This window comes from Flavobacterium frigoris PS1 (genome assembly GCF_000252125.1).
In the GTDB taxonomy this organism is placed as follows: domain Bacteria; phylum Bacteroidota; class Bacteroidia; order Flavobacteriales; family Flavobacteriaceae; genus Flavobacterium; species Flavobacterium frigoris_A.
In genome coordinates this window covers 1-43,584 of the sequence record NZ_AHKF01000009.1, presented here as the reverse complement: position 1 = coordinate 43,584, position 43,584 = coordinate 1, and the positions used below count along the sequence as shown (strand labels likewise).

Sequence of the window (43,584 nt, the reverse complement as noted above, 5' to 3'; positions counted from 1 at the left end):
TGAACTGTACGAAGCCCCCCCCGCCCCCGAAGGGGGAGCTACTCATATTGAGGAAAAGCAAACATGGGAAACAGCAAGTCCAGCTTTGTACGATGTTTTGAAAGAGCGTGCCAAAGAAATGAGAAACAAACCAACAGAGGCAGAAAAAATGCTTTGGAATGTGTTGTCAAATAAAGGAATTGAAGATTTAAAAATCAGAAGACAACATATAATTGGGGAGTACATAGTTGATTTTGTGTGTTTAGAGAAAAAGTTAGTTATTGAAGTTGATGGTGGAATCCATGATACTATTGAACAAAAAGAGCACGATCAATACAGAACAGATTGGTTGATGTCAAAAGGTTTTAAAGTTGTAAGATATACGAACAAACAAGTTTTGACTGATATTAATAATACTATAGAAAGTATTATAAAAGAATTGAAGACAAACGTGGGGGTTCCCCCTTCGGGGGTTAGGGGGCTCTTTTTAACGCTGCGCCAACAAGCTCAAAAAACAAAAGGAGCACCAAATATTGCCTTGTCGGATTTTATTGCTCCAAAAGATAGTGGTAAAGTAGATTATATGGGTGCTTTTTGTGTGACTACCGGTTTTGGTGTTGATGAATGGGCTGCTGAATTTGAAAAGGATTTAGACGATTATAATTCGATAATGGTAAAGGCTTTAGCGGATCGTTTTGCAGAAGCTTTCGCAGAATATTTGCACGAAAAAATACGTAAAGAAATTTGGGGTTACTCGGCCGATGAAGCGTTGAGCACCGAAGATATGATTGCAGAAACCTACAAAGGAATTCGTCCAGCTCCTGGCTATCCAGCCTGTCCAGACCATTTAGAAAAACCAACAATTTGGAAATTACTAAATGTAGAACAAGAAATAGGAGTAACCTTAACGGAGAGTATGGCTATGTGGCCAGCGTCATCGGTTTCTGGATATTATTTTGGAAACCCAGAAAGTAAGTATTTTGGACTTGGAAAAATAAAGGAAGATCAAGTTATAGATTATGCTAAGCGTAGAAGTATTTCAACAGAAATAGCCACAAAATGGCTGAGTCCAAATATAGCAGACTAGAGCCCCTAGACCCCGAAGGGGGAATAGAAGCTAATAGTAAATAATATAAACCTGATGACCCCTTTCAGGAATTCCCTCTTTGGGGGTTAGGGGGCTGACTATGAAAGTAACAGAACATATACAAGACGCAAAAGGGAAAACATTATTCTCGTTTGAAATTATTCCGCCCCAAAAAGGGAAAAGTATTCAAGAATTATACGATAATATTGATCCGTTGATGGATTTTAATCCGCCGTTTATTGACGTGACAACTTCTCGTGAGGAGTTCATTTATGTGGATAAAGGTAATGGATTATTAGATAAAAAATTGACCAGAATGCGTCCTGGAACTTTGGGTATTTGTGCCTCTATTAAACATAAATATAATGTAGACACTGTGCCTCACGTACTTTGTGGGGGTTTTACTAAAGAGGAAACAGAATATCTACTGGTTGATTGCCACTACTTAGGAATTAATAATGTTATGGCGTTGCGTGGTGATGCGATGAAAGACGAACAGTCTTTTGTTCCTAAAGTTGGGGGGAATAATTTTGCCGTTGATTTAGTCCAACAGATTAATCTATTGAATGAAGGGAAATACCTGCATGATGTAATGCATATTGACAATAAAGCTGATTTTTGTATTGGTGTGGCAGGATATCCAGAGAAACATTTAGAATCTCCGTCATTAATCTCCGACTTAAAAAGACTGAAAGAAAAAGTGGATGCAGGTGCTGATTATGTGGTGACACAAATGTTTTTTGACAATTCAAAATATTTTGAGTTTGTTGCCAAAGCAAGAGAAATGGGAATTACAGTTCCTATTATTCCAGGAATTAAACCACTTGCAGTACAAAGGCATTTGCAAATTTTACCTCAAATTTTCCGTATTGATTTACCAGAAGATTTAATTGATGCGGTAGACAAATGCAAAACAAATGCCGATGTAAAAGAAGTAGGAATCGAATGGGCAATTCAACAATCACTAGAGTTGAAAGCTGCCGGAGTTCCTGTATTGCATTATTATTCTATGGGAAAATCAGAGAATATTAAACAAATAGCATCGAAAGTTTTTTAAAAATTAAAATAAAATCGATGTCGTTCTATTGGACCCGACAGGTTTTATAAACCTGTCGGGTCTTTTTTTTACATTTAATTTCAATAACGTATGAATACAATCCTTCAACAAGATCTAAACGAAATCGAGAATATCCTTGAAAAAGTAAAACAGCAAGGAATTCATTTTCTGGAATCAATTGACACTATTCCAACTTCGAATAATAATACAATAACAACAAATAGGGATCTTAGCAACTCTGGTTTAGGGGCATTGCCGACTTTGGAAGAGTTCAATAGAAGGTTAGCGCCATTAATGGTTTCGCAAACTGGAGGTCGTTATTGGGGATTTGTAACGGGTGGATCTACTCCGGCATCGATTGTGGGTGATTGGCTGACTACAATTTATGATCAAAATGCGCAAGCTACAAATGCGCAAGGTGGCGTATCGGCTTTGATAGAAATTGAAACGATTAACTTGTTGCTGCAATTGTTAAGTCTGCCCAAAATTTTCTTGGGAGGATTTGTAACAGGAGCGACCATGTCTAACTTTACTTGTTTGGCTGTCGCCAGACAATGGTTCGGAAAACAACTAGGAGAAGATTTCGCTAAAAATGGAATTTCACAACCGATACAAGTTCTTTCTGCAATGCCGCATTCCTCTTCTGTCAAATGTTTAGCAATGTTAGGAATAGGAAGTCAGAATTTTACTAAGATAGAGACGATTGAGGGAAACCGTGAAGCGATAGATATTGCCGATTTGGAACGAAATATAAAAAAAATAAATGGTCGGCCATTTATTCTGATTTCTAGTGCGGGAACTGTTAATACAGCTGATTTTGATGATTTTACTGCAATTACAAAACTGAAAAGAAAATACAATTTCTGGTGGCATATTGATGCTGCTTTTGGAGGGTTTGCTGCATGTTCTCCTAAATACAAACACTTAGTTAATGGTTGGGACAACTCAGACTCTATTACTGTTGACTGTCATAAATGGCTGAACGTACCTTATGAAAGTGCTTTTTATTTGGTAAAAGAAGAGCATAGAAATTTACAAATTGAAACTTTTCAAAATTCAAATGCACCTTATTTGGGAAATCCATTGGAAAATTTTAATTATCTTAATTTTCTGCCTGAAAATTCTCGACGATTAAAAGCATTGCCTGTTTGGTTTTCGTTATTGGCTTATGGAAAACACGGGTATCAAGATATTGTAGAAAATAGTGTGGTAATGGCATTGCAGTTTGATGATTTTATATGCAAAAACGAAAATTTTGAATTATTAGCTCCAACTCGGTTGAATAATGTTTGTTTTACTTTGGCGGGAGACCATAATCAGGAAAAAGTAAATTCATTTTTGACAAAACTTAATGATAGAGGCAAAGTATTCATGACTCCTACAGTATATCAAAATCGGAAAGGAATCCGTGCATCATTCGTTAATTGGAGAACGAATGAAAATGATATTCAAATTGTCATTGCAGAAATGAAGGAAAGTCTTTTATTGATTTAGTAATGTAATAAATAGAGATTTCATTTAGGCGAACTGGAGTAATACGATTATTATCAAATCGTAGATTAATTTTACGTGCTTGCAAGGCCTTGGGTAGTTAATATTAAAATCTTATATTTGATGTAACTAGCTTAAAAAAAATCAAAATGAAATACTTATACTATACGCTTTTAGCGACAGTCATAACATTTACTTCATGTAAAAACGACGAAACCGCTGCAGTTAAAACTAATCCTAGAAATGAAATTCCTTTTTGGCAACAAACATCTCCAGCGGTACAAGGCCAATCATCTCAGTCTACCGGAATACAAAATGGTAGCTCAGGAATGGCTACCTCTACTCCGGCAGGAATCAACCCTCCTCATGGAGAACTAAATCATCGTTGTGATGTAGCTGTTGGAGCACCATTGAATACTGCTGGTAGCGGAGGAACTTCTGTTCAGCCAGCTTCTGTTCAGTCCACACAAGCGGTTACAACTTCGCAAAATATCACTGCTAAGACGGTTACGCCAAAAGGAATGAATCCATCACATGGAGAAAGTGGTCATCGTTGTGATATAGCGGTGGGAGCTCCATTGAATTCAAAACCAGCATCAACAACTACAGCCACTACAAGCACAAATTCAGCTACAGCTGCAAAAGAATATACTGTTCAACCGGCAGTTCCGGCTTTATTGTCAACTGCATCCGCAGATACTGAAACCGCCGCAGGGATGAATCCGGCTCATGGAAAGGCGGGACATCGTTGTGATATTGCCGTTGGTGAACCTTTACCGAAATCCTAATTCAAGTTTTTATTTCATGAAATCATAAAAAGGAAGCTCATTTAAAATAATTTAAATGAGCTTCCTTTTTTTATCCGTGAACTAAAACTGATTAGTGCCGTATTATTTTGTGATTTCTCTAAAAACAGCCTCCAGATTTTTGTTTTTTTGATTAAGTTGCAAAGTTTTTAAGCCATTTGCAGTTGCAAAATCAAACACTGTAGGTCGCATGTCTTTGTCGGTCGTAAAGGTTAACTCCCAAATCATGTCATGCGTATTTTTAAAAGAAGTAAGGTTTTCAATTTTGGCAACTGCCTGCTCTTCTATTTTATAATCAAATTCTACTTCTAGAACTTGTTCCTTGTTTTCTGAAAATAAGTTGTCTAGTTTTTTATCGGCGACGATTTTACCGTTATTGATAATGATCACACGATCACAAATCGCTTCAACTTCCTGCATAATGTGCGTGGAAAGGAAAACAGTTTTATCTTTCCCTACGTTCTTGATGACGTTTCTTATTTCAATTAATTGATTTGGATCTAAACCAGTTGTCGGTTCATCCAAAATCAAAACATCAGGATTGTGTAATAGAGCATTGGCAAGTCCCACACGTTGGCGGAAACCTTTAGATAATTGCCCTATTTTTTTATGACTTTCAGTACTTAAACCAGTCAGTTGAATTACTTCTTCTATTCGAGATTTGGTTACTTTATAGACATCAGCATTAAAAGCTAAATATTCCCTAACGTACAAGTCCAGATATAAAGGGTTGTGCTCCGGTAAATAACCAATAGAAAGTTGTACGGCTTTTTGTTCCGTAATTATATCATGTCCATTAACCATTGCAGAACCTTCATCAGGATGGATATAGGTTGTCAATATTTTCATCAAAGTAGATTTTCCGGCACCGTTTGGACCAAGAAAACCAACGATTTCACCTTTATTGACTGCAAACGAAATATCGTCCAATGCTTTCTGATTGCCGTAACTTTTCGATATGTTTTTTACTTCTATTGACATTGCCTTTTGTTTGTTGCAAAAGTAAAAAGAAAATGGCGATTTATGGTTTTTATTAAACAATATCAAGCAGAGGTTATTGTCTGATTTTTGTTATTGTAATGAGTGGTATTTTATAAATAGAATGATATATTTATAAAAAATTATAAAAACTGAATCTAAAAATGGAAGAAAGAAAGAGTTTGTTTAAAACGTATAGTGGTATTATCTGGTTACTATGCGGGATAACAGCAGGAAGTATATTAGGACTGGTTTTTGGGAAAGGAGTAGAAGTTATAAAGCCGCTAGGGGATATATTTTTGAATTTGCTTTTTACAGCTATCATACCCTTGATTTTCTTTACTATCGCTTCTTCAATCGCGAGTTTAGAGAAGTCAGAGAAATTAGGGAAGTTGTTTGTAGTTGTTATTGGAGTGTTTTTGGGCACAGTCCTTGTCTCTGCGATAATAATGATACTAGGTGTGTTACTTTTTCCAATCCATCAAGATATCATCATTTCAAAAATTCCTTTGGAAAGTATGCAAAGTGCCAGTGGCGGTTCACAAATTACTCAACTACTGACTGCTAATGATTTTTATGAATTGCTTTCGAGAAAAAGTATGTTGGCATTAATTATATTTTCTTTCTTGATAGGATTTGCTAGTTTAAGAGCTGGGGAGAAAGGAGAAGGTTTTAGAACTTTCTTGAATTCAGGAAATGAAGTAATGAAGCAATTATTACACATAATCATGAAAACGGCACCAGTGGGATTAGGTGCTTATTTTGCGTATCAAGTTGGAATATTTGGACCTCAATTATTTGGAGCGTATGCAAAACCTTTAGGGCTTTATTATGCAGTTTGTACATTCTATTTTGTGGTGTTCTTTAGTTTATATGCGTTTATGGCAGGTGGAAAAGAAGGATTGAAGATTTTCTGGGGGAACAATATTACTCCGGCTTTAACAGCCTTAGGGACTTGCAGTAGTATTGCGACAATTCCAGCAAATCTGGAGGCGACAGAAAAGATGAAAATACCCGCGCATATTAGAAACATTGCGATTCCGCTTGGAGCTCCTTTGCACAAAGACGGTTCGAGTATGTCTTCGATAATAAAAATAGCAGTTATTTTTGCTATGTTTGGAAAAGATTTTACAGATCCTAGTACATTGCTTATGGCATTAGGTATTACTGTTATTGTATCAGTGGTTGAAGGAGGAATACCAAATGGGGGCTATATAGGAGAAATTTTAGCTATTACAATTTATGGCTTTCCAATGGAGCAAGCTTTACCTGCTGCTATGATTGTGGGGACATTAGTAGATCCAATAGCCACTTTGCTGAATGCTAATGGTGATGTAGTTTCGGCAATGCTAATTACTCGAATTTCCGAAGGAAAAAAATGGCTGTCGACAACATTAACTACCTAATCTACTTAGGTGGATTTTTTTCAAACAAAAACAGCTATTTTTGTTACGGAAGCCGTTTAGGCGCAGATGATTATATAATATTTTACAAGCTGTTTTTTTAGTTATTGTGTAATTTAAATACAGTTTTACAGAGAATTCTTTTTTTGTTTGATATAATTCTTTTTTTTGTTTGGATAGATGAAAATTATTTATACATTCGCATAGAACTTATTACAAAACACAAATTATAATGTTGAATAACCGATTTTATTTTAGCAATACTTATTATTTCTTCTGGAAAGAGGGTAGGGATTGTCGTATGGTTATTTAATTAGAAAATTAAATTGATAATTATAAATATACAATCCCGATGAAAATCGGGATTTTTTTTTGCTTAAAAGTGGTCATATGAATGCGAAAATTGCAATACAAGGTATAAAGGGTTCATTTCACCATCAGGTGGCACAAGAATATTACGAACAAGAGGTGGTGGTTGATGAATGTCTGTCTTTTGAAGAACTTGTTGATAGCCTGCTTTCAGGTAAAGCAGATCAGGCAGTTATGGCAATTGAAAATTCAATAGCTGGACCTATTATTCCTAATTATGCTTTAATAGACAAGAATAATTTGCACATCATTGGAGAACATTATTTGAACATTACTCAAAATTTGATGGCGCTAAAGGGCCAAAAATTGGACGATATAGTTGAGGTACATTCGCATCCAATGGCCTTACTTCAGTGTATGGAATTTTTGAAAAAATATCCAAGTATCAAATTAGTTGAAGACAAGGATACTGCTGAAACTGCTCGTAGAATTCAAGAGAAGCAATTAAAAGGTATCGCAGCAATTGGGAGTCATGCGGCTTCGATAATGTATGGTTTAGAAATCCTGGTACCTGCAATTCAAACTATAAAAAATAACATGACTCGTTTTGTTATCATAAATAAAGAGAACTCATTTGTGCCAATAGAAGAAGTCAATAGGGCGTCTTTAAAATTTGAACTCGATCATAAAAGAGGAAGTTTAGCAGCGGTACTTAATGTAATGAGCGATTGTAAAATGAATTTAACCAAAATACAGTCCTTGCCAAAAATTGAAACACCTTGGAAATATTCTTTTTTCGTGGATGTTACTTTCGAAAAGTATTCGGATTATTCAAAGGCTAAATCATTATTAGAGATAATGGCAGAATATTTTAAGGTATTAGGAGAATATAAAAACACCAAGCCATAATTAGTTAAAAGTCATCAAGTCACAAGGTCTAAAGAATTATAAAATAGAATAATGATTACAACAGCAAAACGATTAGATATAATTGAAGAATACTATTTCTCCTCAAAATTGAGAGAAGTAAGACAATTGGCATCCGAAGGGAACCCGATTATAAATATGGGAATAGGAAGTCCTGATTTGCAACCTTCACAAAAAGTTATTGACGCAGTCGTTCATGCAATGCAAGATGATAATGCGCACCAATATCAAAGTTATCAAGGCTTGCCGGAACTGCGAAAAGGGATGGTTGATTTTTATAAAAATAATTATAATGTTGACTTGAATCCCAATACTGAAGTTTTGCCTTTGATGGGTTCAAAAGAAGGAATTATGCATATTTCACTTGCTTTCTTGAATGAAGGAGATCAAGTTTTAATACCAAATCCTGGATATCCTACTTATACTTCGGTAACTAATCTAGTTGGAGCTGTGCCGCTTTATTATGATTTAAAAGAAAACACGAATTGGGAACCTGATTTTGACGCTTTAGAAAAGTTAGATCTAACTAAAGTAAAAATCATGTGGGTTGGTTATCCGCACATGCCCACAGGAGCTCGCGGTAGTATTGCTTTATTTGAAAAGTTAGTGGCTTTCGCCAAAAAACACCAAATATTATTGATCAATGACAATCCATATAGTTTTGTTTTGAACGATAATCCTATGAGTTTGTTGCAGGTTGAAGGGGCTAAAGATGTGGCTCTAGAACTTAATTCTTTGAGCAAAACCTTTAATATGGCGGGCTGGAGAGTTGGAATGGTTTTAGGAAATGCAGAATGTATTGATGCTATTTTGAAAGTAAAAAGCAATATGGATAGCGGAATGTTTTTTGGAATTCAAAAAGGGGCAATAGCCGCTTTGAACAGCGATAAATCTTGGTTTGATGCGATGAATGAAATCTATAAAAAACGCCGCGTTTTGACCGAAAAATTAGCGGAAAAATTAAATTGTAAAGTGTATAAAGAAGGTGTTGGATTGTTTGTTTGGGCAAAATTACCAGAGGGAATAACTTCTGCTGAAAAATTTATAGACCAGATTTTACATGAAAAATATCTCTTTATCGCACCAGGGACAATTTTTGGAAGCAATGGAGAAGGGTATGTTCGATTTGCATTATGTGTAAAAGAAGAAAAAGTTCAAGAAGCAATTGATAGATTTAATTAAATGAAAATTTACATAGTAGGAATAGGGCTGATTGGTGGATCAATGGGAATGGACATTAAAACGGTCTACCCAGAAGTTACCGTTTATGGAGTTGACAGTAACGAAAATCATTTGCAGCAAGCATTGGCATTGGGTGTGATTGATGTAGCTTCGGAATTAGAAGGTGTTTCCGATGCTGATTTTGTGATTGTTTCTGTTCCTGTTGATGTCGCGTTAACTGTTTTGCCTAAAGTACTGGATTTGATTGGTGAAAACACCATCGTTTTTGAAGTGGGTTCTACGAAAGCTCCCATTTGCGAAGCAGTTGCAAACCATCCTAGAAGGAGGAATTTTATCGCAACGCATCCTATAGCAGGAACTGAATTTTCTGGACCATCAGCAGCAATTGCAGGCTTGTTTCAAGGAAAAACAAATATTATTTGCGAAGTGGAGCGAACCGCTTTCAAGTTACAGGAAAAAGCATTGGATCTGTTTAAAGCTATCGGGATGAGAATTAGATATATGGAGCCTAAATCACATGACAAGCATATTGCTTATATGTCGCATTTGTCCCATATCAGTTCGTTTATGTTGGGAAAAACAGTATTAAACAAAGAAAAACACGAACAAGATATCTTTGATATGGCGGGAAGTGGATTTGAAAGTACTGTACGTTTAGCCAAAAGTTCACCTGCAATGTGGACTCCTATTTTTAAACAGAATAGAAAGCAAGTTGTAAAGACGTTGGATGAGTATATTTCGAACTTAACTCATTTTAAAGACTTACTTGTTAGTGAAGATTATGATGCTATCTATGAAGAAATGGAAAGTGTAAATAAGATAAAAGAGATATTAAACGGAATGCTAAAGTAAGTAGAGATTGCTTGCCCTTAAAATGAATAATTAATTAAAATAAATCCATTTCTTTTCGTTCCATTTTGGAAAGCTTGGGAAGGGGGAAATAAAAACAAAAACTAAAAAAAGATGGAAAACAAGAAAGAAATGAGAACATGGTTGGACGATTTCAATTTATCTCACCCATTTGTAATCGCGGGACCTTGTAGTGCTGAAACTGAAGAACAAGTATTGAAAATAGCTCATGAATTGAAAGATTCTGACGTAAGTGTTTTTAGAGCTGGAATTTGGAAACCAAGAACACGTCCAGGAGGATTTGAAGGTGTTGGAGAAATAGGATTGAAATGGTTGAAAAAAGCCAAAGAGGAGACAGGATTGTTAATGGGAACGGAAGTTGCAAATGCAGCTCACGTAAAATTAGCTTTAGAATATGATATAGATGTATTATGGGTTGGTGCAAGAACTACGGTAAATCCGTTTGCAATGCAAGAGCTTGCAGATGCTTTACAAGGGACTAAAAAAATTGTATTGGTAAAAAACCCTGTTAATCCAGATTTATCTTTATGGTTAGGTGGAGTAGAGCGTTTATACAATGCAGGAATCGAAAAATTAGGAGTAATCCATAGAGGTTTTTCTACTTACGAAAAAACAAAATACAGAAACATTCCGGAATGGCAGATCGCTATCGAATTGCAAAATAGATTTCCTGATTTACCTTTAATCATTGATCCATCACATATTACTGGAGACCGTGAAATGATTCTTGAAGTTACGCAACAAGCTTTGGACTTGAATTATGACGGAATGATTATCGAAACGCATATCGATCCAGATAACGCTTGGAGTGATGCAGCACAACAAGTGACTCCAACAGCATTGAAACAAATTTTTGTAGATTTAAAAGTTAGAAAAGTAGATGATGTTTCTGATGAGTATACTAAAAAAATGGGCAAATTAAGAGCGAATATTGATGTTCTTGATGCTACTTTGTTAGATTTATTAGGAAAGAGAATGAAAGTGGCTGACGAAATAGGTCAAGTTAAAAAAGAATCTAACGTTGCTGTACTTCAAAATACACGTTGGAATGAAATTTTAGGAAAAATGATTTTGGACGGAGAGCAAAAGGGACTTTCTGAAGAATTTGTGCTTAGAATGTTCAAAGCAATTCACCAAGAAAGTATTGTACATCAAGAAAAAGTGATTAACGGATAATTAGAACAGAATAAATAAAAATCAATCTCTACAGCTTCTCATTTGAAGTTGTGGGGATTTTTTATTTATGCATATCGCAAAAACTTTAAACTTTAAACTTTAAACTTCAAACAATATTTTACCTTTGCAACATGACAGGACTCGTATATAAATCTACAGGAAGTTGGTACACCGTAAAATCCGAACAAGGAGATTTTATTGAATGCCGCATGAAAGGAAAATTCCGAATTAAAGGAATCAAGAGTACCAACCCTATTGCTGTAGGTGATGTTGTTGATTATGAATTGGAAGAATCTTCAGATACCATCACGGGTACCATTCACAATATTCACGACAGAAAGAATTATATTGTTCGAAAATCAGTAAACTTGTCTCATCAGATGCACATTATTGCATCAAATATTGATCGGGTTTTCTTATTGGTGACTATCAATAATCCGCCAACGACGTTTAATTTTATTGATCGCTTTCTAGTTACTGCCGAAGCATATGGTATAGAAACAATATTAGTTTTTAATAAGATCGATACTTTTGATGAAGCTACATTGGATGAACAATTGTATATGCAACATGTTTACCAAGAAATAGGATACAAATGCCTTCGTGTTTCCTCAACAGAGATGAAAGGAATCGATGCCTTAAAAGAAATGATGATTGGTAAAGTGAGTATGTTTTCTGGGCATTCAGGAGTTGGGAAATCAACATTAGTTAATGCAATGGAGCCTTCGCTACATTTAAAAACAAAAACCATATCTGAAGCCAGTAAACAAGGGCAACATACTACTACTTTTGCCGAAATGTATGATTTGTCTTTTGATGCTAAAATTATAGATACGCCAGGTATCAAAGGTTTTGGAATTGTAGATATGGAAAAAGAGGAAATTAGTGGTTATTTTCCGGAGTTCTTCAAATTGAAAGAGCATTGTAAATTCAACAACTGTTTGCATAAAGACGAGCCAAAGTGTGCTGTGAAAGAAGCATTGGAAAGAGATGAAATAGCCTGGTCACGTTATAATAGTTATCTTAAACTCTTAGAAGGGGATGATGAAAATTATCGTACTGACATTCATAATGAGGATCGAGCAATCAGTGATGAAAATAGAAAATCGTAATCCTGCTATTCATAATTTATAATTCACTAATAATTTGAAAGTTGTCCTCCAAAGAGTTTCCTCCGCATCCGTAACCATTGAAAATAAAATTGTAGCTGATATTCAAAAAGGGGTATTAGTTTTAATTGGCATTGAAGACGCAGATAGTCAAGAAGACATTGATTGGTTGGTTGGCAAAATCACTAAAATCCGTATTTTTGAAGATGAGAATCAGGTGATGAATCTATCGGTAAAAGACATTGATGGCGACATCATTGTGGTTAGTCAATTTACACTTCATGCCGCCACAAAAAAAGGCAATCGACCATCTTATATTAAGGCAGCAAAACCCGATGTTGCTATTCCGCTTTATGAAAACTTTGTCCAGCAATTAGAATTAGAATTAGAATTAGGAAAAAAAATACAAACGGGCGTTTTTGGGGCAGACATGAAAGTCAATTTACTGAATGATGGACCAGTTACGATAATTATAGACAGTAAAAATAGAGAATAGTTGTTTGTTTATTGTAAGAGTTATGCTATTTTTGATAGCCACGAATAATTAAAAAATTCAAAATAATATAGTATTGAGCCATAATTGGCATATACACTTTATTTAATTCTGTATTTGGTAAATTATTCACATTTTCAAAATCGCTTATGAAAATCAAACCCGTACTTACAGTTTTTTTTATTTTTTTATTTGTTAGTGCGCGAGCCCAAAAAAATGAGTATTCTTCCTTACTTATAAAAGATAGTTTAAAAGAAAATGCTAATGCGGTTGTTCGCTTGAATCAAATAGATATCTTAATTTCTTCCCAACGAAATATGGCTATCAATTCAACTAGAGTAATTACAGTTTTAAATGAAAAGGGGCTTTCTGTGATTGATGCCGTTGAAAACTACAATAAAAAGACAACAGTCAAAGAAATTGAAGCAACGATTTATGATGGATCTGGAAAAGAGATAAAAAAAATAAAAAGAAAAGATTTTAAGGATAATAGTGCGGCTGGTGGAAGCACTTTGTTTTCTGACAGCAGGTATGTTTATTTAGATTATACTCCAACACAATATCCTTTTACAATTGTTTATGAAAGCAAATTGGAAACATCTACAACGGCATTTATTCCGCAGTGGTATCCTTTATCTAATTTTTTTGTAAGTGTAGAGAAAAGCGTTTTGAATATTAGTTACCCAGACAACCTTGGGTTTAAGAAAATGGAATTTAATTTTGTCAATTTCAATATTCAAAAAACTGTTGACACTTCAACTCAGTTGTCCTATACGGCCATTAATATTCCAGCTCAAAAACAAGAAGATTACAGTCCTTCTTATAGTTCTCTTTTTCCAAAAGTTATGACGGGTTTGGAACATTTTCATCTGGAAGGTGTTGATGGAAAAGCCAAGACTTGGAAAGAATTCGGGCAATGGTATTTTGATGAAATTTTATCAGGAACGACTAGTTTACCAGAGGGAACGATCCAGAAAATGAAAGTGTTAATTGGTGATGAAACAGATCCAATAAAGAAAGCACAATTGATTTATGATTATGTCCAAAAAAAATCAAGGTACGTAAGTATTCAAGTGGGAATTGGCGGTTGGAAACCAATGTTTGCCAATGATGTTGATCGATTGGGATATGGAGATTGTAAGGCTTTGACTAATTATACAAAAGCACTTTTAGAAGTAGTTGGTGTGCCATCCTATAATACCGTTTTATATGGAGATCGTCAAAAGAAAGATATTGAATCACAATTTGTATCCATGCAGGGGAATCACATGATCTTGGCGATTCCTAATGGCGATGATTATATTTGGCTAGAGTGTACAAGTCAAGACGCGCCTTTTGGGTTTCAAGGAACATTCACGGACGATAGAGATGTATTAGTGGTAAAACCGGATGGAGGTGAAATAGTGCATACCCAAAAATACATCGATAAATACAATAGCCAATTCAGTTCAGGAAATTATTCTTTGGATGCTAATGGTGATTTGACTGGAGAAATTGATATCGTGTCAAAGGGTTCGCAATACAGCCAAAAAGAACCAATAGAAAATCTTCAGCCTACAGAAAAAGAAGAACATTATAAACAGTATTGGAATACAGTTAATAATCTAAAAATTAATAATTTATCTTTTTTAAATGATAAATCCAGTATAAGTTTTACGGAAAAGGTACAGATAAGTGCAGTTAATTATGGCAATTTATTATCAGGTAAAATGATGTTTTGCATAAATGCTTACAACCAATATACAGGTATTGTAAAAAGAATTAGAAATAGAAAAAATTCATTTGAAATTCAAAGAGGCTTTTTTGATCAGGATGAAATAAACATAGCCTTGCCTCAAGAGTTTTCGATTGAATTTTTGCCAACTAATTTTGAATTAAAAAGCAAATTTGGAGAGTACAGAACCGAGTTTGTTAAGAAACAAGACAACAGCTTAGTTTACAAACGTACTTTATTTATTAAAAAAGGGATGTATTCGAACAATGAATACAATGAATACCGCCTTTTTATAGAACAAGTGTCTAGAAATGACAATGCCAAAATGATATTAACCAAAATCTAACCTAATGAAATTAAACCAACTTGCCATTGTTGTATTTGTAACAACATTCTTTGTGAATCTAAATGGCCAAAATTTCGAGTTAGGCAAAGTGTCTGTTGTTGAGCTTCAAGAAAAAGCACATCCTAAAGACCCCTCCGCTGTAGCTGCAATATTGTATAAAAAGGGTAAAACCAGTTATGATTATTCAAAAAGCAATGGTTTTGTCATGACCACTGAGGTTCAAACGCGTATTAAAATCTACAAAAAAGAGGGGTATGATTGGGCAAACCAAAAAGTCAAATATTATTTAGGGAATAGCTCAAATGAAAATGTTTTGTTTTCAGAAGCTATAACTTACAATTTAGTTGGCGGGAAAATAGAAAAAACCAAACTAAGTAAAGAAGGTGAATTTGATGAGGTAATAAATAGGTATTGGGGACAAAAAAAGATTTCTATGCCTAATGTAAAAGAGGGTTCAGTGATTGAATTTCAATATACTATCAAGACTCCCTATGTAGGGAGCCCAAAAGACTGGAGTTTTCAAGCCAGTATTCCAGTAAATTACTCGGAATATCGTTCTTTTATCCCCGAGTATTATACTTTTAACACCAATTTCAAGGGTTTTATTTTTCCTAAAGTATCAGTTGAGAAAAAGGCAAAATCAGTTTTGTTTTCTACTATGGAAAGAGAGGAAGGCGCTGGATTAATGAGGGGTCAGACCAGCAACTATAGCCAAAGTAAATTTTCTTACGAAGAAACAAGGACTACTTATATAGCTGAAAATTTGCCAGCTATGAATGAAGAAGCTTATGTTAATAATATAGAAAATTATACGTCCAGTTTAATTCAGGAGCTTTCTATGATTAAATATCCAAATGAATCGCTGAAATCTTTATCGACCAACTGGGAAGCGGTAGTAAAAACAATTTATGATTATGATGATTTTGGCTTGGAATTGTCTAAGACCGGTTACTTTGAAGAAGATATCAATAGTGTAATTGCAGGTTTGAATTTGCCCGGAGAAAAAGCTGCAGCTATATTTAATTTTGTGAAAGCAAATGTTAAATGGAACAATTATTATGGGTATTCTTGTAACGATGGAGTGAAAAAAGCCTACAAAGATAAAACTGGAAATATTGCAGAAATTAACCTTATGCTTGTTGCGATGCTGCGTTATGCGGGATTAACTGCAAATCCAGTATTATTAAGTTCGCGCTCAAATGGGATTGCTCTTTTTCCAAATAGAACGGCTTTTGATTATGTAATTGCTGCAATAGAAACGCAAGATGGATTAGTTCTATTGGATGCCACTGATAAATTTTCGTTGCCTAGCGTGCTTCCTTTGAGAGATTTAAACTGGTTTGGTCGATTAATTAGAAAAGATGGAACATCGGTGGAAGTTAATCTAACGCCAACAACTTTGTCAAAAGAAACCATTAATATGAATGCCTTTGTGAATAAAGAAGGTTTCATATCGGGGAAGTTAAGAAAACAGCTTACAGGTCAAGAAGCATTATCATTCCGACATGAAAATTCAGCAACCAAAGAGGATGCTTATTTAGAGAAGTTAGAGAACGACAACAATAGTATTGAAGTGAATGAATATAGTAGAGAAAATGATTATGACTTGTCAAAACCTATTGTTGAGTCCTATGCATTTAAAGATGTTAAAGATTTTGAGAGAATCAATGATAAAATTTATATAGCTCCTTCTTTGTTCTTAGGAATTAAGGAGAACCCTTTTAAACAGGAGGTGAGAGAATATCCAGTTGATTTTGGGTATCCAATTCAAAATAAATACAATATCAATATGGAAATTCCTGAAGGATATGCTGTAGAAACTATTCCTGAAGGATTGAATATTGCCTGTACTGATGGTATTAGTACTTTTAAATATGTTATTGCTAACACAGGAAATAAAGTACAAATTGTTATGACATTTGAAATTAGTAAAGCAATTGTCTCTGCAAATTATTATCAGGCATTAAAAGATTTTTATCAAAAGATGCTTGATAAGCAAAACGAGAAAATTGTTTTAATAAAAATCTAATTACCGATGACTTTCATAAAAGGGCTATTTCTTTTCTTATTTCTTGGTTTTTTTTCCAAAATAAATGCGCAAAATTTCGAATTGGGAAAAGTTTCCATTGAGGAGTTACAAGAAAAAGAAGATCCAATCGACTCTACCGCAGCTGCAGTTATCCTGTTTAATAAAGCACAAACGTTTTTTACCTATGATGTGAATAACGGATTTAGTATTAATACGGAACAAGTTTTCAGGATAAAAATTTATAAAAAAGAAGGGCTAAAATGGGCGAACTATAAAGTGTCATATTATGTCGGCTATGAACGTTATAACGACGACAAGGTTGAGTTCGATGATTGTGTTACCTATAACGTTGAAAGCGGAAGGATTGTTAGAACTAAATTAACTAGAGAGGGGAAGTTTAATACATCTATAAATAAATATTGGAAGGAAGCAAGTATAGCAATGCCGAATGTTAGGGTAGGTTCAGTTATTGAATACAGATACATTTTAAAATCAGAAAACATTGTCAAATTTCCCGTTTTTAATTTTCAACAAGATATACCAGTAAATTATTCTGAATATGTTACTAAAATACCAGGATTTTTTATTTACAAAGCTATTAAAAGAGGGACTTTTGAAATGGAATTTGAATCAGAAATCGCTAGAGGTTCGATTAGTTTTGCAAATAAAAACAACATAACAAAAACGAAAGTAGTTAGTTTCGGGCAAGTCAATAACAGGTACATGGCTAAAAATATTCCTGCGTTAAAAGAGGAATCCTTTGTTGATAATATGGATAATTACAGAGCTTCTATCTGTAATGAACTAGAGCAAACCCATTTTCCTGACGAAAGGACAAAGGATTATTCATTGACTTGGGAGGGAGTGGCTAAGAATGTTTTTGACTACAATAGCTTTGGCAGAGAACTCAATAAAGATGATTATTTAGAAGCAGATCTAAAAAGAATAATTAGTGAGGTGAATACCCAATCAGACAAGCTAGACGCTATTTTTAAATTTGTGCAGCATAAAATGAATTTTGATGGTGATCATAGTATTTTGACAAATAAAGGGGTCAAAAAAGCATACCAGGAAGAAACTGGGAACGCAGCCGAAATAAATCTAATTTTGATTGCGATGCTTAATAGTGCAGGAATCAAAGCGGATCCTGTTTTGATAAGTACAAGAGGAAACGGAGTTCCGGTTTATCCTAATAGAACTGGTTTTAATTCTGTTATTGCAGCCGCTGAAATTGATGGTAAACAAATTTTAATGGACGCAACAAATAAATATTCCTCGATAGGTATTTTGCCATTAGAGGATTTGAACTGGACAGGCCGACTAATAAAGGAAGACGGTGGCTCGCAGGAAATTAATCTAGTACCAAACAAAGCTTCAAGTGAAAACGTAAATTTTGTAGGGTCAATTGATGATAAAGGGAAAATAATTGGACAGGCTCGGTCTAAGAAAACAGACTATGAAGCGCTAAGTTACAGAGAGCGTAAAAAGCTATTGTCAAACGATGCCTATATTGCAAAAACAGAGAATGCTTTAGGCGGAATCCTGATTGAGAATTATACTGTAAAGGACAACATTAATTTATCGCCATCTGTAATAGAAAGCTTTGATTTTGTGTCAAACAACCACTGCGAAATTATAGCCGGTAAAATGTATATCAACCCTTTGTTGTTTTATACTGATACTAAAAACCCCTTTGTGCAGGAGAAAAGGCAAATGCCAATATATTTCGGTTATCCTAGGCAAATGAAATTTAATATAAATATTGAAATACCTAAAGGATATAAAGTAGAATCATTGCCTAATCCAATTAAAATTTTAGCTAAGGACGGCATAGCTTCCTTTTCATTTAATTTGCAAACGGAAGGAAATAAAATTCAAATTTCTGTTCTAGAGGAGTTGAACTTAGCAATGGTAACAGCAGATTATTATGATGCATTAAAAGAGTTTTATCAAAAGATGATTGACAAACAAAACGAGAAAATTGTTTTGACAAAAATATAGACCGCTTTTTTAAGTAATCAAGTAGAAGAGTTATGTGTTTTCAAGCATTTTCATTTCTTTGATTAACTTTGCACAAAATAAATAAGCAAAAATGAACTTGAAAAATTCCCAATTAGACGTAGACAACTGGATCAAAGAACACGGTGTTCGTTACTTTAACGAATTGACTAATATGGCACAGCTTACTGAGGAAGTAGGAGAAGTGGCTCGAATTATTGCCCGTCGTTACGGAGAACAATCCGAGAAAGAAAGCGATAAAAATAAAGATCTTGGCGAAGAACTGGCCGATGTGGTTTTTGTGGTAATGTGTCTGGCGAATCAAACTGGAATCGATTTGCAAGCTGCTTTTGATAAAAAAATGGATTTGAAATCCGTTCGCGATAAAGACCGTCACAAAAACAACGAAAAACTGAAGTAATTTGTGGTTTATAAATTATGAATTATAAGTGAGGAGTGGTAAATTGCGAGCTTGAATTATATCCATTGTAATTCATAATTCACAACTCATAATTACAAGATGAACTTACTATTACAAACTACCCATTCTAATTTACAAGCAGACATTCCCGTTACCGGATCAAAAAGCGAAACAAATAGACTCTTATTGTTGAAAGCATTATTCCCTAATGTTACTTTAGTGAATACATCTAACTCTGACGATAGCGAAGTAATGCAAACAGCATTGAAAGGGAACGAAGAAATAGTAGATATTCATCATGCAGGAACGGCTATGCGCTTTCTGACAGCTTTTTTTGCAGTAAACGAAGGTCGTGAAGTAGTTTTAACTGGTTCACAACGTATGACCGAACGTCCAATAAAAGTTTTAGTGGAAGCGCTCGAGCAATTGGGCGCAAAAATATCCTATGAAAAAGAAGTAGGTTATCCACCTATTCGAATTAAAGGACAAAAAATTATCGCTTCAAAGGTCAGTATCCCTGCAAATGTTAGTAGTCAATATATATCTGCTTTAATGTTGATTGCGCCAAAATTAGAAAATGGTATTGAAATAACTTTGGTTGGCGAAATCACCTCGGTTCCTTATATTAAAATGACTTTAGCCTTGCTTAATGATTTAGATATCAAGACTAGTTTTGAAGGAAATGTGATCAAAGTGTATCCAAAACAGGAAGTCGAGACTAAAGAAATGGTGGTAGAATCGGATTGGAGTTCTGCCTCTTACTTTTTTAGTATAGTAGCACTTGCTGATACAGCTTCGATTACTTTAAGTAGCTATAAAGAAAATAGTTTGCAAGGAGATTCTGCTTTGGTAGAAATCTATAAACAGATGGGAGTTAATTCTCAGTTCGAAAATAATTCGTTAACACTTACAAAGGATACTAACTTTAAACCTCAAACGGTAAATTTTGAGTTAAACAACACTCCAGATATTGCACAAACTATTGTGGTTACATGTTTAGGCTTAGGAATTGGTTGTCATCTAACTGGACTTCATACTTTAAAAATTAAAGAAACAGATAGACTGGAAGCATTACGCATCGAGTTGACAAAATTAGGTGCTACTATTTCGGTTACTAATGATAGCTTGACGCTTGTTGCAACTTCTACAATTAATCAAAACGTAAAAATTGCCACTTATAACGACCATCGAATGGCAATGGCATTTGCTCCCTTAGCGTTAAAAGTGCCTATAATAATAGAAAATGCCGAAGTAGTTTCTAAATCCTACCCTGATTTCTGGGAAGACATGAAGAAATTGGGTTTTTCGGCTTCTGAAATTAATTAGAGATTCTCAATGTTTATAGCCTTTCAGGACTAATATGTAAGGGCTTATAGTGCTCTTGCTTAAAATAAACAGCAAAACACTTGACAACGCCTATCTCACAGTCGTATATTTGCAGACTTAAATAAGTTTAATGCTAGGGCTAAATTATTAAGCCTTAAACTTTAAACTTTTAAACAAAAAAATAAAGATGAAACTATCACAATTTCAATTTGATTTACCAAAAGAGCTTCTTGCAGAATTTCCTTCTGAACATAGAGATGAAGCCCGTTTAATGGTTATTGATCGTAAAAAACAAACGATCGAACACAAGACGTTCAAAGATGTTATTGATTATTTTGATGATGGTGATGTTTTAATTTTAAATAACACTAAAGTTTTCCCAGCCCGTTTATATGGGAACAAGGAAAAAACAGGTGCAAGAATCGAAGTGTTCTTACTTAGAGAATTAAATGCAGAACAACGTCTTTGGGATGTTTTAGTAGATCCAGCACGTAAAATCAGAATCGGAAACAAATTGTATTTCGGTGATGACGATTCATTAGTGGCTGAGGTTATTGATAACACCACTTCTCGTGGAAGAACATTGCGTTTTCTTTACGACGGTTCCTATGAAGAATTCAGAAAAAAATTAACAGAACTTGGAGAAACTCCAATCCCTAAATACATAAGCAGAGACGTAACTCCAGAAGATGCGGATCGTTACCAAACCATTTATGCTAAAGAAGAAGGAGCTGTTGCGGCGCCTACTGCAGGATTGCACTTCTCTAAGCATTTATTAAAAAAATTAGAAATCAAAGGGATCAAATTTGCTGAGGTTACACTTCACGTAGGTTTGGGTACTTTTAATCCAGTTGAGGTTGAGGATTTGTCAAAACACAAAATGGATTCTGAGGAATTAAAAATTACTGAGCAAGCTTGTGATATTGTAAATGATGCAAAAGCAAAGAAAAAACGTATCTGTACTGTAGGTACTACTTCAATGCGTGCTGTTGAAAGTTCAGTTTCTTCACACGGAACGTTAAACCCTTTTGATGGTTGGACAAACAAATTCGTTTTCCCTCCTCATGAGTTTACAATTCCTACTTGTATGATTACCAATTTTCATACACCAAAATCTACTTTATTAATGATGGTTTCTGCATTTTGTGGACATGATTTAATGAAAAGAGCATATGAAGAAGCAATCAAAGAAGAATACAAATTTTATTCTTACGGTGATGCAATGTTAATCATCTAATAAGAAATAAAGGTTAATTCACTAAATCTCGTCAGCAATGACGAGATTTTTTTTTGGGGCGTGTTCGCCGCGGCGAATCGGGCTATTTGTTGCAATCTTTTTATAATTCCGCTAACGCTGCATTATAAGAAAGGATTTCCACTTCACACGAGCGATAGCGAACTGGCGAAGCAATCCCTCACGCGATTCCAAATATCACAACGTTTTTTCGAAAATCTAGTCAACCTGATACACTAATTTTATTGTAATAGTGGCAGTTTTATTTTTCGAATTGGTATTGAAGGAACCGCCATAAGAATAATCTTCAGATGAGTTTTGAGCGATAATTTGGAAAACCCCCATATCAGATTTTTTTAGATTGCCCAAAGCGGCATCGGCATTCTCGGCAATGCTTTTGGCTCTGTTGCTGGCATCTTTTGTGGCTTCAGCAATCATTTTTATTTTTAATTCAGCAAGTTTAGTGTAGTAGTATTCAGGAGCATTCGAGTAAAACTCTACTCCGGTGTTAATTAATTCGCTGGATTGTCTAGATATATCCTCGATTTTGTCTACATCTTTCGATTGAATACTTACATTTTGGTTTAAAGTAAAACCAGTAAATAAAGTTTGTCTAACGGTTCCGTTTGCATTATAACTGGTCTCGTAGTCTTTGTTGAAGCTAATAGCCGAGAATATAATAGTAGCAGCAGGGATTCCTTTGCCCAATAAATAATCTTTTATTTTCTCACGGTCAGCGTCTAGTGATGCATAGGCTTCTTTTAAGGTACTACTTTTTTTAGAAAAAGAACCTTTCCAAACAATTAGATCTGATACGAAGTCTGTTTTTCCTAAGCCGGTAACACTTATGGTGTCATCACTTATATTTCTGTTTTGAAAAGCATTGGAAAACAAAAAAGCAGAGATGACCACGGCTACAGAAAGAATAATTACGTTTAGGCTATTTTTAAGCATTCGATTTAAATTTAAATACAATCAAATGTAGTTAAAATTAAGGTCTTAGGGTGTATGACTTTAAGAAATGTTCCGTTTGATATTCGACTTTATAAAAGTTATAAAATAAAGGAGTAGCACTTTGTGCAGCGATAAATATTAGTTATTTTTACAAAACTAAATTATAACCATGACTTTCGAAAACACTAAAGAATTTGCCCAGCAACTTGACTCACAAGATAAACTGAATAAATATAGAGACGAATTTATTTTTCCTAAAGTAAATGGAGAAAAAGTGATTTATTTTACGGGTAATTCCTTGGGCTTACAACCCAAAAGAACAAAGGCTTATGTTGATGAAGTGATGGATGATTGGGCTAATCTTGCTGTAGAAGGACATTTTTATGCCGAAAAGCCATGGTGGGATTATCACGAACGTTTTGCAAAGCCCTTAAGTAAAATTGTCGGAGCATTACCATCTGAAGTAACTGTGATGAATACCTTAACGGTAAACCTTCATTTACTGATGGTTTCTTTTTACAGACCTACAAAATCAAGATACAAGATCATTTGTGAGGAAAAAGCTTTTCCTTCAGATCAATATATGTTTCAATCTCAAGTCCATTTTCATGGTTACAAAACGGAAGATGCAATTGTTGAAATTAAAAGGAGAGAGGGAGAGCACAACATTAGACTAGAAGATGTTTTAGCTAAAATTGCAGAAGTTGGTGATGAACTGGCTTTGGTTTTAATAGGTGGCGTTAACTACTATACGGGTCAGGTTTTTGACATGAAGACAATAACTGCAGCTGGACATGATGCAGGGGCTATAGTAGGTTGGGATTTAGCGCATGCTGCAGGAAATATAAAATTAGAACTACATGATTGGAATGCAGATTTTGCTGCTTGGTGTAGCTATAAATACATGAATTCTGGACCAGGAAATGCTTCTGGTTGTTTTGTACACGAGAAACACCACAACAACCCAGACTTACCCAGATTTGCAGGTTGGTGGGGGCACAATAAAGAGCGTCGATTTAAAATGGAACCTACTTTTGATCCTGTTCAAGGAGCTGATGGCTGGCAAATTAGTAATTTACCTATACTGTCTTTAGCTCCTTATTTAGCTTCTGTAGAAATGTTTGAAGAAATAGGAATGGATGCCTTAATCGAAAAAAGAGATAGAATAACTGCCTATTTGGAATTTATTCTTCAAGAAATAGATAAAGAGGTAGATAGTACTTTCGAAATTATAACGCCGGCAGACCCTTCTGAAAGAGGTTGTCAATTGTCAGTTCTTCTTCATGGGGAAGGCCGCAGTTTGTTTGACTATTTAATGGAAAATGGAGTGATTACTGATTGGCGGGAACCAAATGTGATAAGACTAGCACCAGTGCCATTGTACTGTTCCTTTGAGGATATGTATGACTTTGGTCAAATTTTGAAGGCAGGAATATTGCGTTAGTACTGATTGTCATAACTATTTTTATCTCAGAATTATATAACAATTCAACGTAATTGTATAAGTCTTTTGCCAGGGATAAGCAGTTTCTTTGTTCAGTTATAAATTTTAAAACTCACAATTATGAAAATAGTATACTTTGCAATATTAGCTTTAGCCTTAGGTTCTTGTAGAAATCAAGGAGAAATGAACGTTGAAGATGCCAAACAGGCAAGTATAGATTCGATGCGAATCGAAATTGAAAAACAAAAAGTTGTTGATTCAATGCAAATTGAAATGAATAAAGCAGCAACTCAAAAAGAAGTTATTGTTGTTAATCAACCGGCAAGCACTAGCAGTAGTACAACGACTACAACTGTGACAGAGAAAAAGGGTTGGAGCGGAGCTGCAAAAGGAGCCGTAATTGGTGCTGGAGTTGGCGCTGTGACAGGAGCGGTTATTAGTAAGAAAAAAGGACAGGGAGCTATAATAGGTGGTCTTGCAGGCGCTGGAGTTGGCGCTGGTACTGGTGCTATTATCGACGGAAGTAAAAAATAATAAAACAAGTGGTTTGTTAGTAGAAAAAGAGTGTTTAGATCTAAATGAGATTTAAACACTCTTTTTGCATGTAGTTCTGTTTTACTTTTTTATAATTTGTTTAAAGAATGATTGGGTCGGGGTGTCTTTTCTTGCGTATTTGAAACGATCGATTAGTTTTGGCAAACAATATCCATCCAGACCGTTCAAAGCAACAACATTACCTTTGTCTATTTGTAGCCATCCGTCATCATGCCTTAAGTTTTCTTCAAAGAACAAGTTTTCAATTGATGCGATTATATGAATTGTGTCATTTTCCTTAATATAATATTCATTTAAATATTTGCAGTACAATTGAATAGGGCTTCCTTTTGCAAAAGGAACGTCTATATTCTCTTTATATTCCTCTTCAAGATTTGTTTTATCAAATTCAGAAACGCCATTGTCATAATTTGCTGACGTATGATGTGCGTCCGCGATCATGGACTCTGTTATGTGATTGACTGTGAAGTATTCGGTGTCTTTGATGTTCTGGTAAGTATCTCTTGGTACTGTTGTGGGACGAACGATAAAACCAATTAAAGCAGGGTCGCTACCTAAATGAGTAACGCTGCTGAAAATAGCAATATTCGATTTTCCGTGAAGAGATTTGGTTGCAATTAAATTAGCCGATTTATATCCAGTACAAGAATTGATTAAATTCAATCGTTCTACTTTTTCCATATGAGAAAAATCGAGTTTAGATAGCTGTTTCATTTTGCTTTTTTTCACAAATATAGTTTTTGTTTACTGTTTTAAGAGTTAAATTAAACAAAATAATTATATTTTTGTATTTTACTTTTTAGTTTTGAAATACAAGTCATTCAAAATCATTTATATTTGTTTGCGTTATAAATCTTAGATATGAAAAAATTTAAAAAAGGACTGTTGTTTTTAGGTTCAATATTGTCAGTGCTAATAATAGCTTTTGTTGTTTATGGATTCTATTTAAAGCCTAAATATGACGGTCAATTAGAGCTTAAGGTGATCAAGGAAGAAACGACGGTATATTTTGACGAGTTCGGAATTCCTCATATTTATGCTGCTAACCCTAAAGATGCAATGGTGGCTTTGGGTTATGTTCATGCACAAGATCGTTTATGGCAAATGGAATTGATGCGACGTATTGCACCTGGACGCTTATCAGAAATTTTTGGAAATGTAGCTTTGAAGAACGATAAGTTTTTTGTTGGATTGGGTATAGAAGAAGCTTCAGATATCGCGATTGCTAATTTAGATAAAAGTAGTCCGAGTTACCAGTTGATGATGGCGTACCTTGATGGAATCAATCAATTTATGGAGGAAGGACCTAATCCAATTGAGTTCCAATTGGTAGGAGTGAAGAAAGAAAAATTCACCATTAAAGATGTGTATAATATTTACGGATACATGTCTTTTAGTTTTGCTATGGCCCAAAAAACAGATCCTTTGCTGACGGACATTAGAAATAAATTCGGAATGGATTATTTGAAAGATTTTGGTTTGGATAATTCATTAAATACCGTTCAAATTAAAAATGCTAAAGAAAATCCTGAGGAATATCTTGCCATCTCAAAATCAATATCTTCTTTATTAGATCAGTCTCCAATTCCTCCCTTCATAGGAAGTAACAGTTGGGTAATTGGTGGCAAGAAAACCAAAAGTGGTAAAGTAATTTTTGCTAATGATCCTCATATTGGGTTTTCACAACCTGGGACTTGGTACGAAGCACATATTGTAACTCCAGAATTCGAGTTGTACGGCTGTTATTTGGCGGGAACTCCGTATCCGTTATTAGGGCATAATAGAGAGTATGCTTACGGATTGACCATGTTCGAAAATGATGACATTGATTTTTATCAAGAAGAAGAGAGCTCTGCCGATAGTAATAAATATAAAACCCCAGATGGTTTCAGGGAATTTGAAATTAGAAAAAAGGTTATCAAAGTAAAAGACAGCTCGGATCTTGTGATGAATGTCAAATTGAGTCGCCATGGTCCTATTATGAATGATTTGATAGACGGTTTAAATTCAAACAAACCGGTTGCCATGTCTTGGATTTATACACAACAACCCATTCATATTCTAGATGCCGTTTATACGTTGTCACATGCTAAAAGCAAAGCTGATTTTCAAAATGGAGTGGCTTTAATAGCTGCGCCAGGACTGAATGTGATGTATGGAGATGCAAAGGGAAATGTAGCTTGGTGGGCGACTGGGAAACTTTACAAACATAATGAAGGCGTCGATACTCATTTTATTTTGGAAGGTGCTTCCGGAAATGATGATATTACTGAGTTTTTGGATTTCTCCAAAAATCCTTCAGCGGTAAACCCTGATTGGAATTATGTCTATTCGGCAAATAACCAACCGGAAGCAGTGGATGGATTTTTATATCCCGGCTATTACCTTCCAAAAGATAGAGCTACAAGAATAACCCAATTGCTAAATCCCAAATCAAATTGGGATAAACAATCTGTTAGTAAAATGATGACGGACAATACTTCGGTAGTGTCACTTGAGGTAGTTAAAGATTTAATTTCAAATCTTAATATAGCAACACTTTCTAAAAATGAAGCGGAAGCTGTTGCTGCTTTAAAAACATGGAAAGGGACTAGTAATTTAAATGATATAGCGCCTACGATTTATAATAAATGGATTTATTTGTACCTAAAAGATGCTTTTGAAGACGAACTTGGGAAAGATGGTTTTAAGCAGTTTTTGGCAACTCATATTATGAAACAAATGATTGCAAAACAAATTACTAATGATAGTTCACTTTGGTGGGATAATATTAAGACCAAAGGCAAAAAGGAAACAAGAAAAGATATTCTTTCTCAATCATTTAAGGAAGCTATTGTTACTTTAGAAAAGCAATTAGGAAATTCAGTTTCGGATTGGACTTGGAGTAAAGTGCATGTTGTAGAGTATGAGCATCCTTTGGGGAAAGTAGCAGCATTGCGAAGTATATTTAATGTAGGTCCATTTGAAGTCTCGGGAACGAATGAAGTCGTCAACAACCAAATGTTTGATTTTTCAAATGAAGCGAAATACGTGGTTAAGGGAGGTCCTTCAACAAGAAGGATAGTTGATTTTTCAGATATTGAAAATAGTTGGAGCATTCTGCCAACAGGTCAGTCTGGTAATCCTTTAAGTGCTCATTATAATGATCAGGCGGTAATGTATAATGAAGGTAAGTTTAGGAAAATGAAAATGAATAAGAATGAAATTGTTAAAACTTCAACAAAATTGGTTTTTATACCAAGTAAAAACTGAGTTTTTTGAAGCCCTTGAAATAATAAATCAGTAATTTTGCTTAACTCTTTATAAAAAATAATGCAAACTCCAAAAAGAATAGCTGTGGTAGGTTCCGGCTTAGTCGGATCTTTATTAGCTATTTACTTACGCAAAGCAGGTCATACAGTTCATATATATGACAGAAGTCCTGATATTAGACAAATTCAGTTCTCCGGACGTTCTATAAATTTAGCCATGTCAAACCGTGGTTGGAAAGCTTTAGACGGCGTTGGTGTAGGTGATGCCGTTCGTGAAATTGCCATCGGAATGGAGAAACGAGCCATTCACTTGGTGGACAAACTTAATTTTCAGAATTACGGCCAGGAAGGTGAAGCAATTTACTCTATTTCGAGAGGAATCCTTAATCGGAAAATGATTGATCTAGCCGAAGAAGCAGGAGCTGAGTTTTTCTTTAATCAGAAAATCTGGGATGTAACCTTAAAAGAAGCTACTTTGCATATCGGGGAAACCGAAAGAGGAGTTTGGGAAGAAAAAAAATACGATATGGTCTTTGGTGCTGATGGGGCATTTTCTAGGATTCGCCATCGCATGCAACGTCAGAGTATGTTTAATTACTCGCAAGAGTTTTTGAATATGGGGTACAAAGAATTAAATATTCCGGCAAACCCAGACGGAACACATAAATTAGATAAGAATTCTTTTCATATTTGGCCTCGTGGTGATTATATGTTGATCGCATTGCCTAACCTAGATGGCAGTTTTACCTGCACCCTATTTATGCCTTTCGAAGGCGAAAATTCATTTGATTTATTAAAAGACCGAAAGGAGGTAGAAGCCTTTTTTGAGAAAAACTTTCCGGATTCCATTGATGTGATACCTAAATTAGCTGAAGATTTTTTCAATAATCCAACAAGTACTTTGGTGACAATGAAATGTTACCCTTGGACTTACGAAGATAAAGTAGCTTTGATTGGTGATGCCTGTCATGCAATTGTACCTTTTTACGGCCAAGGAATGAATGCCGGCTTCGAGGATATCTCTGTCCTTTATGAAATGATCGAAGAGTATGGTGATGATTGGGAATCGATTTTTTCTGAATATCAAAAATCACGCAAACCAAATGCTGATGCAATAGCAGAACTTTCGTACCGTAATTTCATGGAAATGAGTTCTAAAACGGCTGATGATAAATTCCTTTTGCAAAAGAAAATAGAGAAATGGTTCTCAGATAAGCATCCTGATAAATGGATTCCGTTATATAGTAGAGTGACTTTTAGTGATCGTCCTTATGCGGAAGCCTTGGCTATTGGCGATCTTCAAAATGCTATTATGGAGGAAGTTTTAAAAACAGATAATATAGAGCGTAATTGGAATAGCGCATTAGTTGAAAATACAATACTAGAATTGCTGAAATAGTTTTTTAGGAGCTATTCCCGCTATTCGTTACAATCTTTTTTATACTCTACCGAAGGTGGTAGAGTATAAAATAGGATTTGCACTTCTTTCGGGGCTAATTTATACCTCGCGATGCACTTTTGTGAAATCAAATGCGGGTTGACAAATCGCGATATACTCGCATTCCTCATCAAATGGGTTTGAATATTGAACTCGGGTATTTTTCTCAATTTTAATAGATTGCCCAGTTTCTAGAATGACAATCTCGTCATCAATAATAAACTGCTTTTTTCCTCTTATAATATAAGTATATTCATCAAATTCCGGGGTTTGATAGGGCTCACTCCATTTTGGAGGTGCAATCATGTGGGCAATTGAAATCTGTGCGTTATTGGTAGTGGCCAGGCCGTGGTGCTCCTCAATTAATTTTCCGTCCGTTGTAGGGACAATAAATGGAGTATTTTGGATGAAATATTTTTTCATATTATTTTTTTTACGTTAAGTATTATCCCAGAAATTTCCTGAAAACTTTGGTTTTATTGTTTGGTAGCTTATGACAGGAGGACTTCTTAATCTTTTATTTTTTCATTATTTTCGACAAAACTCCGAATACGCCTCTAATAAAGGTGGCACTTGTCAAAACTTTTAAAACTGATTTGCCCATCGCGCCAGTCTCTTTTTTCTCTTGAGTTGTTCTAGTTTTAGTGGCTTTTTGCTCTTGTTTTTCGTGTTCCTGTTTAGCGGCTTCCGCATCGATTGCTGCAATTTTTTTATTCAACATTTCGTATGCGCTTTCCCGATCGATAATTTCACTGTATTTTTTCACTAACTTCGACTTGCTGTTGATTTCTTGTATTTCACTTTCTGTCAAAATATCCATACGGCTCATGGGCGCGCGCATCATGGTTGCTACAAGCGGAGTAGGGATTCCTTTTTCGTTTAATGCTGTAACTAATGCTTCGCCTATTCCTAGGCTAGTCAAGACTTCACTGGTATTGTAATAGTCAGAAGAAGGGTAATTGTCAGCGGTTTGGTTGATGGACTTTCTGTCTTTGGCTGTAAAAGCCCGCAACGCATGCTGTATTTTTAATCCTAATTGGGCTAACACTCCGCTCGGAACGTCCATTGGATTTTGTGTTACAAAATATATTCCCACTCCCTTAGATCGTATTAGTTTTACAATTGTTTCAATTTGTTCTAACAAGGCTTTACTAGCTTCATTAAAAATTAAATGTGCTTCGTCAATAAAAATTACTAATTCTGGTTGGTCTGAATCTCCTTTTTCAGGCATTTGTTGGTAGATTTCAGCTAGCATACTTAACATGAAAGTCGAGAATAATTTGGGCTTATCCTGAATATCGGTCAATCGGAGTACATTGATATAGCCTTTTCCGTTTTCGTCAATTCGCATTAGGTCGTCAATATCAAACGACATTTCGCCAAAAAACAGTTCTGCTCCCTGCTGTTCTAGTTCAATTATCTTTCTAAGAATGATTCCAGTAGTCGAGGTGGATATTCTTCCGTAACTTTCTGTAATTTCCTCTTTTCCTTCCTCGGTAATATAGCTGATGATCTTTTTGATGTCCTTAAGGTCTAATAAAGGCATCTTGTTGTCGTCACAATATTTAAAAATTACCGAAACTACACCGCTCTGTGTGTCATTGAGTCCCAGTATTCGCGAAAATAAAATAGGACCAAATTCAGAAACGGTGGCACGAAGTCGTACTCCATTCTGTTCGGACAGGGTTAGTAGCTCAACTGGGAATTTTGCGGTATGATAAGGAAGGTTTATTTTGGCGTGGCGATCCGTAATAAATGATTTTTCTTCGCCTTCTTTTGCAACACCGCTAAAATCACCTTTAATGTCCATCATTAATACTGGGATTCCAAAAGAAGACAATTGTTCAGATAAAACCTGGATGGTTTTCGTCTTTCCTGTTCCTGTTGCACCTGCAATTAAGCCATGTCTATTTAAAGTCTTTAATGGTATTTTTACATGGGTATCTACCAAAGCTACTCCGTCAAGGATTGCTCCGCCTAGAATTATACTCTCTCCTTTTGAGGTATACCCTTCTGTAATGAGTTTTTTGAAATCGTCTTGCTTGCCCATAGCTTAATTGAATTAAAATGAGATGCAAGATATTATAATTAAAATTATTTTTGATTTAAATAGAAGTAATTTCGTGTTTAATGCAGCTTTACTACAGTTTCTTTGCTAATAATTAAAAAAAATATTCTCAGCTATAACAGTGGTAATTTTGAATTAATATCTTATAAATTCATAAAAAGATAGTTTTTTTTTCAAAAAGCAGTAAATTTGTTTAATGATGTTGATGAAAAATCAATTAATGGTTAATTCCAATTTTATTCCGAATAAAATTAATTCCGAATAAAATTAAAAAAAGTTTTTTTATTTGAACTAATCATATAAATTTGCGGGACTACAAGTTTATTATAACTAAAAATAAATTATTTAAAACTATTAAAATTAAAAAAAATGGCAAACGTTAAAAAAGAAAGCACTTCAAACGGTGGAGGAATGGTTTCAGGGCTTATTATTGTTGCATGTATTGGTGTTGGTGTATTAATCTGGAAATTCATCATGGGTAATCCTTCGAATTTTGAAGGTGGAAATATTGAAACTGGGCACCCTTTGAATCTTTTAGGACAAGTATATCATGGAGGTGTAGTTGTACCAGTATTGTTAGGAATGTTATTAATGGTTCTTGTTTTTTCTATTGAAAGATTTTTCGTTATATCTAAAGCAGCTGGTAAAACTAAATTAGATACTTTTATGACTAAGATACAAGCAAGTATCAAAGAAGGTCAAATCGAAGAAGCAATTGCATCTTGTGATAAACAACAAGGTTCTGTTGCAAATGCAATTAAATCAGCACTTGTGAAATACCAAGCAGTTAAGAAAGAAGGATTTAATAGCGAAGAAGCGGCAGAGACTATTCACAAAGAAATAGAAGAAGCTACTTCACTTGAAATGCCAATGTTACAAAAAAACATGACAATTATTTCGTCTTTAGTTTCTTTAGGAACTCTTGTTGGATTGTTAGGAACTGTATCGGGTATGATTAAAGCATTTGGTGCATTGGCAGCAGCAGGAACTCCTGATCAAGCGGCATTGGCAAATGGTATTTCTGAAGCACTTATTAATACTGCAACTGGTATTGGAACTTCAGCTGTAGCGATTATTTCTTATAATTTCTTTACTTCAAAAATTGATGACTTAACTTATTCTATTGACGAAGCTGCTGTTTCAATTGTGAATACTTACAGAAGATTCAGAGGAAGTTTGAAGCAATAATATTTTGATATTTATATCAAATAAAAAACATAAAGAATGGCTAAAATAAAAATAAAAAAAAATCCGGGGTCTACAGACATGACTGCTATGTGCGATGTCGCATTCCTTTTGCTTACCTTCTTTGTAATGACTTCAACAGCCAAAATACCTGAAGCACTAGTTGTAGATCTTCCTGCTTCACAAGTTCAGACTAAATTGCCTGAATCTGATTTGGCTACTTTGACTGTAGGTCAAGGGAAAGTGTTCTTTGATTTGAAAGGAAGAGAAGTTCGTACTAGAACCTTAGAGTTGATGGGAGAGAAATACGGTGTGGCTTTTTCTGATGCTGATAAACAGACATTTTCAATGATGGATGATTTTGGTGTTCCAATTCTTAATCTTCAACAAATTATTGATATGAAAGCATCTGATAGGAGTAAAGCAGGGCAACCTGGTATTCCTATTGATTCACTTGATAATCAGTTAAAGGAATGGATCTATAATGCGCGTATTGCGAATATAGAAGTGAACGATAAAGAATTGCAAGTTGCCATTAAAGGTGACGGAAAAGAAGAGTATCCAGCCATTAGAAAAGTGATGGATATTTTGCAAGAGCAAAAAATCAATAGCTTTAGTTTAGTTACTGGTTTGAGAGGAAAAGATTTTTAATAAAAAAAAGACACTATAATGGCTGAATTAAATACCGGCGACGGTGGAGGCGGAAAAGGTGGTAAAGTAAGAAGTAAAAAATCAAACGCAAAAGTAGATTTAACTGCTATGGTGGATTTGGCTTTCTTGTTAATCACATTCTTTATGCTTACTACGACGTTGTCTAAACCTCAATCGATGAGTTTGGGGTTGCCAGATAAAGATGATGATCCTTCTAAAAACAAAGATATTAAAGTAGATGAAAATCGTACGATGACTGTCTTGTTAGGAGAAAATAATAAATTAATTTATTATATGGGGTTGTTAGCAACGCCGATTGGTGGTCCAAAAGACATGACTTTCGGTAAAGACGGAATTCGTAAAGAATTATTGTCTCGAAAAGTATCAGTTGTGGAGTATACAGGGAGTAAAGACAAAGGGATGATTGTTATTATCAAACCTAGTAAGAAGTCGAAGTATAAAAACTTAGTTGACATTCTTGATGAAATGGCGATTACGGGTGTTGAAACCTATGCTATCGTACCTGAATTTACACCAGAGGAACAAAAATTGTTAGAAGGAAAGTAAGTTTATTCTTATGCCCCAATAACCTAATAATTAAGAAAAATGAAATTAGACATATTAAAAAATCAATGGCTTGATATCGTATTCGAAGGGCGTAATAAAGTTTACGGAGCTTATGAATTAAGAAAGTCAAACAGAAAGACTACTATAAAAGCGCTTGTTCTTGGAGCGATATTTTTTAGTGTTGCTCTGGCAGCTCCTCTTATCATAGACTTACTTCCTAAAGGTACGGAGGAAGATATGGATAGGGATATTAAAATCACTGCTATTAAACTTCCACCGAAGAAAAAAGAAGAGCCTAAACTAAATGTGCCACCACCACCACCGCCACCACCAAAAGTGGATCAGGTTAAGTTTGTGAAACCAGTGGTTGCAAAGGCAGAAGAAGTGACTGAAGAGCCACCGAAGATTGTCGAAATGAAGGAAAAAAAGATTGGTGCTGAAACAATCAAAGGAGATCCTGATGCAGTATTAACTGTTGCGCCAGTAGGACCAGGACCAACTAAGATCGTTGAGGAAGACAATCAAATTTACAACACAGCAGGTATCGAGGTTAAACCTGAATTTCCAGGAGGGATGGATAAGTTTTATACTTATGTAGGTAAAAATTATCGTGCACCGGAAGAAGAAGGTTTGAAAGGTAAAGTTTACGTTACTTTTGTTGTTGAAAAAGATGGTTCATTAACAGATATCAAAGTGCTTAGGGACATTGGTTACGGAACAGGAAAAGAAGCAATAAGAGTTTTGGAAAGATGTCCTAGATGGAATCCAGGAGTTCAAAATGGAAAACCGGTAAGGGTACTTTATTCTCTTCCGATCACTATTCAAACTGCAGATTAATGTTGGAGAAAACAAATAGAAATATTCAGAAGAAATCGCTTAAAGAGCGATTTCTTCTCGTTATAGGAGTTTTGTTTTTTGTTGTTTATTTTGTTTTGGGATTATTTGTTATCTTTATGGATAACTTTCCTTTAGACATGAAACGTGAATATCGGATTGGTTTTGGAATCCTGCTTATTACTTATGCTTTTATTAGGTTAGCTCGTTTTATTAAAGATAACAAAGATTAAATTATGAAAAATTTCGTGAAATATCCGTATTTAGCTGCTGCTTTAGTTTTTATGCTGTTTATTGCATGCAAACAAAGTGATTCTCCAAAGAAGGGTAATGAGACAATTCTTAAAGGAAAAACAACGATGCTTGTTGATGAGACATTGAAGCCAATTATTGACGATCAGGTGGAGGTTTTTGAAAGTAAATATGATGCTAAGATTACATTAGTAGCAAAATCTGAGCGTGAATTAATAAATGCTATGCTTAATGATACGAGTTCTATTGCTGTTTTGAGCAGACCGCTAAGTGGCGATGAGGCGAAGGCTTTTCAGTCAAAAAAGATTGTCCCGAAAACGACTAAGATTGGAACGGATGCAATCGCGTTTATTTCAAGCAAAAGCAGGAAAGATACTTTAATTGCGTTAGAGGACGTAATTATGTTTCTACAAGGGAAAGAGCAATCTAGTGTAAAGGGACTGGTTTTTGACAACCCTAATTCTAGCACGGTACGATACATGAATGATTTGGCAGGACTCAAAGAAATGCGGGAAAAAGATGTTTTCTCATTTAAAACAAATGAAGACGTAATTAAATACGTATCGGAAAATGAGGGTATGATTGGGGTACTGGGAGTCAATTGGTTATCACAACCAACAGCCGATATGAGAAAAATTATAAAAAATATTAACGTTTTAAATGTTAAAAGTCTTAATAATATTGGGTATTTTGCGCCTTCTCAAAATAACATTGCAGAAGGAAAGTATCCTTTGGCACGTGATTTGTATATAATTAATTGTCAAGGATACTCTGGATTAGGAATGGGTTTCGCCTCATTTGTTGCAGGGGATATAGGACAAAGAATAATTTTAAAATCTGGTTTACTTCCAGTTAGGGTACCAGGAAGGAATATGATTATCAGAAATTCAATCAATATTGAGCCGAAAAAATGATAAAGAATATGAATATGAATAAATTAAAAAAAGTTAAAATGAACAAATTTAAAATTTTAAGTGTTGCCTTTTTGGCTACCGTAACGTTAAGTCACGCGCAAGATATCAGTGAAGCAAAAAAAGAGATTGACGCCGAAAAGTTCCAAAATGCAAAAACAACTTTAAAATCAATAATTAAATCTGATCCAGACAAAGGGCTTGCTTATTTTCTTTTAGGGAATGTTTATCTTACTCAAAAGGTAGCCGATTCTGCAAAGATTAGCTATGAAAATGGTGTTAAAGCTAAGGATGAAGCGCATTTTAATTATATAGGATTAGGTCAAATAGATCTTAACGCAAATAATACTGCCGCTGCCAAAACTAAATTTGAATTGGCAATAAAAGAAATGGGAAGAAGAGATTTTGAAGAGTTTGTATATGTTGCTAAAGCATATATGAATGCTGATAAGCCCGATTTCAAAGCTGCTATCAGTACTTTAAAAAGAGTTAATGAGAAGTATACTCAAGAACCATTAGTCTTGCTAGCTTTTGGTGATGCTTATTATGGTGATAAAAATCAAAATGAGGCGTATTCAGCATATCGCAATGCGTTTCAAGCTGACAATTCGTTAATTAGAGCAAAAATGCAGTTAGGAGTTTTGCTTAAAGGAGCTAAAGCATATACTGAAGCTGTAAAAGCATTCAATGATGTAATTGCAACGAACCCTAACTACGGACCTCTTTACCGTGAGTTAGCTGAAACTTATTACTATTGGGCTGTCAATGTTCCATCAAGAAATGATGAGTATATGAAAGAAGCATTGTCGTATTATGAAAAATACATGGGTCTGACAGATTATTCTTTAGCTTCACGTATGCGTCATGCTGACTTCTTGATTGTTGCTCGTGATTATAAAGCTTTAGAAATTGAAGCTAATAAAATGAAGGAAATTGACAATGTAAATCCAAGGATTTTACGTTATTTAGGGTATTCTGCATACTTCAATAATAATGTAGATGTTGCTATTAAAGCATTACAAGACTATACTTCAAGTGCATCTAATAATGTGATGTCTCTTGATTACTTATACCTTGGTTTATCTAATATTAAAAAAGCAACAATGGGTGCTGACGTAACAGTTGCTGAACCAATATTGTTTAATAAAGGGATTGAACTTGTTAAGAAAGCATATGACATGGAAAATGCTGTTGCTAACGACTTAAGTGAAGCAGGGAAAGATCTTTATGAGAAAAAAATGTATAAAGAAGCAGCTGCTATTTTTGAAATTGCAACTTCTTACAAAGAATCTAAAAACTATTTGCTTGACAATTTCTATTTAGGAAACTCTTTGTATTTTGATAATACAAAAAGTGGCGCTGTAAAAGATACAATTGCTTTGAACAAAGCAGATATTGCTTTTGGAAATGTGATTGAAGCTTCACCAGCTACTCAGGATGTATATGTTTACCGTGCAAGAACTAATAGTTTACTTGGAAATGATGAGTTGATGATTAAGTATTACCAACAATACATTGACATTGTAACTAAAAAAGGTGCTGAAGAATTGGCTAAACCTGCGGTAAAAACAAAGTTAATCGAAGCTTATAATACTATGGCTGCTGGTTACGCTAACACAGATAAAGTAAAAGCTATTGAGTTTTTCAATAAAACACTGGCGATGGATCCTGAAAATGGATATGCAAAACAGTCTTTGAATACGCTTAAATAATATAATTTATTTAATAGTTTAAAACCGATAGCTTTAACGCTATCGGTTTTTTCTTGCATTAAAATGAATGAGTTTGTTCGTGCTTTTTTTGTGGTAATAGCGTACTAGTATCCTTACTTCTTATGTTACAGGTAGTAATTTTTAGAAAGCATTTCCAGATAATTAAATTACTCCTTTTCAAATTGGTTATATTTGCACTTTAAATTACAATAATGCTATCAAAAGAAGTACAATTAGAAGTTAATAAAGGGGCAATGCTACCCTTAATGGAAGAGTTTTACACAATTCAAGGGGAAGGTTTTCATACGGGAACTGCAGCTTATTTTGTAAGAATAGGGGGTTGCGATGTCGGTTGTCATTGGTGTGATGTTAAAGAAAGTTGGAATGCTGCTTTGCATCCACCTACAAGTGTCGATTTAATCGTTGCTAATGCCAGTAAGTATGCTGAAACTGTTGTTGTGACGGGAGGGGAGCCGTTAATGTGGGATATGACTCTTCTGACACAGATGCTTAAGGATAATCAACGCAAGGTTCATGTTGAAACTTCAGGTGCCTATGACCTTACTGGAACTTGGGATTGGATTTGTCTTTCCCCAAAGAAAAATAAATTACCAACAAAAACAGTTTACGACAAAGCGCATGAATTAAAAGTCATCATTTTTAATAAACATGATTTTATTTTTGCGGAAGAGCAAGCTGAATTGGTAAACGACGATGCTATTTTATTTCTTCAGCCTGAATGGAGTAAAAAGGAAGAAATGACACCGCTAATAGTAGACTATGTGATGAATAATCCAAAATGGAGAGTGTCACTGCAAACGCATAAGTATCTAAATATACCGTAATCAATATAGTAGATACTAACTAAAGAAGCCAAACAACAATTGTCGTTTGGCTTCTTTAGTTATATTAAATTAAACAATTGTTTTTACCAGTTGTTTCTTTTTTTAATTCGGTAATATGTGCTAAATGATGGTTTCCATGCTAGGCATAGGTGCCAATTATTTCTTTAAGTGGAAATTCATTTCCGTTATCTGGATGTATGAATTTCTTTTCTAAATCTTTTTCGGATGGACTATTCATAATATAAGTGAGTCTGAAGTGTAATCCCTCGAGTAATGATAAAGTGGGTTCGATAGGCATAGTCATGTTATCATTTAGTTGAGACCACAAATTTTCATCATATTGTTTTATGACTGGTGCGTTTTCAGTCAAAGTCCATTTTATTCTAATGTAGCAACTGTCTAATTGATCCATTGTGAAATCAGCGACTTCCTTTTTTAACTTTTCCGGAAAAGCGACTATTTCTGCTATTTTTTCAGATAAATAGTTTTTGGAATAAATTTCAGGAGCGGTAGATTTTCCATTTATCGTGTTTTTACTCTTTTAAGTCTTTGTATTACTTCTAAATCGAAAGCTTTGCCAAATAATCATAATGCTCGCCTTCTAAAATCAATTCTGATTTTAAGTCATTGGCGAAAGCCGCGTTCTGAAGGGTGTTGTAATCAATATACATCCAGTCAAAAGGTTTTTCTTTTTCGCCTTTGTAGGCAATTTTGAAAACAACTTCACCATAATAGGCATTATCTGATGGGATCCATTTTCCACCATCTTCGTCATCGTCAAACATATAGATGATGTCAGAGCTATCCATCAAAATTTGTCCTCCAGGATTCAAAAGTGATTTAAGTTTTAGAAGGAATTTTGGAATGTTCTTTAGTTTTCCACACATACCTGCACCATTCATCAATAACAGAATGGTATCGTATTTCTCGTTTTCTAAGGTCATCACGTCTTGAACTCTTGCGTCTTTTATTCCTCGTAATATACATGCCTTAATAGCATTTGTAGAAATATCAATCGCCGTTACGTTTAGATTTCTTTCGTTTTGCAAAGTCAAACTGTGACTTCCTGCGCCGCAGCCTACATCTAGGATTCTGCCCTTGGCAAGTTGAAGTGCTTTTTGTTCCATTTTGGGCATTTCACTATAGGAACGGAATAAATAAGCGACACTCATTTCGTCTTCCTCGGAAATAGTGGTTTCGGTAATTAAGTCTTCAGGAGAATTATTCGTTTGAAAATCAAGGATGGCTTTGCCAAAAAGGTCTTTCATTTATTTAGTTTAAAGTTTACTGTTTGATTTAGAAAGTTTATTTTTGCAGATAACAACTTTAAAATTTAAAATTGAAACCATCTTTAAACGATCTTGGAAAACTTGCCAAAGATAAGCATATAGAAAATAAAAAGTATTTCGATAAGCTTAAAAAGAAAACGCCTAAGAACTTAGATTATGTGATGCAGGATTTGCATAATGCAGAATTTAAGAAAACGGATTGTTTAAAATGTGCAAACTGTTGTAAAACAACTGGTCCATTATTTACATTGGCTGACATTGAGCGTGTATCAAAATACTTGAAACAAAAACCACAGCAGTTTATCGAACAAAACCTGCGTATTGATGAGGATAAGGATTATGTGCTGCAAAGTGTTCCTTGTACTTTTCTCGATAATGAAAATGCCTGTATGATATATGATGTAAGGCCGAAAGCATGTAGAGAGTTTCCTCATACTGACCGAAAAAAGTTTAATCAAATCACAGATTTAACTTTAAAAAACATTTCAATCTGCCCTGCAGCTTACAATATAGTTGAAGAAATGAAAAGGAAAATGCCGATGTAATGCATCTCGTTTCCAAGATTCGGCTATTTTTATAAACCTGTTGAGTGTAAAGTTAAATAAATCAAGTATTGACTTCTCATTTCTTTAAATTCGATTAATCCTTTTTCCCAGCTTTTTCTTATTTCTTCTTCAGGGACGCCATTTTCTATTTGTAGCTGCAGTTTTTTAGTTCCTGCTAACTTTGTGAAAAACCCATTAAAGAATTTTGATTTTGCCGTAGTGGTTTTATAGGCGCTAATCAGCCATTTTAATTGTAATTGGTTTACTTTGTCAGTAGCCGATAAATCTTCACCAAAACATTCAAGCCCATTATAAACTGGATTTTGGGCTCCAATGTTTGGCTTTGGAATAAAACTAAAGTCGCTTTGTGGCAAGAAGGGTGATCCGTAAATTTGAAATTGTTTTTCCGTTCCCCTTCCTACACTTACATTGGTACCTTCAAAAAGACATAAACTCGCATAAAGATTAATAGCTTGGTCATTTGGAAGATTTGGTGATGGTTTTACGGGTAGGCTGTAATTAATCTGTCTGTCGTAATTTGTGCAAGGGATGATAGTCAGTTTGCATTGAATGCCGTTTTTTAACCAATTTTCACCATTGATCATTTGTCCGTACTCACCGATGGTCATGCCATGCAAAATGGGGATGGTGTGCATTCCTAGAAAACTGGAATATTCCTTTTCTAAGACCGGTCCGTCTATGATATTACCATTTGGGTTAGGTCTATCTAGAATAATTAGCGGTATGTTCTGTTCGGCACAAGCTTCCATTACATAATGGAGAGAAGAAATATAGGTGTAAAATCTTGCGCCGACATCTTGTAAATCAAAAACCATAATGTCTATTTCGGCTAATTGCGCTGGCTTCGGTTTTTTATTGTCGCCATATAGTGATATGATGGGGAGTCCTGTTTTGGGATCTTTCCCGTCAACAACATGTTCACCAGCATCAGCAGTACCACGGAAGCCATGTTCTGGCGCAAATATTTTTTTTATTACGATATTTTTTTTTACTAGAAAATCAACGATGTGCGTGTTGTTTGATAAAAGCCCCGATTGATTAGTTACAATCCCAATTTTTTTATCCTTTAATAAAGGAAGATATAGTTTGCTGTTCTCTGCGCCAGTACCTATTGTCTGTAAAATACTTCTTTTGACGATTTCGGCATCTCTTTTCTTAAATTCAGAATCTTGTTGCTTGATTGAACTTCCACAAGAAACTAATGTAAGGATAAGGCAATACGATATCATTGTTGTCTTTCTGAAGGTCTTAATCGTGAAAAATTGGGGTGAAAGCTTCATGTTTTATTTTAATAAGTGAAAAATGGAGCGATTCTTGGCTGAAAACTTTATGTATATTTGCATGATAACCAAAACACCTCTCTTGAATTTAGAATATTTCATAGCCAAACGACTAATAACTGCTAAAGATTATAAAAGTAGCATATCTGCACCAATTATAAAAATTGCGATTTCGGCCATTGCCATAGGAATGATCATGATGATCGTTTCAGTAGCAACAGGAATTGGGTTACAGCAAAAGATTAGAGAAAAGATTTCTGCATTTAATGGACATATTATTATTTCCAATTACGACAATAATCAATCTGAAGTTACTTTAGTTCCGATTTCAAAAAAACAAGATTTTTATCCCAAGTTTAAATCTGTTGAAGGGGTAAGTCATATTCAGGCCATTGCAAGTAAAGCTGGTATTATAAGAACAGAGACTGCTTTTGAGGGAATTGTTTTTAAAGGAGTGGGGGCTGATTATGAATGGAAAAACATAGAGGATTATCTGGTTTCGGGAAAACTGCCCGATTTTTCAGCCAAAGTAAATGAAGATGTATTGATTTCCCAATTTCTGGCCAACAGATTAAAACTGAAAGTGGGAGATGCTTTTAATACGTTCTTCATGAAAGAAGGCCAGAATAAGTTGCCTAACATTCGAAGGTTTAAAATCATGGGCATTTTTAATTCGGGTTTTCAAGAGTTTGATGCTACTTATATTATTGGGGATATACGGCATATGCAGCGAATCAATAAATGGAAAGCAGATGAAGTTGGTGCTTTCGAAGTTTTCGTAGATGATTTTGACGATATAAAACGGGTAGGAGATCAGGTGTATCAGCAAACAGGTTCAACTCTCGATACTAAAACCATAATTGAAAAATACGGTTATATATTTGAGTGGCTTCAATTATTTGATTTCAACATCATAGTCATTTTGATTGTTATGATTTTAGTTGCTACTATTAACATGGTGGTGGCCTTGCTGGTCCTTATTCTTGAACGTACACAAATGATTGGGATATTAAAGGCGCTAGGGGCGAATAACTGGAGTATTCGTAAAATATTTCTATACAATGCATCCTATTTGATTCTTCGCGGATTATTCTGGGGAAACCTCATTGGAATATCTGTACTGCTAATCCAGCAGTACTTTGGGATAATTAAGCTTAATCCTGAAAACTACTATGTAAATGAGGCACCAGTATATCTTAATTGGGTATATGTCGCATTGCTGAACCTTCTTACAATAGGCGTTTGCTTTGTGGTGTTATTAATTCCGTCCTATATAATAACTAAAATCTCACCTGTCAAAGCCATTCGTTTCGATTAAAGGGAGAATTGATGCTCTATATATTTAATTTGGAGCTATTTCCTGCTATTCACTACAATCTTATATGCCCGAACCACGGCATATAAGGATTTCCGCTGCTATCAGGGCTAGTGCATTTGCGGTAGAGCTGTATTCGGGTACAAGTAACAACGAAATTGTTTTTAATAAAGACGGTATTAAGCTTATTTGCTAAGGTTTTATAGGGTTAAGCTACTTCTGCGAAGCCTCTTTTTTTGGAAGCATAGTTCCGATGGTTTGCTATCCGGAGTAGGGAAGGGTGTGCTTGAAGACTTAAATTTATAAGATATGGGTAAACCGCTTCTGAAAAGTCTCGGTGTACTTGAGGGATAGGGCTTGGGGGAGGAAGAAAGTTCTTCTTTAAAATTCAGGATTTCAGCAACTTAAAATTAAAGTTAAGAAAAGAATAAAAAAAGGTAAATAAAAAGCTTGAATTAGTGAATAAAGGTGGTAGTTTTGCACCCGCAACAACGCAGACGTTCTTACTTATTTAATGGAAAGCAAAATTTAA

The 43,584-nt window shown here is 34.8% G+C and carries 39 protein-coding genes; 31 read left to right on the top strand and 8 right to left on the bottom strand.

The features are described from left to right. The 4 genes from HJ01_RS17850 to HJ01_RS02390 all read left to right on the top strand — a co-directional run. On the top strand, positions 1-1,066 hold a 1,066-nt coding region (locus HJ01_RS17850), incomplete at its 5' end, for a vitamin B12 dependent-methionine synthase activation domain-containing protein (protein WP_040473628.1). A gap of 100 nt (positions 1,067-1,166) precedes the next feature. Beyond that, entirely contained in the window at positions 1,167-2,123 is a 957-nt protein-coding gene (gene metF, locus HJ01_RS02400) for a methylenetetrahydrofolate reductase [NAD(P)H] (protein WP_007136678.1), read from the top strand. 90 nt (positions 2,124-2,213) lie between these two features. Next, positions 2,214-3,617 (top strand): pyridoxal phosphate-dependent decarboxylase family protein, encoded by a 1,404-nt coding sequence (locus HJ01_RS02395; protein ID WP_007136677.1) that lies wholly within the window; start codon positions 2,214-2,216, stop codon positions 3,615-3,617. Between the two features lie 146 nt (positions 3,618-3,763). Continuing rightward, a complete protein-coding gene (locus HJ01_RS02390; protein ID WP_007136676.1) occupies positions 3,764-4,402 on the top strand; it encodes a hypothetical protein in 639 nt (212 codons plus the stop codon). Between the two features lie 102 nt (positions 4,403-4,504). Here the strand turns inward: HJ01_RS02390 and gldA are convergent, their stop codons facing one another. Further along, a complete protein-coding gene (gldA, locus tag HJ01_RS02385) occupies positions 4,505-5,401 on the bottom strand; it encodes a gliding motility-associated ABC transporter ATP-binding subunit GldA (protein WP_007136675.1) in 897 nt (298 codons plus the stop codon). A 161-nt stretch (positions 5,402-5,562) separates the two neighbouring features. Here gldA and HJ01_RS02380 point away from each other — a divergent pair, with 161 nt between their 5' ends. From HJ01_RS02380 to queA, 13 genes are all read left to right on the top strand, one after another. Beyond that, positions 5,563-6,804, top strand: a complete 1,242-nt coding sequence (locus tag HJ01_RS02380; RefSeq protein WP_007136674.1) for a dicarboxylate/amino acid:cation symporter — start codon at positions 5,563-5,565, stop codon at positions 6,802-6,804. 387 nt (positions 6,805-7,191) lie between these two features. Beyond that, positions 7,192-8,019 carry a prephenate dehydratase gene (locus HJ01_RS02375; RefSeq protein ID WP_007136673.1) on the top strand — a complete coding sequence of 276 codons (828 nt, stop codon included), beginning with the start codon at positions 7,192-7,194 and terminating at the stop codon, positions 8,017-8,019. 51 nt (positions 8,020-8,070) lie between these two features. After that, positions 8,071-9,219 carry a pyridoxal phosphate-dependent aminotransferase gene (locus tag HJ01_RS02370; RefSeq protein WP_007136672.1) on the top strand — a complete coding sequence of 383 codons (1,149 nt, stop codon included), beginning with the start codon at positions 8,071-8,073 and terminating at the stop codon, positions 9,217-9,219. After that, the gene (locus HJ01_RS02365) at positions 9,220-10,071 is read left to right on the top strand and encodes a prephenate dehydrogenase (RefSeq protein WP_007136671.1); all 852 of its coding nucleotides are present in this window, start codon (positions 9,220-9,222) and stop codon (positions 10,069-10,071) included. A gap of 111 nt (positions 10,072-10,182) precedes the next feature. Further along, on the top strand, positions 10,183-11,265 hold the full coding sequence (locus HJ01_RS02360; protein WP_007136670.1) for a bifunctional 3-deoxy-7-phosphoheptulonate synthase/chorismate mutase type II: 1,083 nt from the start codon (positions 10,183-10,185) through the stop codon (positions 11,263-11,265). A 131-nt stretch (positions 11,266-11,396) separates the two neighbouring features. Further along, positions 11,397-12,377, top strand: a complete 981-nt coding sequence (rsgA, locus tag HJ01_RS02355; RefSeq protein ID WP_040473626.1) for a ribosome small subunit-dependent GTPase A — start codon at positions 11,397-11,399, stop codon at positions 12,375-12,377. A gap of 34 nt (positions 12,378-12,411) precedes the next feature. Further along, a complete protein-coding gene (gene dtd / locus HJ01_RS02350; RefSeq protein WP_007136668.1) occupies positions 12,412-12,870 on the top strand; it encodes a D-aminoacyl-tRNA deacylase in 459 nt (152 codons plus the stop codon). Positions 12,871-13,016: 146 nt separating this feature from the next. Continuing rightward, positions 13,017-14,927: a DUF3857 domain-containing protein gene (locus HJ01_RS02345; protein WP_007136667.1), complete on the top strand. Its 1,911-nt coding sequence runs from the start codon at positions 13,017-13,019 to the stop codon at positions 14,925-14,927. A gap of 4 nt (positions 14,928-14,931) precedes the next feature. Continuing rightward, positions 14,932-16,956, top strand: a complete 2,025-nt coding sequence (locus tag HJ01_RS02340; protein ID WP_007136665.1) for a DUF3857 domain-containing protein — start codon at positions 14,932-14,934, stop codon at positions 16,954-16,956. Between the two features lie 6 nt (positions 16,957-16,962). Then, positions 16,963-18,957, top strand: a complete 1,995-nt coding sequence (locus tag HJ01_RS02335) for a DUF3857 domain-containing protein (RefSeq protein ID WP_007136664.1) — start codon at positions 16,963-16,965, stop codon at positions 18,955-18,957. Between the two features lie 91 nt (positions 18,958-19,048). Continuing rightward, a complete protein-coding gene (locus HJ01_RS02330) occupies positions 19,049-19,375 on the top strand; it encodes a nucleotide pyrophosphohydrolase (protein WP_007136663.1) in 327 nt (108 codons plus the stop codon). A 99-nt stretch (positions 19,376-19,474) separates the two neighbouring features. Beyond that, the gene (aroA, locus tag HJ01_RS02325; protein ID WP_007136662.1) at positions 19,475-20,701 is read left to right on the top strand and encodes a 3-phosphoshikimate 1-carboxyvinyltransferase; all 1,227 of its coding nucleotides are present in this window, start codon (positions 19,475-19,477) and stop codon (positions 20,699-20,701) included. Positions 20,702-20,888: 187 nt separating this feature from the next. Next, the gene (queA, locus tag HJ01_RS02320) at positions 20,889-21,938 is read left to right on the top strand and encodes a tRNA preQ1(34) S-adenosylmethionine ribosyltransferase-isomerase QueA (RefSeq protein WP_007136661.1); all 1,050 of its coding nucleotides are present in this window, start codon (positions 20,889-20,891) and stop codon (positions 21,936-21,938) included. A gap of 216 nt (positions 21,939-22,154) precedes the next feature. Here queA and HJ01_RS02315 read toward each other — a convergent pair whose 3' ends face one another. After that, positions 22,155-22,889: an SIMPL domain-containing protein gene (locus HJ01_RS02315; RefSeq protein ID WP_007136660.1), complete on the bottom strand. Its 735-nt coding sequence runs from the start codon at positions 22,887-22,889 to the stop codon at positions 22,155-22,157. A 169-nt stretch (positions 22,890-23,058) separates the two neighbouring features. On the opposite strand from HJ01_RS02315, the gene kynU reads away from it, so the two are divergent. Together kynU and HJ01_RS02305 are read left to right on the top strand one after the other, a co-directional pair. Further along, a complete protein-coding gene (kynU, locus tag HJ01_RS02310; protein WP_007136659.1) occupies positions 23,059-24,333 on the top strand; it encodes a kynureninase in 1,275 nt (424 codons plus the stop codon). A gap of 120 nt (positions 24,334-24,453) precedes the next feature. Beyond that, entirely contained in the window at positions 24,454-24,867 is a 414-nt protein-coding gene (locus HJ01_RS02305; protein WP_007136658.1) for a YMGG-like glycine zipper-containing protein, read from the top strand. Positions 24,868-24,948: 81 nt separating this feature from the next. Here the strand turns inward: HJ01_RS02305 and HJ01_RS02300 are convergent, their stop codons facing one another. Next, positions 24,949-25,602 carry a flavin reductase family protein gene (locus HJ01_RS02300; protein WP_040473625.1) on the bottom strand — a complete coding sequence of 218 codons (654 nt, stop codon included), beginning with the start codon at positions 25,600-25,602 and terminating at the stop codon, positions 24,949-24,951. 147 nt (positions 25,603-25,749) lie between these two features. Here HJ01_RS02300 and HJ01_RS02295 point away from each other — a divergent pair, with 147 nt between their 5' ends. Continuing rightward, a complete protein-coding gene (locus HJ01_RS02295; protein ID WP_007136656.1) occupies positions 25,750-28,140 on the top strand; it encodes a penicillin acylase family protein in 2,391 nt (796 codons plus the stop codon). Positions 28,141-28,200: 60 nt separating this feature from the next. Further along, positions 28,201-29,538, top strand: coding sequence for an FAD-dependent oxidoreductase (locus HJ01_RS02290; protein ID WP_007136655.1), 1,338 nt, complete (start codon positions 28,201-28,203; stop codon positions 29,536-29,538). Between the two features lie 99 nt (positions 29,539-29,637). Here the strand turns inward: HJ01_RS02290 and HJ01_RS02285 are convergent, their stop codons facing one another. Both HJ01_RS02285 and HJ01_RS02280 read right to left on the bottom strand, forming a co-directional pair. Further along, positions 29,638-30,000, bottom strand: a complete 363-nt coding sequence (locus tag HJ01_RS02285) for a cupin domain-containing protein (protein ID WP_007136654.1) — start codon at positions 29,998-30,000, stop codon at positions 29,638-29,640. A 94-nt stretch (positions 30,001-30,094) separates the two neighbouring features. Next, entirely contained in the window at positions 30,095-31,627 is a 1,533-nt protein-coding gene (locus HJ01_RS02280) for a helicase HerA-like domain-containing protein (RefSeq protein WP_007136653.1), read from the bottom strand. Between the two features lie 387 nt (positions 31,628-32,014). Here HJ01_RS02280 and HJ01_RS02275 point away from each other — a divergent pair, with 387 nt between their 5' ends. The 8 genes from HJ01_RS02275 (at position 32,015) to HJ01_RS02240 (ending at position 38,602) form a co-directional block, all read left to right on the top strand. Continuing rightward, positions 32,015-32,833, top strand: a complete 819-nt coding sequence (locus HJ01_RS02275) for a MotA/TolQ/ExbB proton channel family protein (protein WP_007136652.1) — start codon at positions 32,015-32,017, stop codon at positions 32,831-32,833. Between the two features lie 36 nt (positions 32,834-32,869). Then, the gene (locus HJ01_RS02270) at positions 32,870-33,481 is read left to right on the top strand and encodes an ExbD/TolR family protein (protein ID WP_007136651.1); all 612 of its coding nucleotides are present in this window, start codon (positions 32,870-32,872) and stop codon (positions 33,479-33,481) included. A gap of 18 nt (positions 33,482-33,499) precedes the next feature. Continuing rightward, the gene (locus HJ01_RS02265) at positions 33,500-34,048 is read left to right on the top strand and encodes an ExbD/TolR family protein (protein WP_007136650.1); all 549 of its coding nucleotides are present in this window, start codon (positions 33,500-33,502) and stop codon (positions 34,046-34,048) included. 39 nt (positions 34,049-34,087) lie between these two features. Beyond that, on the top strand, positions 34,088-34,885 hold the full coding sequence (locus tag HJ01_RS02260) for an energy transducer TonB (protein WP_007136649.1): 798 nt from the start codon (positions 34,088-34,090) through the stop codon (positions 34,883-34,885). Then, positions 34,885-35,115, top strand: a complete 231-nt coding sequence (locus HJ01_RS02255) for a hypothetical protein (protein WP_007136648.1) — start codon at positions 34,885-34,887, stop codon at positions 35,113-35,115. The genes HJ01_RS02260 and HJ01_RS02255 overlap by 1 nt, the downstream gene beginning before the upstream one ends. Positions 35,116-35,118: 3 nt before the next feature. Then, positions 35,119-36,048 (top strand): PstS family phosphate ABC transporter substrate-binding protein, encoded by a 930-nt coding sequence (locus HJ01_RS02250; RefSeq protein WP_007136647.1) that lies wholly within the window; start codon positions 35,119-35,121, stop codon positions 36,046-36,048. 38 nt (positions 36,049-36,086) lie between these two features. Next, positions 36,087-37,757 carry a tetratricopeptide repeat protein gene (locus HJ01_RS02245; RefSeq protein WP_007136646.1) on the top strand — a complete coding sequence of 557 codons (1,671 nt, stop codon included), beginning with the start codon at positions 36,087-36,089 and terminating at the stop codon, positions 37,755-37,757. A gap of 212 nt (positions 37,758-37,969) precedes the next feature. Further along, on the top strand, positions 37,970-38,602 hold the full coding sequence (locus tag HJ01_RS02240; RefSeq protein ID WP_007136645.1) for a 7-carboxy-7-deazaguanine synthase QueE: 633 nt from the start codon (positions 37,970-37,972) through the stop codon (positions 38,600-38,602). A 139-nt stretch (positions 38,603-38,741) separates the two neighbouring features. Here the strand turns inward: HJ01_RS02240 and HJ01_RS02235 are convergent, their stop codons facing one another. Together HJ01_RS02235 and HJ01_RS02230 are read right to left on the bottom strand one after the other, a co-directional pair. Next, the gene (locus HJ01_RS02235; protein ID WP_238531062.1) at positions 38,742-39,014 is read right to left on the bottom strand and encodes a hypothetical protein; all 273 of its coding nucleotides are present in this window, start codon (positions 39,012-39,014) and stop codon (positions 38,742-38,744) included. A 148-nt stretch (positions 39,015-39,162) separates the two neighbouring features. Further along, the gene (locus HJ01_RS02230) at positions 39,163-39,870 is read right to left on the bottom strand and encodes a class I SAM-dependent methyltransferase (RefSeq protein WP_007136643.1); all 708 of its coding nucleotides are present in this window, start codon (positions 39,868-39,870) and stop codon (positions 39,163-39,165) included. A 71-nt stretch (positions 39,871-39,941) separates the two neighbouring features. Between HJ01_RS02230 and HJ01_RS02225 the strand changes: the two genes are divergently transcribed. Beyond that, positions 39,942-40,436, top strand: a complete 495-nt coding sequence (locus HJ01_RS02225; RefSeq protein ID WP_007136642.1) for a YkgJ family cysteine cluster protein — start codon at positions 39,942-39,944, stop codon at positions 40,434-40,436. 29 nt (positions 40,437-40,465) lie between these two features. On the opposite strand, the gene HJ01_RS02220 is transcribed toward HJ01_RS02225, so the two are convergent. After that, complete coding sequence (locus HJ01_RS02220; RefSeq protein ID WP_238531061.1) at positions 40,466-41,737, bottom strand: exo-beta-N-acetylmuramidase NamZ domain-containing protein; 1,272 nt, start codon at positions 41,735-41,737, stop codon at positions 40,466-40,468. Between the two features lie 82 nt (positions 41,738-41,819). Between HJ01_RS02220 and HJ01_RS02215 the strand changes: the two genes are divergently transcribed. Beyond that, positions 41,820-43,055: an ABC transporter permease gene (locus HJ01_RS02215; RefSeq protein WP_040473624.1), complete on the top strand. Its 1,236-nt coding sequence runs from the start codon at positions 41,820-41,822 to the stop codon at positions 43,053-43,055. Positions 43,056-43,584 lie beyond the last annotated feature (529 nt).

What these genes read in the sequence shown, in the direction of transcription:
- metF (WP_007136678.1), top strand. Translation starts at nt 1,167, where the DNA reads ATGAAAGTAACAGAACATATACAAGACGCAAAAGGGAAAACATTATTC.
- HJ01_RS02395 (WP_007136677.1), top strand. Translation starts at nt 2,214, where the DNA reads ATGAATACAATCCTTCAACAAGATCTAAACGAAATCGAGAATATCCTT.
- HJ01_RS02390 (WP_007136676.1), top strand. Translation starts at nt 3,764, where the DNA reads ATGAAATACTTATACTATACGCTTTTAGCGACAGTCATAACATTTACT.
- gldA (WP_007136675.1), bottom strand. Translation starts at nt 5,401, where the DNA reads ATGTCAATAGAAGTAAAAAACATATCGAAAAGTTACGGCAATCAGAAA.
- HJ01_RS02380 (WP_007136674.1), top strand. Translation starts at nt 5,563, where the DNA reads ATGGAAGAAAGAAAGAGTTTGTTTAAAACGTATAGTGGTATTATCTGG.
- HJ01_RS02375 (WP_007136673.1), top strand. Translation starts at nt 7,192, where the DNA reads ATGAATGCGAAAATTGCAATACAAGGTATAAAGGGTTCATTTCACCAT.
- HJ01_RS02370 (WP_007136672.1), top strand. Translation starts at nt 8,071, where the DNA reads ATGATTACAACAGCAAAACGATTAGATATAATTGAAGAATACTATTTC.
- HJ01_RS02365 (WP_007136671.1), top strand. Translation starts at nt 9,220, where the DNA reads ATGAAAATTTACATAGTAGGAATAGGGCTGATTGGTGGATCAATGGGA.
- HJ01_RS02360 (WP_007136670.1), top strand. Translation starts at nt 10,183, where the DNA reads ATGGAAAACAAGAAAGAAATGAGAACATGGTTGGACGATTTCAATTTA.
- rsgA (WP_040473626.1), top strand. Translation starts at nt 11,397, where the DNA reads ATGACAGGACTCGTATATAAATCTACAGGAAGTTGGTACACCGTAAAA.
- HJ01_RS02345 (WP_007136667.1), top strand. Translation starts at nt 13,017, where the DNA reads ATGAAAATCAAACCCGTACTTACAGTTTTTTTTATTTTTTTATTTGTT.
- HJ01_RS02340 (WP_007136665.1), top strand. Translation starts at nt 14,932, where the DNA reads ATGAAATTAAACCAACTTGCCATTGTTGTATTTGTAACAACATTCTTT.
- HJ01_RS02335 (WP_007136664.1), top strand. Translation starts at nt 16,963, where the DNA reads ATGACTTTCATAAAAGGGCTATTTCTTTTCTTATTTCTTGGTTTTTTT.
- HJ01_RS02330 (WP_007136663.1), top strand. Translation starts at nt 19,049, where the DNA reads ATGAACTTGAAAAATTCCCAATTAGACGTAGACAACTGGATCAAAGAA.
- aroA (WP_007136662.1), top strand. Translation starts at nt 19,475, where the DNA reads ATGAACTTACTATTACAAACTACCCATTCTAATTTACAAGCAGACATT.
- queA (WP_007136661.1), top strand. Translation starts at nt 20,889, where the DNA reads ATGAAACTATCACAATTTCAATTTGATTTACCAAAAGAGCTTCTTGCA.
- HJ01_RS02315 (WP_007136660.1), bottom strand. Translation starts at nt 22,889, where the DNA reads ATGCTTAAAAATAGCCTAAACGTAATTATTCTTTCTGTAGCCGTGGTC.
- kynU (WP_007136659.1), top strand. Translation starts at nt 23,059, where the DNA reads ATGACTTTCGAAAACACTAAAGAATTTGCCCAGCAACTTGACTCACAA.
- HJ01_RS02305 (WP_007136658.1), top strand. Translation starts at nt 24,454, where the DNA reads ATGAAAATAGTATACTTTGCAATATTAGCTTTAGCCTTAGGTTCTTGT.
- HJ01_RS02300 (WP_040473625.1), bottom strand. Translation starts at nt 25,602, where the DNA reads ATGAAACAGCTATCTAAACTCGATTTTTCTCATATGGAAAAAGTAGAA.
- HJ01_RS02295 (WP_007136656.1), top strand. Translation starts at nt 25,750, where the DNA reads ATGAAAAAATTTAAAAAAGGACTGTTGTTTTTAGGTTCAATATTGTCA.
- HJ01_RS02290 (WP_007136655.1), top strand. Translation starts at nt 28,201, where the DNA reads ATGCAAACTCCAAAAAGAATAGCTGTGGTAGGTTCCGGCTTAGTCGGA.
- HJ01_RS02285 (WP_007136654.1), bottom strand. Translation starts at nt 30,000, where the DNA reads ATGAAAAAATATTTCATCCAAAATACTCCATTTATTGTCCCTACAACG.
- HJ01_RS02280 (WP_007136653.1), bottom strand. Translation starts at nt 31,627, where the DNA reads ATGGGCAAGCAAGACGATTTCAAAAAACTCATTACAGAAGGGTATACC.
- HJ01_RS02275 (WP_007136652.1), top strand. Translation starts at nt 32,015, where the DNA reads ATGGCAAACGTTAAAAAAGAAAGCACTTCAAACGGTGGAGGAATGGTT.
- HJ01_RS02270 (WP_007136651.1), top strand. Translation starts at nt 32,870, where the DNA reads ATGGCTAAAATAAAAATAAAAAAAAATCCGGGGTCTACAGACATGACT.
- HJ01_RS02265 (WP_007136650.1), top strand. Translation starts at nt 33,500, where the DNA reads ATGGCTGAATTAAATACCGGCGACGGTGGAGGCGGAAAAGGTGGTAAA.
- HJ01_RS02260 (WP_007136649.1), top strand. Translation starts at nt 34,088, where the DNA reads ATGAAATTAGACATATTAAAAAATCAATGGCTTGATATCGTATTCGAA.
- HJ01_RS02255 (WP_007136648.1), top strand. Translation starts at nt 34,885, where the DNA reads ATGTTGGAGAAAACAAATAGAAATATTCAGAAGAAATCGCTTAAAGAG.
- HJ01_RS02250 (WP_007136647.1), top strand. Translation starts at nt 35,119, where the DNA reads ATGAAAAATTTCGTGAAATATCCGTATTTAGCTGCTGCTTTAGTTTTT.
- HJ01_RS02245 (WP_007136646.1), top strand. Translation starts at nt 36,087, where the DNA reads ATGAACAAATTTAAAATTTTAAGTGTTGCCTTTTTGGCTACCGTAACG.
- HJ01_RS02240 (WP_007136645.1), top strand. Translation starts at nt 37,970, where the DNA reads ATGCTATCAAAAGAAGTACAATTAGAAGTTAATAAAGGGGCAATGCTA.
- HJ01_RS02235 (WP_238531062.1), bottom strand. Translation starts at nt 39,014, where the DNA reads ATGGATCAATTAGACAGTTGCTACATTAGAATAAAATGGACTTTGACT.
- HJ01_RS02230 (WP_007136643.1), bottom strand. Translation starts at nt 39,870, where the DNA reads ATGAAAGACCTTTTTGGCAAAGCCATCCTTGATTTTCAAACGAATAAT.
- HJ01_RS02220 (WP_238531061.1), bottom strand. Translation starts at nt 41,737, where the DNA reads ATGAAGCTTTCACCCCAATTTTTCACGATTAAGACCTTCAGAAAGACA.